Raw genomic sequence first — 57,671 nt, forward strand, 5'->3', positions numbered from 1 at the left:
TATTAAGCTTAAATTACTACTGTCCTATCACTTCTGATGTAAAGGTGGGAAACAGGAGTGTGGATATTACCACTCAGGTTTTAGGGAAAGTGAAAAAAGTATATGTCACCACTAATCAGGAAGTAAAAAAGGGAGACACTTTATTTGTACTGGACAGAGAGCCTTATGTACAGGAAATCAAATCTCTGGAAGCTAAACTAAGCAATATGAAAGCTACTGTAAGTTCTTATAATACAGACATCTCAGCTTCCAGGAAAAATATTGCAGGTTTACAGTCACAGCTGGATCTAGCTAATAAAAGAGCAGTTCAGTATAAGGAATTGGTGGAAGCAGGAGCGGCTAATAAATTTGATCTTGAGCAGGCAGTCACCAATGTACAGGATCTGCAGTCCAGAATCAGTGCTGCACAGTCACAGCAACAATCTTTGGAAACTAAATCCAATGCTTCTTATGGTGGAGAAAATTCATCGGTATCTGAAATTCAGGCAAAGCTGGATCAGGCAAAATGGAATCTTTCCCAAACCGTTGTTCTGGCTCCCACCGATGGAGTAATTCCCAATGTTCAGTTGAATGAAGGAGCAATCATGGCACCTTTTAAATCTGCTTTCGTTCTGATTCAGAAGCAACAGTCAGTGATTGGATTTTTTGCCCAGAACGAACTGGAAACGGTAAAAAACGGTGATGAAGTGGAGCTGGCTCTTAAAACAGAACCGGGAAAAGTAGTGAAGGCCAGACTTGAATACGTGATTGATGCTACCAGCCAGGGAATTATGAATAATGCAGGAGGAATGTTGGGAGGAAACGGTTCTACAGCGGGGCTTCCTGATACTGCGAGACAATTACCGGAAACTGATGGGAAACTTATCGCCAAGTTTGTATTGGAAGATAGCCAGAAACAGCTTACCGTCGGGGCAAGGGGAACGGCTGTCATTTATTCTGACCATATCAAACCGCTTCATCTTATCCGAAAAGTAATGGTACGTGTCAGCAGTAAAATCAACTATCTGATTCCTAAACTTCATTAACATGTACAAGAAATTAATTTTATTGGGTGTACTTTCCGTAAGTTTAAGTTCATGCCTTGGCTATAAAGAGCCAACTAAGGAAAATATAAACCAGCTTAAAGAAAAGAGTGAAATTGCTTCTCATATAGAAATCCCGGATGAATGGATCTTCGACAGAAAAGCGAACTCCAGATCCATTTCCTATGACTGGATCAATGATCTTAAAACACCTCAGCTGGAAACCCTGATTAATGAAGGAATGGTATATAATGCTGATCTGATTATTGCAAAGGAAAAACTGAATCAGATTGAACTGGCAATGGAAATTGCAGGAAGTGATCTTTATCCCAGTGTAAGCGCAGTAGCCAATACTTCTAATAATTTAGTAAGTGACAGCCAGATCAGGCGTCTTGCATTAAAAGCTAATTGGGAGATTGATCTTTGGGGGAAAAACAAATCTTCACAGATGGCAAGCACCAGCAATTATTTTTCTGCAAAACATCAGAATACCTTGTTGCATCAATCTATTGCCGGGATGATTGCTAAAGCTTATTTTCTGAATATCGCAGGAAATATTCAGGAAGATAAGATTGAAAGTTACATTCAGAAATCTAAAGACCTGGAAAAGCTATATGTTATTCAAAAGAAGGTTGGAACAGCAAATGCTTTGGATATCTCTAATATAACAGGAGAGATTATTTCCCTGCAAGGCTATCTGGAAAAGGTAAAAAATGCGAATGCACAATCCAGAAGATCACTGGAACTGCTCACCGGAAAATATCCGGAAGGGAAACTGGCAACCCAAAATTTTTTTAATCCTGCCGGGAATAGTATTCCTGAGTCTTTTCCTCTTGAACTTTTGGAAAACAGATCAGACATACAGGCCAGTCATTTTCAGATTGAAAAGGCTTTTTATGAAGTACAGCAGGCAAAGGCAGCAAGACTTCCTTCATTGAACATAACTTCATCTCTTGGATCTGCCGGAAGTAATGTGGAATCTATCAATTCTTTATTTTCAAGTCCCTTATTAAAAGTGGGTGGCGGATTGGTTTCTCCGCTATTCAACAGCGGAAAATTAAAAAAGAATGTGGAAATAAAAAATTCCCAGCAGAAACAGGTTGTTGAAGAATATTCAAAGGCTGTTCTGAATGCTTTGAACGAAGTGGAGTCTTCTTTGGCCAATCTCCGTTCTATTGAAAAACAGATTACTTTTACTACTAAGGCCGTCAATGAGCTGAAAAATAATATTACGCTCACCGAGAAACAAATAAAAGTAGGCACAAACAACAGTTTTGTATTGATCCGTAAACAGAGGGACCTCCTGAAAAACGAAATGAACCTCATCAGTCTGGAACTTCAGTACAGAATAGAGCGCATTAATCTTTATATGGCTTTAGGCGCAGAGAACTTCATTTATTCATAATTTTATACTTAAAAGACTGCAGATTATTTTCTACAGTCTTTTTTAAGATATCAATGGGGTAATCTGTCTCTGAAATATCCATATACCCATGTTCCTGCAACAGCACTCAACAGAGTAACAGATACTGCCAAAGCTCCTGTTCCGATCTGAGCAAAAAGAGGTCCGGGACAAGCTCCGGTGATGGCCCATCCAAAACCAAATATCAATCCTCCATAAATCTGACCTTTATTGAACTTCTTGGGAGCCAGTGTAATGGGTTCGCCATATATTGTTTTTATCTTGAATTTCTTGATCAGCCCTACAGAAATCATTCCCACTAATACAGCACTTCCGATGATTCCGTACATATGGAAAGACTGCAGACGGAACATTTCCTGTATTCTGAACCAGCTGATGACTTCTGCTTTCACAAATATAATTCCGAAAATAACTCCTGCAGCAAGGTATTTCAGGTTGTGATACCATTGATGCGTAAGCTTACTTTCATTTACACAAACAGTATCCTGAAGGCGTATATCCTGTTCTTTTTCTTTTATCATTATTTCAAATTCTCTTTACAAATTAAACTTACAGGGAAAGGATCACAGGCAGAATAAGATTGGCCATTAAAAAACCACCGATCATAAAACAGATTGTTGCCACCAAAGAAGGCCACTGCAAATTGGAAAGCCCCATAATTGCATGCCCGCTGGTACATCCTCCTGCATATCTTGTTCCGAAACCTACTAAAAAACCACCAACAACCATTGTGATAAATCCTTTCCAGGTCAGCAGATTTTCAAAATTCATCAGCTGTACCGGAACCAGATTGCTGTAATCTGTAATTCCGTAGCCTGCCAGTTCGGTTTTCAGATCAGGATTAACTGTTATTTCTGCAGGATTAAGCAAAAAATTGGCAGCAATTATTCCTCCGAAGAAGATTCCTAGTACAAAAAATAAATTCCAGGCTTCTTTTTTCCAGTCGTATTTGAAAAAGTTCACATTTGCCGGTATACAGGCAGCACAGACATGCCTCAGTGAAGAGCTTATTCCAAAGGATTTATTTCCCATCAGCAATAAGGCAGGAACGGTAAGACCAATTAATGGGCCTGCAATATACCATGGCCACGGTTCTTTTATAATCTCCAGCATTTTTTCTTTTTTTAATCTAATTTATTTAAAATTTTAGTCTGACACACAAAATCACTTTTAGGAATACTTGTAGTGGATGCAATAGCTTTAAAACCTCCTTCAATTTCTGTAAAATTCCTATATCCTCTTGCCTGAAGGATGCTTGCGGCCATTGTACTTCTGTATCCGCTTCCACAATGCATATAAAAATGTTCTTCCGCCCGTAATTCATTAACCCATTCATTAATATACGCTAAAGGCATGCTGTAGGCTTCATGAAGATGTTCTGCATTGTATTCACTCTCTTTTCTTATATCAATGATTTTTTCTTCATTACCTTTTATTTCGGTTTCAAACTGTTCTGCAGAAATTCGGTTGATAAAGTCTGTTTCTTTTCCATTCATTTCCCAGGCTTTAAATCCACCTTCCAAAAATCCTAAAATATGATCGAATCCCACTCTGCTTAATCTTGTTACCGCTTCTTCTTCAGTTCCTTTTTCCGTTACCAGAAGAATAGGTTGGTTTACATCAGCAATTAAAGCTCCTACCCAAGGGGCAAAATCACCATCCAGTCCTATATTCACCGACTGTGGGATAAAACCTTTTGCAAATTCACGATTGTTTCTTACATCTAAAACTAAAGCTCCTGAAGCTTCAGCAATTTCCTCAAACTTTTCCGGAGCAAGAGCATGCAATCCCTGAGAAAGAACTTCATCAAAACTGTTGTATCCTTTTTTATTCATCATAACATTCATTGCAAAATAAGCAGGAGGAGGTAAAAGTCCATCTGTTACTTCTTTTATAAAACTTTGTCTGTCTTTTTGATTCAAAGCATAATTGGTTCTTTTCTGGTTTCCCAATATATCTATCGTTTCTTTCTGCATATTTTTACCACAGGCAGAACCGGCCCCGTGGGCAGGATATACAGTAATATCATCATGTAAAGGCAAAATTTTATGATACAAACTGTCATATAAGAGTCCTGCCAGTTCTTCCTGAGTCATATTCGCTCCTTTCTGTGCCAGATCGGGACGGCCTACATCTCCAAGGAATAAGGTATCACCGCTGAAAAGTGCTTTTTCAACGCCATTTTCGTCCATCAAGAGATAACATGAGCTCTCAAGAGTGTGTCCAGGTGTATGAAGGACTTTAATTTTAATATCTCCTATTTCAAATATCTGATGATCTTCTGCAATGATGGCCTTAAACTCAGGATTTGCGCTCGGTCCATACACAATCGGAGCTCCGGTTTTATGGCTTAAATCAAGATGCCCGCTTACGAAATCAGCATGAAAATGAGTCTCAAAAATATATTTCAACTGTACTCCATCTTCCTGCAATCTGTTGATATAAGGCTGTGTTTCTCTTAAAGGATCAATAATTACTGCTTCCCCAGCTGAAGTGATGTAGTAAGCTCCCTGCGCAAGACATCCTGTATAAATCTGTTCTATTTTCATTATATATTTTTTTTGATTTTGTTATCTGATACAAATTTCCTGCTTTATTTTTTCCTCCACAGCTACTTTTGTTACATAAGAAATTTAAAAGAATATTTCTTTAGCCATAATATAAATACCCATGATCAGGATAAACCATCCGAATGCCGGTTTCAGTTTTTTACCGTCTATCTTTTTTGATAACTGTGAACCTATTACAATTCCTGCAATGGCAATTGTTGTAATAGAGATCAATAGTTTCCATTCTATTTTTACTTGATTTACAGAAGAGAAGAAGCCTATCAAAGAATTGAAAGAGATAATGACTAAAGAAGTTCCTATCGCAATCTTCATTGGAATTTTCAAAAGGTTGACTAACGCAGGAATGATCATAAAACCACCTCCTGCTCCTACCAATCCGGTCAGAACGCCTACAACAGAACCCTGCCCAGCTGCAAGCAAAGCATTATTCTTATCCAAAGTCCTTTCTGGAAGTTTTTCTGAAACATTGCTTTTTATCATTTTATAAGAAGCCAGAATCATCAGACCTGCAAAAACCAATAATAAAAAAATATCTCTGGTAATGATAAATTTTTGCACTCTGAGTACCTCTTCCGGAATAAAAGGAAGAAGATATATTCTGGTCAGAAAAATGGAAATCACAGAAGGAATTCCAAATATCATTGCCATTTTAAAATTGACCAACCCTTTTTTAAAATACGACATTGACCCCACCAAACTGCTCACTCCCACTATAAAAAGGGAATATTCCGTTGCCAGAAAGGCATCGAGACCAAAGAGATAAACCAAAACGGGAACGGTGAGAATACTTCCTCCACCTCCGATCAGACCGAGAGAGATCCCGATTAAAACTGCTGCTGCATACCCTATAATTTCCATTTTACTATTCAAATAATTCTGATGTAAAAATGGGAAAGTGAAGGGAAGGCTACAGCTACTTTTGTTACATAAGGAAATTTAACACGAATGAACACAAATATGCTCACAAAGAACACAAGAGATTATGTTGGGAGATAGAGTAATCTTTCAACTTTGAGATTGCTTTACTTTTGGTTTGTGATGATCATTGACCACCCCGTCAAAAATTCTCTGAATTTTTGCCCCCTCCAAAGGATGGGAATTTGAGTATCCTTTATTAAAATGAGGTATAGTTTATGAATTGAGGGTTTTTAAAAGGGTGATTTTGTTTCTGCCCAATTTCAATTTTCCTTCTTCTTCAAGCTGTTTTAGAAGTCTGGAAACTACTACTCTTGCGGTTCCCAGCTCATTCGCAAGCTGCTCATGAGTTGTGTTAATGGTTTCAGAATGGGTAAGTTCTGATTTTTTCTGCAGCAGATTCAACAGTCTTTCATCTACTTTTTTGAAAGCAATGGCATTGATGATATCCAATAGTTCTTCAAATCTTTTATGATACAATCTGAAGATATAGTCTAACCATTCCGGGTGTTCTTTGATGAATAAAGACACTTTGTCTACAGGCAGAAAAAGGATTTCCGCATCTTCCTCAATCTCGGCCCTTACAATGCTTTTTTCATTGTGCATCCCGCCAAGAAAAGACATGATACAGCTTTCTCCCGCTTTGATGTAGTACAGTAAAATTTCACGTCCGTCTTCTTCTGTCCTGATGACTTTCAGCATTCCTTTCATCACAATAGGAATGGAACGGATGGAAGCATTTTCATCTAATATAATATCTCCTTCATGATAGCTTTTGGTTGTACCATATTGATACAGCTTTTCTACCAGATCCGGTGATGATGAAAATTCGGAAGAAAGTACGGTATCGTCCTGCATTTTTTATTTCTAATAAAGCTAATTTACACCAATTTCATCAACAAACAACCATGCTTTTGAATCTGCTCCTGGGTTTCCTGCCGGAATGATTCCTGCATTTTCAATACTTACCTTCAGGAATTTTGCATTTTGTGTTTCTACGTTCAATTTGATTTTTCCTTTGGCATTTTGGATCTCTGCAGCAGCAATTTCCTTGATCATTTTAAAATTCTTACCGTCATCAGAAACGAAAATTTTTGCAGATCTGGCAAGGTGAATCCAGCTTCCTTTATTTTCAAGAGTATTGAAATAAACTTCTGAAAAAGCTGTTTTTTGTCCAAAATCTATGGTTGCCACCACATCTTTCCCCTGAAAACCAAGCCATGTTTTACCCAACTGTTTTACATTTCCAATAATACCGTCAACTAAAGTAAAAGCGCCTCCGAAAGAATAATTCTCACTGGGCTGCTGTTCAAGACTTATACTTTTCCCTGTGGTCTTTGAAATGGTAAATTGTTGAGTAGAAACAGCGCTTTTCAACTGGCTGTCTTCAAAATAAGCAGATTTTATCGTTAAAGAATTAGGAATCTGTACAGCATTCTGATAGGTTTTAGAATTGATGGAAGGATCTGTTCCGTCCAATGTGTACCTGATCCCACTTGAGTTTTGTGAAGTTGACAGTTCATAAGCAATTCCGTTATTTGAAGGAATTACTTTTCCGGTGATATTATAAATACTCTTTGCATAGTTCACCTTCATCTTATCCAGAACTTTAAACTGGTTGATTACCCTGTTTTCAAATTCTTTATAATTTTTGGGGTCCGCTGTTCCCCAGCCTACTTCAGAAAGTGCCATTAATCTTGGAAAGATCATATATTGCACCTGTTTGAAATCTAAAATATATTCTGTCCATAAATTGGCCTGAACTCCCATGATATATTTTTCCTGCTCTGCATTCAGTTCGGAAGGAATAGGATTGTAAGAATATACTTTGTCTAAAGGAGTAAAACCTCCAAAAGCATTAGGCTCTGACTGCGGATCTCCCTGATAATGGTCGAAATAACAATATGCTCCGGGCGTCATTACAGCAAAGTGCTTTGATTTTGCAGCTTCAATACCTCCGTTTACACCAGTCCAGCTCATTACAGCAGCATTGGGTGCCAATCCTCCTTCTAAAATTTCGTCCCAGCCAATGATTTTTCGTCCTTTGCTGTTGACATATTTTTCAATTCTATGAATGAAATAGCTTTGTAAGCCATGCTCATCTTTTAAGTTATTTTTCTTAATTAATTCCTGACAGTGTGCACATTCTTTCCATCTCGTCTTCGGGCATTCGTCACCGCCGATGTGAATGTATTTGGATGGGAATAGCTTCATCACCTCGTCCAAAACGTTCTCCAGGAACGTAAATGTTTCATCCTTCGGACAGAAAACATCATCAAAAACACCCCATTTCGTAGCGGCTTCAAAAGGTCCTTTTGTACAGGCCAATTCAGGATATGCGGATAAAGCAGCCAAAGCATGGCCCGGCATTTCGATTTCCGGAACTACTGTGATATGTCTGTCCTGAGCATATTTTACCACCTCTTTTATTTGTTCATGGGTATAAAAATAAGGTCCGTATGGCTTTCCGTCAAAAGTATTATCAACATAAGCTCCAATCATGGATTCTTTACGTTTTGATCCAATCTGAGTAAGCTTTGGATATTTTTTTATTTCAATTCTCCATCCCTGGTCATCTGTTAAATGCCAATGGAAAATATTCAGTTTGTACATGGCCAGATAGTCGATATACTGTTTCACCTCATCCACTGTGAAAAAGTGACGGCATACATCCAGATGCATTCCTCTCCAGGCAAACTTCGGCTGATCTTCAATCTTCATTGCCGGAATTTTTTTTGTTTCTTTAAACTGCTCAATAATCTGAATTAAAGTTTGAAGAGCCAGAAAATATCCTTGCTTGGTATAAGACTTTACATGAATTTGGTTTGGAGAAATTTCTATTGAGTAATATTCTTTTTTCTGTTCAGCATCTGCCGGAGAAAGCGGAGGAATCATAGAACTCGTTAAATGAATACCACCACTCTTCTGAGCATATTGAAATTCTAACTGAGATCCTATCCTTTTTTTGAAATATTCTGTTTCCTCTTTTGGCAGATCGCCACTTAATACGAATTTTTCAGGAATGATAAATTCTCCCTGTAAAGATTCAACTTTTTGAGGGTAAGGGATTAGATTCAATTTATTTTGGGCTAAAATCACGTTTGAAATCAATACAAAAAATACTAAAAAAGTCCGTATCATTGGAAGTGGTTAAGGTTTGAGCTAAGATAATTATTTTTCAAAACTCTTGGAGTCTTTTTAAAAACAAAATTTAGGCACTTTCAATTGTTTAGATTCTTATGAATGGACAATTTACCATTTGCTAAAACATGTTCTTAGATATTCTTCTATTATATTCTGTACATTATGGTTTGCTTTTTGATCAACTTAGACGACTTAAAAAAATTAAAAGATTTAAATTTGTAAAAAAATAAGATGAAAAAAAACATTTTTCTGGCAGCCGGATTATTATTCTCAATGTCAACACAGGCACAGATTTTCGATATCATGAAATCTGCCGTTAAAGATAAAACAGGTGTAGATCTGAATGCTCCGGTAAAAACTAACGGTACTAAAACCACTACCACCACAACTTCCAGTCAGACTAATAATTCATCTGCCAATCTTGGAAACCTTACTTCTACCCAGATTTCTTCAGGTTTAAAAGAAGCTTTAAGCATGGGGGTAACGGACGGAGTCAAAAAACTGGCGATTACAGATGGTTTTTTTAAAAATGAAGCGGTAAAAATTTTAATGCCTGAAAAATTAAGAAAGATCGACACTACTTTACGTTCCATCGGTATGGGAAGCCTTGCTGATGAAGGTGTAAAATTATTAAACAGAGCCGCTGAAGATGCCGTAACGGAAGCTGCTCCTATTTTCACCAACGCTATTACCTCTATGACCATTACGGATGCCAAGAATATTTTATTGGGCAGTAATAACGCAGCAACAAGTTATCTTCAGGGGAAAACCCAATCTCAGCTATTCAGTGCTTTTCAGCCTAAAGTAAAAGCCTCATTAGGAAAAGTAGGTGCTGATACGCTTTGGAAAAATCTGATTTCAAAATATAATACTTTTACGGGACAGTCTGTAACAACAGATCTTAACGAATATGTTACTACAGAAACCATCAACGGCGTATTCAAAATGGTAGCCGATAAAGAAAGCGGAATCAGAAATACACCTGCAATGAGGACGACAAGCATTTTGCAGAAGGTATTTGGGGCTCAGGATGGGAAATAATTAAGAGGTTGAATGACCTACTAACCGTTAAAATATATAAAAGCTGTTTCATTGATGAGGCAGCTTTTTTGGTTTTAATTTCTTTTGTCTTGAAACAAAAGAAACAAAAATTCAAGACTGGGGTCTCTCCGCTAAAAATAATTCCTACTCTCTAAAAATTCTAAACTTGCGCGAAATCTATATTGGTTAATTAGTTCCAAATTCGTGTCGCGCTTCGGACAATAGAATTTTCTTAACGTTCAAAGGAGTTATTTTTTTGACGCTCCGATCTCCTATGTCGCTTTAAGATCATCATTAGAGATATTTGTCAAATTTTAAATGATAAAAAAACTGTTTTATGTTGAGGCAGCTTTTTTGGTTTTAATTTCTTTTGTCTTGAAACAAAAGAAACAAAAATTCAAGACTGGGATCTCTCCGCTAAAAATAATTCCTGCTCTCTAAAAATTCTAAACTTGCGCGAAATCATTATTTCTTAATTGGTACTGAATTCGTCTCGCGCTTCGGACAATAGAATTTTCTTAACGTTCACAGGAGTTATTTTTTTGACGCTACGATTTCCTATGTCGCTTTAGGGTCATCATTAGAGATATTTGTCAAATTTTAAATGATAAAAAAACTGTTTTATGTTGAGGCTGCTTTTTTGGTTTTAATTTCTTTTGTCTTGAAACAAAAGAAACAAAAATTCAAGACTGGGACTTCTCCGCTAAAAATAATTCCTGCTCTCTAAAAATTCTAAACTTGCGCGAAATCATTATTTCTTAATTGGTACTGAATTCGTCTCGCGCTTCGAACAGGAGAATTTTCTTAACGTTCACAGGATTATTTTCTTAACGCTACGATTTCCTATGTCGCTTTAGGGTCATCATTAGAGATATTTGTCAAATTTTAAATGATAAAAAAACTGTTTTATGTTGAGGCTGCTTTTTTGTTGGGTTTTAATTTCTTTTGCCTTGAAACAAAAGAAACAAAAATTCAAGACTGGGATCTCTCCGCTAAAAATAAATCATATTCTCTAAAAATTCTAAACTTGCGCGAAATCTATATTGGTTAATTAGTTCCAAATTCGTGTCGCGCTTCGGACAGGAGAATTTTCTTAACGTTCACAGGATTATTTTCTTAACGCTACGATTTCCTATGTCGCTTTAAGATCGTCATTAGAAATAATTGTCAATTTTTAGATGATAATTTCCTGTGTTATAAAAACAGTTTCGGCCTCACTTTGTGAGGCCGAAACTGTTATATTGTATCAAATTAGAACTGCATTTCAGGAATTTCACCTTCAATGATCAGATCTGCTTCTGTAGCTTTAATAATATCTTCTACTGAAACTCCCGGTGCTCTTTCCACGAGTTTGAAACCTGCCGGAGTTACATCCAGAACAGCTAATTCAGTAACCACTTTTTTCACACAGTTGACTCCTGTTAATGGAAGCGTACATTTCTTAAGGATTTTGCTTTCTCCTGCTTTGTTTACATGCATCATTGCAACGATAATATTTTCAGCAGAAGCTACAAGGTCCATAGCACCTCCCATTCCTTTCACCATTTTTCCGGGGATTTTCCAGTTGGCAATATCTCCGTTTTCTGAAACTTCCATGGCTCCAAGGATAGTAAGGTCTACTTTCTGACCACGAATCATCCCGAAACTGAATGCGGAATCAAAGAATGAACCTCCTTCTAAAATAGTAATGGTTTGTTTTCCGGCATTGATGATATCAGCATCCTCTTCTCCTGCGAAAGGGAAAGGCCCCATCCCCAAAACTCCGTTCTCACTCTGGAATTCTACGGAAATACCTTCCGGAACATAGTTGGCAACCAAAGTAGGAATCCCAATTCCCAGGTTTACATAATAGCGATCTTTCAGTTCTTTTGAAATTCTTTTGGCAATTTGTTCTTTTGTAAGCATAATAAAAACTTAGACTGCAATTTAATTATTTTCACTTGAATACAAAAGAGCTTTGTTGTGTTCAATAATTAACACTGTTAGTTAAAATAATATCTGTAATTTTGCCTCATTATTTTAACAGAATGAAAATACTTTTTAAATATCTTAAACCTTATCAGTGGCTGATTCTCATTTCTTTATTTTTGGCTACTATTAATCAGGTTTTCTCTTTATTTGCGCCGGCTATTACAGGAAATATCCTGGATCAGCTGGTTACTCACCCTAATTTTTTTGATAAAGAAAAACTGCTGCCCAGAAACCTTAACGAATATCTCTACGGCAGCACAGTATATCATGGCGCATTTTATTTTCTAGGGTTACTTATCGGAACAGCGATGGTAAGTAGAATTGCAAAAGCTTTTCAGGATTATGTAGTAAGTGTGATTACCCAAAAGTTTGGAGCGAAGATATTTACAGACGGATTAAAGCACTCCATGGCTCTTCCTTATCAGGAATTTGAGGACCAGAGAAGTGGTGAAACCTTGTCTATTTTAACAAAAGTAAGGGAAGATACGGTGAAATTCATTACCAATTTTATCAATATTTTCTTTGGAATTTTAGTCAGTATTATTTTCGTTTCAGTGTATGCTATCCGTTTACATTGGTCGATCATGCCAGTTTATATATGTGGAATTTTCCTGATTGCCTTTGTTACCAATCTCTTGAGCAAAAGGATAAAAGGTATTCAGAAAAATATTGTTACCGAGACTACTGCTCTAGCGGGAAGTACTACAGAAAGTTTAAGAAATATTGAGATTGTTAAAAGTTTAGGATTAACCAATCAGGAAGTAATCCGTTTAAATAACAATACTTATAAAATCCTTGGTCTTGAACTGAGAAAGGTGAAAAGCATCCGTTCTTTAAGTTTTATCCAGGGAACGATGGTGAATTTTCTCCAGCAAATGATTACCCTGACTTTATTGTATTTAATTTTTAAAAATATTGTGACTCCAGGGCAGTATCTATCTCTGATGTTTTATGGTTTCTTTATTTTCGGGCCTATGCAGGAAATCGGGAACATCATTATTTCTTACCGTGAAGCAGAAGCTTCTCTTCAGAATTTTGACCGTTTAATGAAAAAAGAAGTAGAAGAAAAGCCTCTTCATCCAAAACAGATTGGCGCTATTGAAGAGCTGGAATTCAAACATGTTTCTTTCAAACATCAGTCTGCTCAGTATAAAGCCTTGAATAATATCTCTTTTGATCTTAAAAACGGAGAAACTATTGCTTTTGTAGGGCCTAGCGGTTCCGGAAAAAGTACATTGGTAAAACTGCTGGTTGGATTGTACAGACCTCAGGAAGGGAATATTTTTTACAATGGAATTAATGGAAAGGAGTTTGATTTTGATGAACTGAGAAATCAAATTGGTTTTGTAACGCAGGATACCCAGTTATTTGCAGGAACTATTAAAGAAAACCTTCTTTTCGTAAATCCTTCAGCTACTGAAGAGGAACTGGCTGTTGCTTTACAGAAATCGAGCTGTACAGCATTGCTTGAAAGGGCTGAAAAAGGAATTGAAACCGTTATTGGTGAAGGCGGTCTGAAGCTGAGTGGCGGTGAAAAGCAAAGAATTGCCATTGCAAGAGCGCTTTTAAGAAAACCTCATCTGCTGATATTTGATGAAGCTACTTCTGCGTTGGACAGTATTACTGAAGAAGAAATTACTACAACCATTAAGGACATATCAAAAGAAAGAGAACAAATTACAGTACTTATTGCACACCGTTTAAGTACAATTATGCATGCTGATAAAATCTATGTTCTTGAACGTGGGCAGGTAGTGGAAACAGGCTCCCACAGCAATCTGATTGCCGAAAAAGGCCTTTATTATGCCATGTGGAGACAACAAATCGGAGAAAGAAAAACACTGAATCCTCAAGCATAAAAAAAGCGCTGAAAATATTTTCAGCGCTTTTTTATTTTATTATTCGAGCTTATTCTTTAGTTCTTACTGTTCTCTGCTCAATTCTTTTTTCAAATTTTTCTCCCTGGAAAATTCTTTGAATCATGATTCCCGGAATATGAATTTCGTTGGGATCCAATTGTCCCGGTTCTACCAGTTCTTCTACTTCAGCAATCGTGATCTTCGCAGCTCCTGCCATAGGATGATTGAAATTTCTTGCAGATCCTTTGAAGATAAGGTTTCCGGCGTGGTCTCCTTTCCATGCTTTTACGATAGAATAGTCTGCTTCGTAAGCATGCTCCAGGATGTGAGGTTTCCCTTTGAATTCTTTTACTTCTTTTCCTTCTGCTACTTCAGTTCCGTATCCTGCAGGGGTATAAAAAGCAGGAATTCCCGCCTGGGCAGCTCTGCATTTTTCAGCTAAGGTCCCTTGTGGAGTAAGTTCTACATCCAGCTCACCTGAAAGCATCTGTCTTTCAAATTCAGCATTTTCTCCTACATAAGAAGAGATCATTTTCTTGATCTGTCTTTTGTGAAGCAGTAATCCTAATCCGAAATCATCTACTCCTGCATTGTTTGAAATACAAGTCAGATCTTTCACATCACTTTCTACCAAAGCATTGATTGAGTTTTCCGGGATACCGCAAAGTCCGAATCCGCCAAGCATCAGTGTCATTCCATCCTGAATTCCTTCGATGGCCTCCTTTGCATTTTTTACTCTTTTATCTATCATGAAATATTAGATTTTTCTGTTGGCTAAATTTAATAAATTTTCCGGTATATCCGATGAACCAAAATGATCCTGAATAGAATCCTTTTTTTCGATATGTAAAACTATAAAAATCAAACTTTTATCAAAACAAATGAACAAGTCTGTTCGTTTTTGTGGTATTTTTCGTCAATTTGATTTATATTTGAGGCTTCAAATCCAGAGATACAGTGTATTCTTATTTCGGATATCATTGACTTAAACACAATTTTAATATAAAAATTATTTTACGGCAGACCATTATTGCCCTTTTACTTCTTCTGATCTCTTCAGAGAATATTTCAACATTATACCATCACATTAATCATATACAAAATCAAACCTTAAATAAAACATGAAAAAATTATTTACCTCAGCATTACTTGCCCTGGTACTCAGCATCAATATGTATGCACAAGAAAAAACATATTTTGATGAAAACTGGGAAAAAACCACTCAGGATAAAATGGAATATTACCGTGAAACGACTCCTAAAGGCAAACTCACCCTTATCAAAGATTTTTATAAGGACGGAAAACTTCAAATGGAAGGACTTGCTTCTGATGCAACTCCCAACAGTGAAGTTTTTGACGGAAAAGTAGTCTGGTACACTCCTGAAGGAAAGATCATGAGTACCGTAACTTATTCTAACGGAAAGCAGGTGGGAGATTCTCAGTCTTATGATGATAGAGGCCGGATTACAGAAGATATGGTCTACAAAGCTGACGGTAACTTTACTGGAAAAATGGTGTCATACAAGGATCCTGAAAATGAATCTTTTTATAACACGATAACCAATTATGAAAATTCTCTGCCCATAAAGACCATTATTTATGATGATGATATTAAAGGAATCAGATATGAAACCACTTCTGACAAAGACGGTAATTATGAGACTAAATATTACGGTGAGAAAGGGAAACTTATTGGTACATCTCCTTCGGGTTCAGGAGAGGGACTGCAGGTAGATTATTATCCGAATCCAATGAGGATTTCGAAAATCGAAAAAACTAAAAGTGACGGCAGTATAAAGGAAAGTATCATCTATGCTAAAAACGGAAAGCTGCTTCAGGAACAGAAGAGAAACAAAAAAGACGGTTATAAAACCACTTATGATGAATCTGGTAAAAAAATAGGCCACCTTATTTATCAGTACGATAAAGAGAATGATATTTACCAGCCGACAGAGGGTGAAGATTATCAGCTTAATTATGATTATGCACTGATATCTTCTATTGATGTATATAAAAACGGCTCAATCATCACCAGTAAATATTTTGACGAAGAAGGAAAATTATCATCTGAGAAAATTTTAAAAGACGATGTTACCCAGGAGATTAAATATTATTCTCCGGATGGAAAACTGAAATCTACCTTAACCTATAAAGATGAAATGCCTTATAATGGTACAGCCTATGAAGGATTTACCGAAACACAATATAAGGAAGGCGTTTTAGTGAATACTAAAATATATACTGAAGAGAAAAAGCTGAAATCTGAGAAGAAATTAAATTCTAAACAAACAGCTTACGACGCCACTATCTATGATAATAAAGGTATTCTCTTATACACTTACAACCAGCCTTTGAGTGAAGACGGAGATAATGATTACTTTTTCACAGCACAAATTGTACAGTATGTAAAAGGGAAACCCGCCAATAAATCTTCTGTAAAAGCAGGTATCTTACAAAGCGGAAAAATAAAGTTCAACACCTTAAACGGAGTTAAAGAACTTGAACGCAATGGAAAATGGGTACTCTTAAAACTTTACAGTACGGATGGAAAGCTTCTTCAGGAAACCAAAATACTGGCTGATATTCCGGACGAATATGCTTCTACCGAAAATCCGGCGGCATTAAGCGAAGATGATCTATATTTAGACTAATCACTGCATAAACATATGAAAGGCGATTTCAATTTTTGGAATCGCCTTTTTATTTAAACGCAGATGACACAGATTTTCACAAATGTTTGTGGTACACATTTCTGCAAATTGTTCAGATTGAGCAGGCATTATATTAAACAATAAAAAAGAGACTATCATTTCTGACAGCCTCTTCATTATAATTGTATGTAATTTATTTACTGAATGATCAGTTTTAAAGTAAATAGTTTTCTTCCGTGTACTTTTACAAAGTAAACGCCCGCCGGAAGATTCTCATTCACCAAAGAGAAACGTTGGTTATTGATATTTTTTGACACATACAGTAATTCTCCAGAAGCTGAGACCAATTCAATTTTTTCAATTGGGTAATCACTTTTGATAAAAGTAGGCTGTCCAGGTTTGGTTGGGTTTGGATACAACACTACATTTTTCTCTGTACTTCTTGTTTCTTCCGTTCCTAATGTTGGTGAGGTTACCTGAAACTGTACCCTGTTTGAAACTTCTGTATAAGAATCATTGGTAAACATGACCATATAATAGTTTCCTGGTGTGGCAGGCACTGCTGTTCCCTGAATAGTTTTTGTCCCCTGAGTTACACCGTCAAAATACGTATAAGAAACAAAATTGTCATCCGGTGTCTGAACACTTTGAGGGTAAATTCCTAACCAGTCTTTGATAATTCCCGGAGAATCCGTCCATGAAGCCGTAATATTTTCTCCCAAAGTATATACCGGTTTATTGATCCAAAGATCTGTAACGATATCTCCTACTTTAAAGAATACCTTCTCCCCGATTCCGTTATATCCGTCTTCCAGCAGATACTGAGCGTAGTAGTATCCTTTCGGAAGTCCTGTAAAATTCAATGTTCCTGATGCAGTCGTTACATAGCTCCATTTGATAGAAGCTGTAGTTCCCGGAGTCTGTCCCATTTTATAAATTCCAATCCAGTCTTTCTGTAAATTAGGCCCGTCTGTAAAATTAAGAACAACCGTTCCTCCTACGGGATACGTATCAGAAGTGGTCTGCAGCTGAACTTTCGGACCTACATAGAATTCTTTTCTTGGAGTGATTTCTGTATACCCTCCGTTAGCAAAAAATCCTGCAAAATACTGACCTTTATTAGCCATACCATTATTAAATGTAACCGTTCCTGCTACCTGTCCATTAGTATAACTGTACACTTGTGAAGTAGTACTGGCCGGCGTTTGCCCTTTTTTATAAATTCCTACCCAATCCTGCTGATTTCCGGGACCTCCTGTGAAAGTAGCGGTAATGGCTTCATTTTGGGCATATTCTGTTTTATTTAAAGTAAATGTAGGATTTGAAACTACACTTCCCGTGATTTCAAACTGTTTCACATCACTCCAGTCACTCCATTCCAGGTTTCTGTCTCTGTAACGGGTTTTCACGTAATAAATTCCGTTTGGAATAGAGTTCGAAGCCAGTGTTGCTTTTGTAATGTCTACTCCATCATTCAGATTTTTGGTTTTATCAGGAGTTCCATTTCCGTCTTTTCCGAACCAGTTTTCAAAATCACGGTAAAATTCTTTTTCAATCACAGAAAAATTGGATGTCTTACTGATCAGAAACTGTGTCGTGTTCAACAGTTCATTATTTGAAGATGAAAATGCGCTTCCATTCAATGTCAAAGGCAAAGTAGTAGTACCCGTAAAAGTGTTTGTAATGGATGGTTTTGCCGGTTTAGACTGATTTTTATACCTATGGAAAGAATCTACCAGTACATTATTTTTCTTGTTGTATACTCCTCCGATAGAATAACATTCAATATCCACTTTTCCTGTCGGAATATCTACTTCTACGATCTGATACGTCCAGTCTGTAAAGGTTTTCTGAACATCATCAAAATCTTTTTCATTAGACATTCCCCAATACTGATCCCAAGCCGTTCCTCCGGAAATAATCTGATAATTCGGTGTATTTTTCAGCTGACCTCTGTGATATAAATGGTGGTGAGCACCAACGTGCATTAAATATTTATCCGAAGTTACCAGAAGCGGTACTGCATTTTCTCTTACCCATGTAGAGATATCTCCTACATACTGCTCAGCCTGATAAGGTCTGTGGCTCAAAGAAATGATCCAGTCTACTGTAGTATCATTATTAGCTGCTGTTAAGATTTGCTGAAGCCATGTCTGCTGTGCAGAACCCGTATGTTCTGAGCTTAAACTTACGAATAACACGTTCCCAGCCTGCTGAGCATAATAATTTTCATTACCTGAGCTTATCCCTTTATAATTAATTTCATCAATATAAAAATGGGCATAGTAAGAATTCATTCCCATCGTTCCATAGGTTTCATGATTTCCTACTGTTGTCTGGATAGGCAGATAAGGTGATAATTTGATGTTCTTTTTAAAGTGAACATTCTCATAATGGTCCAATGTTCCTACATCCACCTGATCACCCACCATAAAAGTAAGGGCAATATTATCTGATGGATCTGAAGCAGCTCCGAATTTTTCCTTTAATTTTTTATACGCATTCAAAGTAAGCGTATCATATCTTGGCTCTGCTTTGATCTGGTTGTCCCCCATAATAAGGAAACGGATCTTTCCATTGGCAGTTACGGCCTGTCCCGGCAAAGGAAGTGTTCTGAAATTATAAACGGCAGATTCACTGGTTCCCGTTTTTATCTTATAATAATATTTAGTGTTCGGCTGCAAATTGGTAACCTTTGCTGTGTGATAATAATAGTTGTTATTATATCCGGTATCTGAGAAGATATTGGTTGTCCCTGTTACCGTCACGTTCAAATTCGTTGGAGAATTCCCGTAGATTACAGTTGTTTCATTATTGGAAGCTGTTTTCCAATTGACGATCATAGAATTCGGGGTTGGGTTTTGTAAATATGGAAACAAAACCTGTCCGAAAGCCATCTGGACCGCGAAACAAAAAAAGAAGAAATAATGTTTCATAATAGCTTTAGTTTTAAAATAACATATAGTTTTAAGTTGTGAATCAAGAATTTAAAAAATCGCTGTCCGGATTTTTTACTTCGGGCAAAAGTAGGTTTCCCATATAAACTCTGTCTGATGGTATTTTAAAGAAACCATTAATTTTTCAGCAAAACCTGAATGAAAAAATTATAGTTTTTAGTACATTAATTATTTGGCATATTTGAAAACTATTTTGTACATTTGCAACCTGTTATTCAACCTCTGACGAAGAACGTGTAAGTTGCTTAGCTTTAACATTTTATTTATTAATAATGGATTTATTAAAGTACGTACAAGACAAGTACATTGCGAAAAAAGAATTCCCTGAATTCAAAGCAGGTGATACAATTACTGTGTATTACGAAATTAAAGAAGGACAAAAGACAAGAACTCAGTTCTTCAAAGGAACAGTTATCCAATTAAGAGGTACTGGTTCTACAAAAACTTTCACTATCAGAAAAATGAGTGGTGATGTAGGTGTAGAAAGAGTATTCCCTATTAACCTGCCTGCGCTTCAAAAAATTGAGCTTGATAGAAAAGGTAGAGTTAGAAGAGCTAGAATTTACTACTTCAGAGACCTTAGAGGTAAGAAAGCAAGAATCAAAGACGCTGCTTACAAGAAGAAATAATTCAGACAACAATACATACAAAAAGAGGCTGTTTATCCGTAAACAGTCTCTTTTCTTGTTTAAAACATTCTTTATTTTCTATTTGAAGTTCCTTTTTGTTTCTAAATTATCAATATCATTCAACGATGTACACCCTGTCAAGGTTTAAAACCTTGACAGGGTGTAGAACTATCCGAACTATTTATTACCTACAAAAAATATTACTCATGTTTTATGAGATATTGCAAAGGTGTGGTTCCCGTCTGTTTTTTGAAAAAATCTATAAAAGCACTGTCTGATGAAAAGTCTAAAATATGAGACACTTCTCCTATTGAATTACCTTCTACCAAAAGTTCAATCGATCGCTGCAACCGCCACTGCTGCCTCCATTCCTGGTAAGACAGCCCTGTTTCTTTTTTAAAAATACGGCTGATTGTTTTCTCAACTGCCCCAGCCTTTTCGGCAAGGTCTTTCAACATCGGCGGCATAGCATAGCGCAGAGTCCACTCTTCTGAAAATTTCTTTAAACGTCTGTCTTGCGGTATTTTAAGTTCCAGCTTTTCCTCCGGAGCTCTGCTTATTTCATCCCAAAATACATTCAGTAAACTGACCTGATCATTTCTAAGATCTGACCATTCCCAAAAGCAGATCCTTTCTATAATTTCTTTTAATAATGGATTTACATGCAAAACTTTAAGGCTGGAGTTCATATATTTTTCTGCATAGCATTTATCAAAATAGACTGATCTGTAAGCTACAATATTTCTAAAATTTACCCTATGCCTCTCATTGGCAGGAATCCAAAGCATTCTGAATGGAGGAAGAACGAACTGCCTGTCAGAAGTAGTGACTGTCATACAGCCAGAAGGTGCATATAGCAGCTGAGCTTTCGTTGTATGAAAATGAAAGCCGGAATCATGCATCACCATATCAGAAGCTATTCCAATGACTTTTTCCCGAATAGAATCCGCATCAAACTCTTCATTTTGTTCCAATACAGCCATGTCTTATTTTTGATGTTTTTTGTTTTTATATCATTATAAATATACATTGAAATTTTGGAAACTTTGCAGAAAAAAAATGAAAAAGACAAATCCTATCTGGCTGCTGACTGTACTTGTAATGCTTCCTCAGTTTGTAGAAACCATTTATAGCCCGGTTTTGCCAATGATTCAGGAACAGTTCGGAGTGAAAGAAGAATCTGTTTCCCTTACGATCAGCTTATATTTTATAGCATTTGCTCTGGGAGTTGCATTTTGGGGAGTTCAATGTGACAGAATCGGAAGGAAAAAATCCCTTGAATATGGGTTTATCACCTATGGAATTGGAACACTGACAGCTATTTTTGCACCCAATTTCATGATTCTCCTTAGTGCCAGGGTTATTTCTGCATTTGGAATCTCCGTCGGCTCTATTGTAACCCAAACGATTTTAAGAGATACTTATGATCAAAAAAACATCAGCAAAGTATTTTCCTGGATCGGGATTGGTTTATCCATAAGTCCTGTAATAGGAATGATTACCGGATCTGTATTGTCTTCTTCTGTTGGGCATCAGGGCATTTTTATAACCTTATGCCTGCTTGCAGGGCTATTTTTTATTCTTTCCCGGAAAAAAATTTCAGAAACCCAATATTCAGTAAAAGAAATCAACATGGGTATTTTAACTGATTTATTAAAGAGGATGCTTTCTGACCAAGCGATTATAAAGTGCTGTTTACTGATTATGAGTTTTAATGTCTTGCTGTTTTCTTACTACTCACTGGCTCCGTTTATCTTTAAAGAATATCATTATTTCTCTTATGTTTTCGGATACAGTAGTGTTATATTGGCTGGTGGAACATTTGCCGGAGCAAAACTTAACAGATTCCTGTTATTGAGAAACATACAACCTAAACATTTAGTTAAAACAGGTACATTTACTGCATTTATCGCCTCTATTTTTGTATGGATTCTGGCAAGTAAAGGGATATATTTTTTAATTCCATATTTCTTCATTGTGATGGCATTCAGCACTGTAATTCCTAATATTCTGAGTACTGCACTCATCAATTATAAAAACGAAACCGGAAGTGCCGGAGCTTTGCTGGGACTTATTTATTATATCCTGATAGGTTTAGGCCTTATAAGCATTGGTTTTATACAGAATTTAGGAATTTCCTGTATCTTGTTTTCGGGAATTGGTGTGTGTGCTTTACTACTCATTAATCACAGGGAACAATAAATTTGAAACATTAAGTTTAATAAAGAGTCAGAATGGTTAAATTTCATTAAAGATAAAATAGTAAATAAAATAACTTAATATTCTAATCACTTATCCAACTTAATGTTTCAAATATTTTATAGTTATTAAGCTTATTCTATTGTATAAAATGATACAGTGCGTCAAAAAATTGAGGATATACTTCTATATGAGGAAGATGTCCTACATTGTCAAGTTCTACAAGCTTTGAACCGGCAATTTCGTGTTGAGTTTTCTTTCCTAGCTCCTGATATTGCCCCATTTTCGGTTGAAGTTCCTTGGGAGCTCTATCTTTCCCGATTGCAGTCCTGTCTCTAGTTCCAATAATAAGCAGTGTGGGAACTTTTATATTTTTAAATTCATAACATACGGGCTGGTTGTAAATCATATCTGAGGTGAGTGCTGCATCCCAGGCTACCTGAGGATAATCTTTATGAAGCGTCCACCCTGCAATTAAGTCAAGCCATGGTTGATATTCTTCTTTCCATTTGTTATCATAATAGAATTTCAGCTGATAACTTTTATAGGTTTCCGATGTATTTTTAAGTTCAGATTGATACGCCTGATCAATGGTCTGGTAAGTAGCAAAAGTTTTATAATCTTCAAGTCCGATCGGGTTTTCAAGAATCAGTTTCTGTACTTTCCCCGGATATAGTAATGTAAATCTGGTCGCTACCATTCCTCCCATTGAATGTCCCAGAACGATTACTTTATCAATCTTTAGTTCATCAAGAATTCCTTTCGTATTTTCTGCCAGCTGTGAAAAAGAAAACTGGTAATCATGGGGTTTTGAAGACTTTCCAAATCCTATCTGATCAGGAATCACCACTCTGAATCCTTTAGCAGAAAGATCTTTCGCTGTCCTCTCCCAATAAGCCCCATTGAAGTTTTTCCCATGGAGAAGCATTATTGTTTTTCCATTAGGATTTTGTGGTTTTACATCCATGTAAGCCATTTTCAACTCTTCGCCCTGCGACTTGAAATTAAAAAAATGAACTTCATAGGGATATTGATAATCAGACAGCATTGCATCCAGAGGTTTTACCTGTGAAAACATAAAACCTGAGACCGTCAATGTAAAAGCGGCCATTATATTTCTGAAATATTTCATGAAACTTTTATTTAAAGGATTAAAATTAAAAAAACCGCTCCAAAAGGAACGGTTTCAACTATTATTTTATTTAAATATTTTTAAGACAATTCTGCCATTGAAACTGCTTTTTCTTTCTTTGACGGTAAATTCATCAGAACAATAGCAAAAAGGATTAAGACAATTCCTATCCATTGGATCAGAAATACTTTCTCACCCAGTAAAACAAAAGCCATCGTTACGGAAACCGGAAGTTCCAGTGAAGAAACGATACTTCCTAGTCCCAATCCTGCATTTGGAAATCCTACATTGAATAAAATCGGTGGGATAATGGTTCCAAAAAGAGCCAACACAAATCCATATGTCAGGAATATTGAATAATTGAATGAGTGAATATGCTCTGTATTTTCTGTAAAATTTAAGTATAATGATTTTAAACCATCAAAATACATAGGCCCAATCTGAGCAAAGAATAAAAATGCAAAAACCACTACAGAACCACCAGCCAACATGATAATACTTTTCCTGAAAACCGGAAGATGGGTAGCCAGCGTATTGGATGTGAACATCGTCAAGGTATATGAAGCGGCTGCCATTAATCCCCAGAAAACCCCATGCCAGTCTAGCTCTATCTCCATATTAATAAGATTAGTTGCCAAAACTGTTCCCAGCAATACAATAACTACAGAAACTACTTTCCTCGCGTTAGGTAGTTTTTTTGTAATGATACTTTCCACCACTACACTGAACCATACCGACTGCATCAACAATACAATAGCAATTGAAACATTGATATACTGTACAGCAATATAATAGAATAAGCTTGTTCCTCCTAAAGAAGTTCCGGCAAGCAGTAGCATTCTGACTTCTTTAGAATTTGGCAGCGATAACTTCTGTTTTGAGGTTAGAGTCTGAATAAGATTGAGGATCAAAAGTCCTGTCAAACCTAATACAAACTGGGAAGTCGTTACTTCCGAAGTGGTGAAACCATCATGGTATGCCATTTTCACAAAAGTGGCCAACATACCGTATATACTAGCTCCAATCCCTACAAATAAAACACCTTTTAGTATATTTTTCTTCTTCATAATTTTTTTAACAGCCTGCAAAGGTACAACATATAAATTAAACCTATCTGAAGTGTTATAATGATAGATAAACAAAATCGCCGCAAGCAAGCTTGCGGCGATTTTGAAATTAATTAATAAGTAAATTATTTTTTAACCATTACTTTTGAAGCGGCTTCAAAACCAAGTCCTTTGATTTTAACCATATAAGTTCCGTTTACCAGATTGCTTGTAGAAATTGCTTTCTTAGCATCCGGTGAAATTTTATCTTCAGAAGAAACCAGTTTACCTGACATATCATAAAGTTCTACACTTACTTTTCCAAGGGTATTGCTTGGGAAGTTGATATAAAACTCGTCTTTAGCAGGGTTCGGATAGATCATAACTTTATTATCCTTTGTACTTTTCACTTCATTAGTAGCCAGGAAACACTCTTCAGGCACTGCAAAATTCTCCAACTGATCTGTAATGTTATTCTTCACTCCAGCCGAAGCATTTACCCCTAAACCTCTTTTTGCAAAAACATTCCAAATCATACATTTATCCTGTCCTTGTGTGGTTGCTAATTCTGCTGCCAATATTGCATCCCTTCCCTCAACGAAACTTGGATTACATGGCTGAAGCTTTAAAGCATTAGTAATTAACTGTAATACTCTTGTACTTCCATTCGTCGTATTGCTCAATACATCTGAGGCATACCCGTATTTTTCAACATACTTCCAGTGGAGATCCCATAGCATTGTTGCCCAAACAAACCCTATAGAGTGTACATCTGGAACCAGATTACCATTAGAATTGGTATATTGCATTGTATTAGTATCTCCATAAGTAAAATCATTAACAGCAAAGTTTGGAGAATATCTTACCGGCCTTATACCTCCTCCTTCAGTCGGCTGTCCTCCTACGTATGTACCCACACCCCTTGGTACTAAAGCATTATCTCCTGCTTTATTAGTTAACATTAACGCAAAGAAATCAGACCATCCTTCTCCCATTTGCTCTTTACTCACATTAGCATTCAGACATCCTCCAGATCCTGTACCTGTAAGTCGATTTGAAATACCATGTCCATATTCATGAATGACAATTCCATTATCAAAGCTGCCGTCTGGAACTACATTATATGCGGGATCTTTTTTCAATGTAACATTTACAGCTGCATTGGAAGCAATTTGATTTTTTATATATTCTCCTTCTGAATTTGTTACAAGGATTGAAGGAATCGTAATCGTAGTATCCGTACCTCCCATTAACGGGGGAATATTAACTGCTGCAGAATTATTATATACTATAACTCCAATAGCTCCTGCATTCTGGGCATTCTTTACTTTTACAGAAAACCCACAATTCGTTCCACCTCCTCTTTCAACAAGGCCAATCTTACCGTTAAGGGATCCAGCCGGTAATGCTTGGCAACCTTGTATATCTGAAGCTAATTTTACCTCTCCTGTTACACCTAACATATTCAAAGCTGGTCCAAACTGAGCTCCCATAACTAATGGTTCACGTGTAGTTGCTGCAATTGGACTATTATAAAACAGTAATCGGCTATTAGTTGTTGACCAAAGATACATTTGCATTTTAGGATTATAACCTTCCTGAGGAGAACTAAAGTTTGCATTATTCAAACCTCCGCCATCCTGAGCTTCAGCATATACTGAGTCATCATCTACACCTCCGTTACCAAAATTATTCTGTTGGAAATTTTTGGCAGATTCTGTAAATCCAAACTGATAGAAAACATCGTGGATTCTGTTGTTCAGATAAAATAAATTAGTGATGGCTGCATTCCTGTTATTGACAGAAGTATCATTGATATTAAAAGAAAAATTAAAATTTCTTGTAAACCCTCCTTCTGCCGGAGTTCCTGTAAGATAGTTAGGAGCTGTCAACGCTGTTCCTGCAACATCTTCATAAGCAAATACATTGTTTCCTCTGGTAAAAGTATAATGGTTAACTCCATCAGAATGCCATCCTTCAGGAGAAGCATTCAGAAGCCAAGGGTTTGTAAGAATTGATCTTGAACCGAAAGTAGGCGCTTCAATTGGTAATGGAAATACATTATAAGATGCATTATCTGGTAAAAGTAATGGAATATTGTTCTGTACCATGTTATTTTGAGGTCCTACTAATGTATTGTCAAAATGATCAGCATGGCTATAATCAGCATCTGAGCTGTAAGCATCATGATTGAAATTACAAGATAAAGTCAGGTTATTTTTTAACAGAATATTCCCATTGTTGGCATCTACTAAAATATTCCAGAAATTTGGAGACTTTGGTTCTGTTAAGGTATATTCATAAGCCAAACGCAGGTTTCCACTCTCGTCGTTGGTATATACAAGTCTTTGATTGGCTGATGTTGCTTTTTTTTGAGTCTTTTCAAGATATTCAAGAATTGTAAAATTTGCAATATCAGGGTTTTTCAGGTCTTCAGCAATTTTTTGAAGAGCAGCAGTTTTATTAATAATAGCCGTGCTCGATGTAGATGCAGTATAATCTTTTACAAAATTATCTGTATAATAAACAATTTTACTGTCTTTAATCAATGCTGTTCCTACAGAATTGTATATTGGCAAACCATTATATGTCTGTAGAAATTTAACAACATTACCATTCAATGATTTCGATGGATCTACATTATCAATAATGATATTATTAAGATCATATTTTTTATATTCTCTTATTTTATTTTGAGAAATATAATCTTTAATCAGTTTTTCATTATCCTGTCCAAACAATACTGTTGGAAACGCAGAAAAGACCGCAAATAAAAGGGGTAGAGCTTTGTTTTTCATATCCATTATTAAAGCCGCTAATCTACAAATAATTCACAAATATTAAATCTTTTTTTTAATTAAAATTTAAAAATAAATATATACCCAAAGAAAATATCTAACTAATATTACTTTACATATTTCTCAATAAAAAGAACCTGATCATAAATTCATGTCTGCCACATTATATTTATTGCGCCTTTATATATTTTTAATGTAGTTATTTCATTAAATAAATCTCACATCAATGTATATTTTTTAACAATTATTGACTTATGTAATATTTTTTTTGAAAAAGCTCTATAATTTATTCTTTTCTATTATCAAATTTTATATTTATCATATATATTTAGATAAAAAAAGCCGCTCAAACGAGCGGCTCCTTATGTATCAATGGTTCAAAGATTATTTACCTTCTTCCATTTTTCTTTTCAACTCTGCTAATGCATCGATGTCTCCAAGAGTAGATCTTTCTTCGTTGTTTGAAGAAGAAGATACGTTTCTAGAAGAAGATTCTTTAACGTTTTTCTTTTCTTCGTCTCTGAAGATACCTGTGTGAGATACTACTACTCTCTTGAATTCTTTGTTGAATTCGATTACTTTGAATTGAGCATCTTCACCTTTTTTGATTTTAGATCCATCTTCTTTCTCTAATAATCTTGAAGGGCAGAATGCTTCAACCTCAGCATCTTCGAATTGAACAGAAGCTCCTTTATCGTGAACTTCTACAGCTTTACCAGCGTGGACAGTTCCTTCAGCATATTTAGTTTCGAATTTATCCCATGGGTTTTCAGTCAATTGCTTGTGACCTAGAGATAATCTTCTAGCTTGGATATCCAATTCAAGAACTACAACATCTAATTTATCACCTACTGCACAGAATTCAGATGGGTGCTTGATTTTCTTAGTCCAAGAAAGATCAGAGATGTAGATTAATCCGTCGATACCTTCTTCTAGCTCTACGAATACACCAAAGTTAGTGAAGTTTCTTACAGTTCCTACATGCTGAGATCCTACCGGATACTTAGTTTCGATGTTTTCCCATGGATCTTTAGACAATTGCTTGATACCAAGAGAAATTTTTCTTTCTTCTCTATCTAAAGTTAATACTTCAGCTTCTACTTCATCACCTACTTTTACGAAATCTCCAGCAGATCTTAAGTGAGTAGACCAAGACATTTCAGAAACGTGGATTAATCCTTCTACACCTGGAGCGATTTCTACGAATGCACCATAGTCAGCAAGAACTACTACTTTTCCTTTTACTTTGTCACCTACTTTCAAGTCAGCAGAAAGAGCATCCCAAGGATGAGCTTCTAATTGCTTCATACCTAATTGGATTCTTGTTTTCTCATCATCGAAATCAAGGATTACAACTTTTACAGTCTGTCCGTCCTCTAGGATTTCAGATGGGTGGTTCACTCTAGACCAAGAAAGGTCTGTAATGTGGATCAATCCATCAACACCTCCTAAGTCAATGAATACACCGTAAGAAGTAATATTCTTAACAGTACCTTCAAGAACCTGACCTTTTTCAAGCTGAGCGATGATTTCTTTTTTCTGACCTTCGATATCTGCTTCGATCAATGCTTTGTGAGATACAACTACGTTTTTGAACTCAGGGTTGATTTTCACAACTTTGAACTCCATAGTTTTTCCTACGAACTGATCGTAATCTTTAATTGGCTTAACGTCAATTTGAGAACCAGGTAAGAATGCTTCGATTCCGTGAACGTCAACGATCATACCACCTTTAGTTCTTGATTTAACAAAACCGTTAACGATTTCTCCAGTTTCGTGAAGTTCGTTTACTTTATCCCAAGCTTTAAGCGTTCTAGCTTTTCTGTGAGATAATTGTAACTGACCAGTTTTGTCTTCTCTCTTGTCAACCATTACCTCTACCTCGTCACCTACTTTTAGGCCTTGGTTGTAACGGAATTCGTTAAGAGAAATAACACCTTCAGATTTGAAGTTGATGTCTACGATAGCTTCTTTGTCAGTTAATCTTACAACTCTACCAACTAAAACGTCATTATCGTTTAGGCTGTTAAGAGATCCGTTATAGATTTCTTCTAAATCGCTTTTTTCTTTTCTCGCATCTGCATCAAGACCTGATTCGAAAGAATCCCAATCAAATTGTTCCGGTGCTACGTTTTGGTTTAATAAAACCTCTGCTGAATTTGTCTCTTTTGACATTTTCTAATAAAAATTTGTATTCCTTCTTTTTTAACGGTTTGAATAAATGCGGATTAAAAAATACGGAAGTAATTAATTTTAAGTAATTTACCCATCAAACCTTTTCGCCACAAAAGTGGATGCAAAGATACACTTTTTATTTAACATCAACAATCAAGCTTTATTCATATTTAATTAAAATCAATCGAATCTTTAAAATGAATGTAATAGATTGATCAGCAGAATTGTTTAATAATTAAATAGTATCAAATTCAAGAGATCTAATAAACAAAATAGCTATGCAGAAAAAAAATATTTTTATTTTAATTGGTATCCTTTTCTATACCATCAATATAAAAGCCTGTACAATTTTTTCCTGTTCAAGAGGAGGTGAAACATTTGTTGCAGCCAACGAAGACGATACCACTCCCTTTACCAGAATTTGGTATAACCCAGCTAGCTCAAATCGCTATGCCTCCGTTTGCTTCGGAGCCCCTGACATGCAGGTAGCCGCAGCCATGAATGAATACGGACTATTCTTTGATTTTGCAGCAGCGAATTATGATTTCACCCAATTGAACCTGACCAATCCCTATCCCGGAGATATCATGTGGGAAATCCTAGGAACATGCAAAACTGTAAAAGAAGCCATTGTTATATTAAAAAAATATGACTACATATCTTACTCCCAAGCTCTAATAGCGGATAAGTATGGTAATTCTGTATTAGTTAGCCCCAAAGGAATAACTGAAAAGAATGGAGACTTTCAAGTGAATTCAAACTGCAATATGATTAATGGGAAGCTATCATGCAGGCGGCCAGAAATTGCTAATGAAATGCTTTCCGGATCGAAAGAGAACAGTGTGGAATTTCTAAAAAAAATTTTGGATAAAACCCATCAGGAAGGTGAACTCAATACATTATACTCTACAATCTTCGATTTAAAAAAAGGCATTATTTATGTCTATCTTTTCCATGATTATAATACAGTCTATATTATTGATCTGAAAACTGAATTAAAAAAAGGATACAGAATAGAAAACCTTGCGGATCATTTCCCAGCTTCTTTTGCTTATGAAAATTTTTCAAAGAACCATTCTTTATACCTTAAAGAATCTATTTTTCAGGAGATGAAAAATAAAGGTATAGATAGAACAATCGACCATTATATTTCAGAAAGTGAAAAATTATCTCCAAAAAATGAAAAATTAAATTCTGCCTTGCTGGAAGCAGCATTACAGCTCATTAAATATTCCTGGAACGAGCACAATAATGGCAGTATGTGGTACTATTGGTTCAGTAAACCTTATGGATATGATGTACAGCAATACAAAGACACAAAACTTACTTCAGCAGAAAAACTTTTAAAGTATTTATCTTCCAAGGAAACTACAGATCTTAAACTTCAGAATTTCATGTATGAAATGATTGGGTTTATCAATCTTACGCAGGGAGACAAAATTTTGGCAAAAGAATTTTATGAGAAAGCAGTAACTAATCCCGATAAAGCCTATAGCGTAACATTAATCCGGGGAAAAGAAATACTTAACAGAATGAAGGATATAAAAAAGTAAGAAAAGGAAAATTGGGAAAACTGCATTACTTATAAACCCTGATATCCTCAACTCTAAAACCTTCAAAATTCAAAATTCACTACCTTTGCAGCATGGAACTACAATCAATCTACCAGAAGCTGCAGATTCAGGATATGAATCAGATGCAGAAATCTACTTATAATGCGTCTGAAAACAATACAGACATTGTTTTACTCTCTCCTACAGGATCTGGAAAGACTCTTGCTTTTTTATTCCCGGTTCTTCGGAATCTGAAAAAAAATGTTCAGGGAGTTCAGGCATTGATATTGGTTCCGGCCAGAGAACTGGCTTTACAGATTGAGCAGGTTTTCAAAGCTATGGGAACAGATTTTAAAGTATCTGTTTGTTATGGCGGACATGATAAAAAAATCGAGGTTAACAATTTAATTGAAGCTCCTGCTGTTTTAATAGGAACTCCGGGAAGGGTTGCTTACCATGTAAGAAATAATAATTTTGATCCGAAAACGATTAAAACACTCGTTCTTGATGAATTCGACAAAGCTCTGGAGCTAGGTTTTCATGAAGATATGGAGTTTATTGCAGGCTCATTAAAAGGCCTTTCTCAAAGAATTTTAACATCAGCTACGACAATGGATGAAATTCCATCGTTTACTGGTCTAAAAAATGAAAAAACAATCGATTTTTTAAAACTAAGTGAAGTAAAACCAGATATCCAATTGCGAAAAGTAATGACAATTTCTGAGGAAAAGCTGGATACTTTGTTTAATTTAATCTGTAAAATAGGAAATAAAAGGACTCTTATTTTTTGTAACCACCGTGAGGCTGTTGACAGAATTTCTGAACTTCTTCATCAGATGGGAATCGACAGAGAAACCTTCCATGGCGGTATGGAGCAGGACGAAAGAGAACGTGCATTACTGAAATTCAGAAATGATTCTGCAAGAATTCTTATTACTACAGATCTTGCCGCCCGCGGACTTGATGTTCCGGAAGTAGAATCTATAGTACATTATCAGCTTCCTCCCAAAGAAGATGCTTTCATACACAGAAACGGGCGTACTGCAAGAATGAATGCCAAAGGTTTTGTATATCTGATCATGACAGAGGACGAAAACTTCCCGTTCATTAAAAATAATACTCCTGAAGAAAGTGTTGCCGGATTTACTAAAGTTCCGGAAAAAACACCTTTCCAGACTATTTATATCAGTGCCGGAAAAAAAGATAAGGTCAACAAAGTGGATGTTGTGGGATATCTTATCAAAAAGGGAGAACTTCAGAAAGAAGATATCGGTTTGATTGAAGTAAAGGATACAACTTCTTATGTTGCTGTTTCCAGAAGCAAAGTAAATGCTGTTTTAAGAAAGCTTCAGAACGAAAAGCTGAAAGGAAAGAAAGTAAAAATGGAAGTTGCTTATTAAAAATATGATTCTTTAGACAAACAATATATATGTCATTGCGAAATGCAGAGATCGCTTTCCGCAATGACATTCATCTTATTTTATTCCTCTTACTTTGGTAGGAAAAGTATACACAGATTTTGAGGCGGTAATAAAAAGTATATCATTATTTTCTCCACCAAAAGTTACATTGGAAGTCCACTTTTCAGGGATAGGAATATGGTAAATTTTCTTTCCGGAACGGTTAAAAACATGTACTCCATCTCCTGTAAGATAAAGGTTTCCGTGCTTATCCAGCTCCATTCCGTCTGATCCCATTTCACAGAAAAGTCTTTTTTCTGACAATTTCCCTTCACCCAATATGTCATATACATAAGTTTTCCCGGCATCAATATCAGAAAGGTATAATTTTTTCAGTTTTTCACTGCCTACAATTCCATTTGGCTGGGTAAATGTATCCAGCTTGATAACTTTCCCTGATTTATCTCTGTAATAAAGGCTTTTGTGTTGCAGTTCCTGTTTAAAACCGATCCAATAATCTCTTTTGTACAATGGATCTGTAAAGTACATTCCTCCGGCTTCATCATTCCAAACGTCATTGGGACCGTTCAACCTCTTTCCTTCAAAACCTTTAAGCAGAATTTCTACTTTCTTGTCTTTGGAAATTTTCCAGATCTCTCCCTGATCATCTGAGCAGGTAATCAAATATCCGTCTTTATCAAAGTGTGTTCCGTTTGCCCTTCCCGTCTTGTCTAAGAACTCTATTACCTTATTGCTTTTCCAGTCCCAATAATAGATCTTATCATTGGGTTGATCGGTAAAGTAAACATTCCCTTCTTTATCTGCTGATGGTCCTTCTGTGAAACTGAACGTATCGGAAACCATTTCCGGCTTTACTCCTTCATACAACATTTTACTATAATTTACTGATTGACAGTTTACCAATGCGAAAACCAAACCAATCATGCCTATTTTAAATATATTCTTCATACTTCATTTTTAAACCTGCAATTTACAATATGACCTACAGGTTTCAAAATATTTTCTCGTTTTGATACAATAAAAATCAAAAACACAAAATGTCCCAATTATCCTATTTTTGAAGTAGATCATATTAGTACTGCAGAGATATAATCCGGAGCTTTGCAGTAACAGGATTGATCACTTTTTTAAATGAAAAAATCAATTTAAAAAATGAGAGTAATCCTGTTGAAAATAGTACCAAAATACTTTTATAGCATACAATAATGAGCGCAGAGTCCAACAATATCAAGTCTTTGGAAATTGAAAGTGAAGATTTCAGAAATTCAGTGGGAACAATGGATGAAACCGGAAAAAGGAAGTGGATATTCCCCAGAAAGCCTAAAGGAAAATACACCAATTACAGGAATTACACCAGCTATTTTCTTCTTGCCCTGTTTTTCGGACTGCCTTTTGTAAAGATCAACAACAATCCTTTTCTGCTCATCAATGTTATCGACAGGAAATTCTTTATCCTCGGTCAGCCTTTCTATCTGCAGGATTTTTTTATCCTTGCATTGGGAGCAGTAACTTCCGTTATTTTTGTGATGCTATTTACGGTAGTTTTCGGAAGAATATTCTGCGGCTGGCTTTGTCCGCAAACTGTTTTTATGGAAATGGTTTTCCGTAAAATAGAATATTGGATTGAAGGAGATCGAAATAAACAGATGAAACTTGACAGACAGGAATGGGATGCTGAAAAAATCAGAAAGAGACTTACAAAATGGTCTGTATTTATTTTGATTTCCCTGCTCTGCTCTACTTTTATGTTTATGTATATCGTAGGCTATGAACAGGTTTTCCAGATTATGCTTGAAGGGCCTTCAGAACATCCTTTAAAGTTTATTACGATGATCTTTTTCACGATGACTTTCTATTTTGTTTTTGCATGGCTTCGCGAGCAGGTATGTACTCTGGTCTGCCCTTACGGAAGGCTTCAGGGAGTTCTGATCGATAAACAGACAATCAACGTATATTACGATTTTAAAAGAGGGGAAGGCCGTTCAAAATGGAGAAATAATGAAGATAGAAAAGCGGCTGGTAAGGGAGATTGTATTGATTGTAACCAATGTGTTGTTGTCTGTCCTACGGGAATTGACATCAGAAACGGGCAGCAACTGGAGTGCGTGAATTGTACAGCCTGTATTGATGCCTGTGATGAAGTAATGGAAAAGGTAGGGTTACCTAAAGGATTGGTACGTTATGCTACAGAATCAGAAATTGAAAATCGTGAAAAGTTCAGATTTACACCAAGAATGAAGGCAACGACCGTTATTCTGGCATTGCTGATCGGATTCCTTGGATTTTTAATGTATGACCGTGGTTCTATGGAAGCGAAATTCATCAAACCGGCAGGCTCTACATTTTTCGTTAAAAACGGTAAAATCACCAATACCTTTATTTATACTCTTCTTAATAAATCTAATGAAAAAAAGACGTTGAACATCAAAGTTATCACCCCATTGAATGCTGAAATCACGTATTTCGGCTCTGAAACAATCATCTTAAAAGGAGACCAGATCCTGAAAGGGAACATTAATATTTCCTTCCCTGAAGAAGACATTAAGTTTTCAAAACAAAATATGGTCATCGGAGTTTTTGATGAGAAAGGGAAGCTGATAGATTCGTTTGAAACGACTTTTGAAGGACCGTTTAAGTTAGCTTTGTAGGTGGCAGATGATAGGTTGCAGGGATTAGGGATTAGGGAAAATACTCTGTGAAATATTGATAGGAAGTATTTAAAATCAAATACATGGCAACCAGTAACTTTAAACTCATTAAGCTTTATATTTCCTCATAAACTGAGTGGGAGTCATTCCGGAGTTTTTCCGGAATACTCTTGCAAAGTAGGAATATTCTTCATACCCTAATCTGAAAGCAATTTCAACCAGGCTTTCATCCAGATACATCAACATTCTTTTGGCTTCCAACACTACTCTTTCTGTAATAACATCTGTAGCTGTTTTTTGAACAACAGTCTGTGCAATCCTGTTCAGATGTTTGGATGAAACACCTAATAAAGAAGCGTAATAGGCAATCGATTTATGTTCTGCAAAATGTTGTTCAATCAAATTTTCAAAATCCTGATAATGTTTGAAATAGGAAAGTCCGGCAGCAGAAGCCTGTGTATCAAAATCTCTTGAAAATAATCTGGTGGAATTAATAAAGATCTGGGACATCAATGACAAAATAAGACCTTCTTTCATTATATTTTTAGCCCGATGTTCTTCTCCGAGTTCCTGAAATAAAGTTATATTTTTCTTCAGTTCCAAACTATCCAGCTGAAGTTTTCTAGGAAAAGACACCGATCCGAAAAAGGGGAAGTTTCTCAGTTTCTGATTCACATAATGCATTTCATAGAACTCCTGAGAGCAAAAGAAAATATAACCATCGATATCTTCTGAAAGCTCCCAGCTGTGAATCTGCCCCGGCGATAGAAAGAAAAGGCTTCCCTCAGAAACATCATACCTCTGAAAATCTATTTCATGTACGCCTGCTCCTTTGGTAAAAAGAACCGCAGCATAGAAATCATGTCTGTGAGGTTTTTCTATATGACGATGTCCCACCACCAAATGATTCTTCATTGTGTTAAAATAAAAATCTGAAGTATTTTTACCCGCCTGAAAAAGGTCAATATGAAGAACGGAGATTGGATTCATTTATATGTATATATCGTAAGCATTCACAAATTTAGACAAAAAAAGACCCAGTATATCATCATCCTTTATATCTGCGGCAACAAATATTGTTTCTGAATGATAAATTTAACCCTATAAATACCTTTGAAACAAAGTATGACCGCACTTTTTGTAATATATTTTGGATGAAACTTTAAAAAATTTTTATCTTTGAAGTTTAGGAGTTGAAAAATGAAAATAAATTTAGCTGATAAACTGTATTATTCTATAGGAGAAGTAGCAAAAGCATTCGACGTAAACACTTCATTAATACGTTACTGGGAACAGGAATTCCCAATTATCAAGCCTAAAAAAAACAGGAAAGGAAACCGGTATTTCACTCCTGAGGATATCAAAAACCTTCAGATGATCTACCATCTGGTAAAAGAAAAAGGATACACGCTGGACGGAGCCCGTATCGCCCTGACCACAAACAGTAAAATCTCCGAAACCATCACCCTAATTGACCGACTGGAATTTGTAAAAGCTGAACTTATTAAGCTCAAAGAATCTTTGGGAGAAAGGGAGGAAGAATAAGTTCTTTGAAAATATAAAAAACCTCCATTGCATTTACTGCAGCGGAGGTTTTGTTACTTCATCACACGAAAGGATTCGTGCAGCAGCGATGGGGGAAACTTCATTTAAGTACCTTATCTCTTCTTGCTACCTCAAATAAATTATTTTGAATAATACTATCATCTCTGAAAATATATTCTATAGAATCTCCTTTATTTTTTGAAATAGAATCTCCAATTTGATAAGGAGTTTCCAGAATTTCTTCAGAGCCATTCGAGAATTTTACATATGGAAAATTATGCTCATTTTTGTTGAAATATATTTCAATAACTTTAGTATGTCTGTTAATTTTTAAAAGTTGTTCTTTAGTCAAATCAGCTGAATTATAATTCAAATAAAAAACAGTAAGAAATACAATTGATCCGAATATTAAACCAAAAATAAGTAATGGTTTTTTACTGGACTTATCCAATTCAAAATTATTTTCCATATACATGTGTTTTAGATTTATTCCTCCTTGCTGATGCGAGCGCCTTACTCATGTCCATAAACACAATCATTAAGGTTACATATATCCATTCTAAAAATTTAGTTACAGATTAAGATTCTACAGATTGAAGCACAATTGATTTTTATTCAAAGTTTAAAAGTAGTAAAATTTATATTATAAAAAACAACCCCTGCAGAAATACAAGGGTTGTTATTTATTCTGTGAACACGAACGAGACGCTCGCGCCAGCGGGGGAATATAGAATAATTTTCTTTACCCTGTTTAATTACTTAGATTTTACAAACATGTATTTTAAGATAGTTCCATCCTTTTTTTCCAATGTCAATGTATCTTGAAAAGGTTTTTTTATAACTCTATCTCCTTTTTTAGCTATAAAAAGGAATATATTATTTTCATTAAGTTCACTTGTTAAAGGATAAAAGACAACTTCTTTATTCTTAAAATGTAATTTTACACCTCTGGAAAATTCATTCAAATTCAAAATGGTATCATTTATAGACATTTTATTAAACTGATTGAAATATTTTTTCCCCCTATCATCCATGTAATTTCCCCCGTAATAAAAGTAGAGTAATACTACAGATATAACTGCTAATAGAATTAGTATCTTTTTATTCATTATTTTTTATAAAAATCATGTATTAAATATGTATTTGAAACACCTGCTGAACCGTTGAAAGGGACTGGTCCTAATGGAAGCCCTAAACCAACATTTATTTGTCCACCTATTAAATATTTTCCTTCTCTCAATCTTGTTACAGCTCCTGTCACTCCAATATTTCCACCAGCAGACAATGAACCAGATCCCCAGCCCGTAGGAATATCTCCATTTGCTGTATTGGTTACAAGCATACTTCGAGTAATTTCAGAAGCTTTTCCTGTATAATTAACATTTCCTACATTGAAAGTTGCATCAACATTATACCCACCACCTATGGATGGTGTCGTGGTAATTGCAGGATAAAAACTTGCTTCTGGGCCATGCAACACCCAATTTAACTCCCAACTGGTTCCTGCTCCTCCAGATGCAATTCCCGAAAAGCCAACACCAACATTAAGAAAATCACCAGTGAAACTTCTTATAAAATTACTATCCCATCCTCCTGACAGTTGTGAAGACATAGCAGAAGTTGTTCCTGATATAGCATCTCTAAACCAATTAGATAAACCGAGAAGTTCTGCTGACCCATTGCTATTAGTAGGGATATAAAAAGCTTGTCCATTAAAACCTAAATACGTTTGACCTGTATTACCACTTTCTTGTCCTTGAATAGGTGTATTGTTGATGGTAGTGCCATCATCCTGATAGTCTGTAAAACCTTGCTCTTGATAGTTTTGAGATGTTAAATTTGGATCCCAACTCCAAACACCACCTTTTAAGCCCCATCCTAAACTTTCTCTTCCATCTGGATCAATAAAATTAATAGGGTTACTGAACGCATAATTATAAGGACTATGATGAGTCATTTTTTCCGCCAACGGATCTACCACACCCCATCTTCCAATGTTCGGCATATACATCCTTGCTCCATAATCGTACATCCCACTCTCCTGCAATTCTTTACCGTTGTACTTGTAATTATACGGAACGCCTCCAAAAGGAGCTGGGACAATAGGACTTTCCTGATGTTTTAATCCAAAAGGATAATAGTTGTTGGCATCAATGATCTCAGTTCCACCACTGCCATTACTTCTGTAACTCACTCTTACATTTCCTAAATGGTCTGTGTAATTGTAAATATACTTATTTTCAGTAAAATCATAATACCCTTCGGAAGTAGGTATAAATTTTAATGCAGGAATAATATAAAGAGATGCTGAAGTATCATATGCATGCCTGTTATCATATTGGAAACCATCTAGATAATTAGTTTCTATGGACCCGTTCATACTGTATGTCTTGGAGACTTTTACTCCATCTGCCCTGTAGATATAGCTGGGGTATACCCAGTTATATAATGGGCTAAAGGGTGTTCATTAACGGTCTCCATCCACTTTGATAAGTGGGTAAAGGGACTTATGAAAATGGTTGAGACGGTTGTAAAGTAGTTATACCTATTTGATAAAGTGCCCAGAGATATTTACAATATTGTTTGAAGGCATTTCTTAAATGGCTGGAGACAGTTTATAAACTAGTTACCGACACTTTAATACGTATGTATGGCTGGAATATTTTACCGGACATTTTTTAACCTTTACTTTACAGAATGTATTATCTTTGAATCTTCACAAATTGATTAAAGAATACACAATAAAATACATCAGGGAAGAAATGTAAAACGTTTCAGATAAATGCTTGGCATCAAGCAGGAAGCATTGGCTCTGGACTTAGGTGAAGACTGGAACAAAAAAAGATCTCTTACTGGAACAAAAAGAAACCATTGGAAACCAGCTACTCGAAAAATATCCGAAGTACTGAAAATTCCCGCAGAGAGTTTTCAGAATTTTGATGAGGAACAGAACAGGCTGTGAATATTATAGCAAATACTTTTCAGGATGACGCAGTTGCCTATGCAGAACAATACAAATGCACAATCAACCCCATGGACAAAATCATCCAGCTTCACAAAGAAAAAATCGCTTTGTATGAGCGTATGCTGAAGGAAAAGGATGAAATGATGAGCAGGCTGGAAAAGCTGCATGATAAGTAAGAGAATTTATAAAAATACACTTTTAATAGAATGAAAAACCACTGCTGTGCAGTGGTTTTGTTTATTTGTGGATACGAGCGGGATGCTCGCGCCAGCGAGGGGGCAATACCGATGAGTACCTGAAAGTGGCTTAAAATCAAAATGATTGGCTTTACCTATTGATATTATGGTAGAACCAATCATTTTTATAAACTGTCAGATTAAGTATTGACTAATTCAATTTATATTTTTATATAAGCTATCTTCTATTTTTTCTAATCGAGTCTCTATATTAGCATCAATTGAGTCTTTATCAATACCTTGGTATAAACTATCTTCAGCTTTGTTCAAAATATCATTTATTGCTTTCTCTTTAGCTTGAGAAGTTGAATTTTTACTTCTAGATGTATGATTAATACAGTAAAAACTGAAAATTAATAATCCAAAAATCCCAAGAATCAAACTAAAACTTATCCAAGCCCATTTACGCTTCATATTTCTTGTTTCTTTTTCAAATTCTTTAAAATATGTGAGGTATTTGTCATTTTGCCATAGAGCAAAATAATTAATTACTATTGCTGGAATACCAATTAACAAAATAAAAACTAAAGGTGACCAGTTTTTCCAAATTACATATCCTGATATTATCGTAATAAAATTTAAAATCGAAAAACAAATTAACGCTATAAATAATATCATAAATCCATCAGTTAACCAATTGATTGTTCCTACTTTAGAATTTGATACAGTACTTCTAATTAATTTTTCAGGATTACTAATGCCTTTTTTTTTATATATTTCAAGAATATATTTATTTTTTAGTAGCAGCATGATAGGTAATCCAAATACATATATGCTTGTAAACACATTAAATCTGTATATATTATAATGCATTTTTTGCCATAGCAATAGAACATCTTTCATAATAAGTTATAGTTTATTCAATAATTGCCTTTGCTGCTTTTTCTCCATAATAGTCTCCACCCCAAGCTCCTGCAGCACCACCTATCAATCCTCCAATTATTCCTCCAGGAATAGCTCCTACACCTCCGAACAAAGCACCAACTGCGCCACCTGTTTGTACTTGCGCATTATATCCGTAAGTGCCTCCATCTTGCTGCACTCCTTGATATATTTCATATCCACCTAATGCAACACCTGTAGCAAGTCCTCCCCATTTAGCTCCTTTGGCTAATTTGCTATATTTTGATGCAGCAGAAACGGTTCTTACATACTGATTACCATTAAAGATTCTTCCAGTATTTTGTCTAAAGTAAAGCTTATTGTTACTCCCAACATTAATATTTCCAAATTGACCTGTCACAGATCCTAAACTAGAATCCGTAACTCTTGCTATATGTTCAACTGTTCCGTAAGTCTTATGATTATTCTGGATTGACCATTGGCCATAAGTGTCCTCACCTGGTTTATGCTTCGTGATTGTAAAGCCATCACCAACGCCACTCCCATTTGCAGAGAAAGTCGTGTAACCGTTGCGATCAGATAATCGGTTCATTAATCTTTCATAACTAGAACCTCCTTTATTAAACCTATTCTGTAGACGATTAAATTGACGTTCTGTTACATTCATTGTTACATCTGTATGTCCGTCATCAATTGTTCGAGTTTCTCCATTTACTTTATAATCTGTTAAACCTAAAGGATCTATTCTATTTATTGGATTATTACCAACAAAGGCATACGGACTCTGTCCCGGATATAGCTCTGCCAATGGATCTGGAGTCGTCCATTGTGTAAGATCAACCATTAGTTGCCTGAATTTATAGGAATACATCCCCGTCTCCTGCAACTCCTTCCCGTTGTACTTGTAGTTCTTATAAATACCTTGTCCAAAGAATGCATTTCTAGCATTCAAATGATTCATCCCAAATGGGTAGTAATCATTGGCACCTGTAATCTCAAGAGCGCCTGTGCTGTTTCTTCCAAAACTTATTTTTACATTTCCAAGGTGATCCTTGTATTGGTAAATAAAACAGTTTCCTCAAATCAAAAGTAAAAATAACTTTGAAAGTATTTTTTTAAACTCTAAGTTTAAAGAGTTTTATATGAGGAAGTGCTCAAAAATGCCACGCGAAAGGATTCGTACGGCAGCTTGGGGTTATTATTACTTCACCACACGATGTAATCGTGCGGCAACGAGGGGGGAGAGTTCTGTATCTGTCAGAGAAGCCAAAACTCTAAAATACATTTTTTGTAACTTTTCAACCCTTCAATCACTAACGCCAGGGTATTAGTATATTATCTATATTTTCAACCTAGAAAATTTTTTATATAATAAGAATATAGCTGCTGAGATAATACTAAAGCTAATATCAAAAAAACAATCTTAAAGAATAAATTCTCTTTTCTAAAAATAAATATAAAATAGTAAATGTATGAAAGCAATATGGGTATCAAATAAACAATAATCATCATATTTATTATTGCATCATTACTGTTTCCTACTTTGTAGACATTAATAAATCGTTCTAATCCAAAAACGTTGTAATAAACAATCAGAAAATATATAGTTTATTATAAGAATTGCGAAAAAATGCAGGAAAAATTTACTCACTAATTTTAGACGTAGATTCCATTGACTGCTTAATAATGTCATGAGCTTTATTTATTTGATTGTTAATTTGATTATAGTTGAAATTATGCGCTTTTTGTACTTCCAATAATAAAGATTGATTGACATTCGAATCCAACAAATCTACTGATTCTAAATCAACTATTTTTACACTTTGTGATGTTATTGTATTTTTTGCATTTTCTAATGATGTATATTCGGAATAATTTTGTCGTATAAGAGATTTTTCCAATAAAACCCTATGATCTAATTTATATTTCTCATCCTCAAATGATTCATTTTTAGTAGTTTGATTTAAATTTATTATATAATATTCATTTTAATCTAATCGCATGATATAAGGTTTTGCTTTTGATGCCATAAGCTTTTTATATTCAGACCTCTTGATTTGTTTACCATTCTTATTGTAATATTTGTAAGATGTCGTTTTTTTTGTCATCATAACTGCCGATTTTTTTTCTATATCTTCAGAAGTCACTAAGTCATCTGTAATTCCATTTCCACTAACAGCTTCAAAAAATTTTCTAACTGTATTAAATCGATCATTAAAACGTCCTAACTTTTCACTTTCAGAATCATTAATTGTTGTTATAGTAAATCCGTTTTTAATTGGATCCACATTATCAAAAGGACTTCTTTCATCAGGGTCAATAAGCTTTATTGGGTTATTTAACACATAATTATAAGGAGAATAACGACGCGAAGCTTCTGTAAAAGGATCCACCACACCCCATCTTCCAATATCAGGCATATAGAATCTTGCTCCATAATCATACATCCCACTTTCCTGCAGTTCCTTCCCATTATACTTATACTGATAGAATGAAAGGTTAATGATTATTTTCTTCTAAGTTTTTTTATATACTCAAATAATTCTTTTGTCATTTCGTAATATTGTCCATTAATATTAATTGTGGCTTGATCTCCACAAAAACTAAACTTTTCTTTCTTAAAATAAATTTCTCCCTTAAATCTAATATTCACATAAGGTTCGTTACTAATGCTTTTTAAACATCTGGTGAGTAAAGAAAAATCTCGACTTTGTCTACTATTTAATTCAATTTTCTTTAATTTATCCTGAAAAGCATCAAGTAGATTGTTACAACTTATTGAATATGGAGTTGTAGCATCAATTGGAGCAATGTAAATATTACTTTTTTGCCCTTTCCCAAATGAAAATATTAAAATAAATAATATTAATAAAACATTAACTTTCTTAATTACCATTTTTATTTTTTTTAGGTACAGTGATAATAACTTCTTCAATTTTTGGAAATGTACTTGTACTTGGAGATACCTTTTCATTTACATCAGATGCTTTATATGGGTGTCCTCCGTGGTCATCTCTTGTTATTTCTCCTTCTTCAATTAAACCTAGTTTTTTTGCTGTTTCTTGTTCAGATCCTTTAATTACCCTCTCTTCTTCCTTATTCGAATAAGGATTATCTTTATCAGCTTGCGAATTTTCTGCGTGCTGTTTGGGATTATTTAAGGCGTCCAACATATGGTCTCCCTCATGATTTAGTACAAGTGTTGGAGTTAATGAAACACTTTTGTTAGTTTCAATTCCTTGTTTATCGTTCCATTGTATTTCTTTTTCAGTGTATGAAGCAGAACTTGACCCTGATGTTTGGGATATTATTATTTTCTCTTTATGACTCTCTAAACTATTTATAATTCCGTCTGCATTATTTTTTTTAAGTGTAGCAACTGATTTATAAAAATTTTTTATAAAAGTATTATTCCCCTTATATCTACTACCTGTCTTATAATCATACGTCATAAGTTTTCCTTTACTATTTTTATAATGTATAATTATATCTCTACCATCTGGATCAATAAATAGAATAGGGTTATTCATAGCATAGTTATAAGGTGACCACCTCCTATATTTCTCTGCCAGTGGATCCACAACTCCCCATCTTCCCAAATCCGGCATATACATTCTCGCTCCATAATCATACATACCACTTTCCTGCAATTCCTTACCATTGTACTTGTAATTATAAGGAACGCCTCCAAAAGGAGCTGGGACAATGGGACTCTCCTGATATTTTAATCCAAAAGGATAATAGTTGTTGGCATCAATGATCTCAGTTCCACCACTGCCATTACTTCTGTAACTCACTCTTACATTTCCTGAATGATCCGTGTAATTGTAAATATACTTATTTTCCGTAAAATCATAATATCCTTCGGAAGTCGGTACAAATTTCAATACCGGAATGGTGTAAAGAGAGGCTGACGTATCATAGGCATGTCTGTTATCATACTGGAAACCGTCTAGATAATTGGTTTCTATGGACCCGTTCATACTGTATGTCTTGGAGACTTTTACTCCATCTGCCCTGTAGGTGTAGCTGGTGTTGGAAATACCTATCAACCCTTCGTTAACTGAAATAGAATTGGGCAAATTCAGGTAATTGTAAATGATCTTCATTTTTCTGTCAGGATGATCGGTCATATTCCCGTTGGGATTATAGGCCATGGTTCCCTGTAATGCATCATATCCGGAACGGTTGTTAATGACCCCGGCAGGAAGGGTAATTCTGTCCAGTACATTGCTTTTGTCTCCATTCTGATAGTTATAGATCAGATCATCAATCTTCTCGGCTGTTGTTCCTCCGGCAGCAGGCAATGAAAATCTCTTTAAGTTTTTAATATTCCCATTGAGATCATAGCTTAGTTCTTCATTAAAATAATCATTCTGGGCGAGTGAAGAATTAGGCTGGGAATAAGCGCCTTTCAACATTCTGTTTAAAGCATCATATTGATAGTTATATCTTTTCAACCCTTCTGCACTGGAAATATTCCAATCAATCTCGGTGATGTTTCCATTAAATCTTCCGGCTGAAGTATTGGTATAAACAGGATTATTATACTTCATCTCATACCCGAATAATTTCCCGTTCAGATTGGAAGGATCATTAACTTTTGTCATCCAGCCACGGATATTATATTGGTATGCAATGGTCTGTAATGGGGATGCTGCAACTGTTCCCCCAACTTTCTTGGATTCCAGCTGGGAAAGTTCATTATACTTATTCTGAGAAAGGTATTCAACTGGGTTACTGCCGATCTGATGGGTATGGGTCAGAAGCCTGTTCTGGGAATCGTAAGTGAATTTTTCTACGATGCTCTTTTCAGGGTCTGAACCAAGTCTTCTATGGTAAGTATTGGTTTGAAGAACAACCCCGGTAAAATCAAGCTTATTATTAATCACAGTATAGCCTCCAAGATAGTTACGACTTCTTGATCCTATGTTTCTTCCTTTGGTATCATACCAAAGGAAATTCCGCGTCCAATTGTCATCTTCTATATTCTTTACATAAGAAGCGGTAAGAAGTCCTTTAGTTGTCCTTTCCTGAGCGGGATCATCCGTAAGAAGAGGCTGGGCAAAGACATTGGTAACTGCTGGAGAACCTGCCGGATAGGTATCATAATAATTAACGCTTAAGACCTGGGTAACACCGGTAGGAGTTGAAAGATTAGTATAATATACAGCCATACCGTTTAAAGTAAGTCCTGCCGCAGCTGTTCTGGTTTCATATACATTAGCATTGGCATTGATGCTGTTTTGCATTGATGCCCTGCTGGCAGCATTATTTGTGATTCCTGTGTAAATAAGTCTTCCAAACTGATCATATTTGGTAAAGAGCCATTGCCCTTTTCCTTTAAGGACTGTATCCTGAGTCAGGATAAGCTGGTCAGCTTTATTATATACCATATATTCCCAGCCTTTGCCAGGGAGTTTCTTTTCTACCAAACGGTTTCTCCCGTCATATTTATACTGGTAACATAAATCATTAAGTACCGTATTGGGATCTGCTTCTACAGAAGCTTTGGGAGGGATCACATAAGCCAGTTGGTTATAATCATTATAAACATAATAGGTATCTGCATTTTCTGAAGCACTGATTACCTTTCTTACCAGTACAACCTGTCCCTGTCCGTTTTTAAACTCAATGGTTGGGTTTCCGTCTTCATCGGTAACTGTATTTTTATAGAGCTGCCCTATTCCATAGGAGCCGGATAAGGTGAGTTGGGAAGTAAAAGTGGCATAGTTAAAAGTGGCAGTGTATTTTTTTACTTCACCATCGGCATTGGCGTCATACCCAAATTGTACAGGTTTTGTACTCCATGCTGTACCCACTTGAACCTGCTGCTGAATCCTGTCTAATGGTGAGTTTTCCAGAATCTTCTCTGAATAGATTTTCTCTGAACCATAAGGGGTACTGCTCACATTGGATAAGGGATCAGGAGTAATGGCCCCGTTGAGCGTTCCTGCCTGGGGAACAGGAAGATAGTCCTGCACCTGCCTTCCGAACGCATCGTATTTAATTGGAGTGACTACATCTTTTCCCAATGGGGAGGCTTTTACATTAACGATTTGTTTAGGTCTTCCCAGCCCGTCAAAATACTGAACCGTTTCGGTGCTTCTTACATTAGCAAGGGTAGGATCGGACAAATACGTCTTTGAATAGACATAGTTTTCTGTATTGGTAAGCTGCGCCTGGGCACTTCCTATTATGAGTATTCCTATGGGAATTAATATCTTTTTCATGATTGTGTTTAGTTTTTATAGTTATATTTCATCTCCTTCAGCACTTTACCATTCGCATCAATCACTTTTTCAAGCCTGCCTGCCGAATCATAGATATAGCTTTCTCTGATTCCGGATGGTGAAGTGATGCTTCTTACTCCTACTAAAGGATCATAGGTATAAGTAGTGATCTGATAACCGGATAATGCAGTATTACTTCTGAATGCATTCAATATAGATAAAAGTGAAGTTTCATCATTTCCAGAGGCAGATAAAGCATCTGTATTGGAAGCTGTCACAATAGAATCAATCAACGACTGCTGGATATCTGTTAATTTAGTGCCTTCTATTTTTGCAATAGGCTGTGTCAAATTATATCCCCAGATAATTACTGTTGAAACACCATTTTTAGTTGTATACTGCTGAAGGTTACCTTTTGAATCATACTGATCATAAGTAACTTCTGTAGAAACAATATTTTGTAAGTCAGTAGATACAACGGAACTTGGAAGCAAGTTCAATGGATTATCGTATTTGGTTTCCATATTTGATACCATTACATTATCTTTTTTTGTAATGGTTTGCAATGGAATACCTATTATATTAGCATTGATAAGCCTTTGATTATTTTTCTCATGGGCATAGCTGGAAGTAGTTTCCGAGGTTTTATTATCGGCAAAAGTAACTTTTTGTTTTATAGGATAGTCTCTTGTATTATACGTAATATCTTCATAGGTTTTTAAAGTCTTCCCGTTAAAAGATTCTATAGTCTCAGAATGGATAGGATTTGCTTTTCCTATAATCTCCTGCACCGGAAGAATTCTCATCATGCTGCTTACGTTGCTGCGGCTATCACAAAACACGTTTAACCCTTGATTTTGTATACAGCCTGCATAATAATTTTCATAGGAGTTAAAATGATCTGCATACAAATACTCTGAGTAGGGTGAATTGATGTAGGTTATATTTAATCCCGTAAGAACTCTTGAATCATAGATATTATATTCTGTATCTTTTTTATACAGACTTACACTCATATTATCCTTTTTTTCATCCTTTGTCAATAGTCCCCTTTTATAATCATAATTATCTACAGGAAGAAATGGAGGCAATTCAAAGTTGATATAGTGTGAATCCGGATTAGGCTTATCAATAGGTGAAGTGTAAGAATATTCTGTTCTACCTTTATCCGTTTCCGAAACCGTTATATTCTGATATCCCACATCAGAGCCTTGTGTTTTCTGAACAGGAAGAAAACTCTGAGATGAATAGATTGCAAATTCATTGGCATAAGGATATTGACAGTATCCTACAGACATACCTCCACAAGTCGAAACAAATTTATTACTATACCCATATTTATAAGTCAACAAAGGTTTTGGAAATACCAAGGCACCACTGCTTTTTCCTGAATCCGTAAATTTGTTATAAGAAAATATAACTTTCTTTTGAGGAGTGGCATCATTGGGATTGTCATAATAACTGATCGTATTAATTCTTATCCCTCCTCCGTTAAGCCACTGCTTTTGTATAGGATTTTTGGTCTTAAATGAATACTTAACGAGAGCAGTTCCCTGATCATTTGAATTGGTCCAAGTAAATTTAATTCTATAAAAATGTCCACCTTCTAAATTAATTTCTTTATCTGTAGTATTGATACCATATGACTGTAGCAATTCGTGATTCAAGTTTAATTTTTCTAAGAATAAAAATCCAATATTATCGGCATTGTTTAAAATTTCGCCACTTTCCAGCAACAATATTTTATTCTGAAGAACCTTCCCTAAACTATAAGTAGCAGAATTAAAAAAAGTACTCTGTAAGGTAACATCAGTAACATTACTGTAAGTCCAGTTTTCAATATTATCATCAAAATTAGTAATTGGCATTCCCAAATGATCTGATGAGTAAGTATTGGCTCCAAAATCAAAATTCCTAATTCCTCCTGAAGGAAGTTTCATGCTTTTGAGGATATTCATGTTGATACAATCCGGTGAAACGTATTTTGCCAAAAGAGGATTTGCATTAGGACGGGGACAGTTAAACCAACCCCATGAATCTGTTCCCAAAGTTCGGCTCTGCGGATTCGATGTATATTCTAATACATAATCATATTCTTTATTAGAAGAAGAATCAAACTTAGTTACTTTTGAGAGTGATAGTGTTGTGTTAGGCAAATTTCCTCCTGCTAAATTATAAGTAAAAGAGCTGTAAGATAACTGGTGTGTTTCCAGTAATTTTCCGGATGAATCAAAAACTTTAACCTTATCTAGTTTTTGCAGCTGCTGAGGTAGACTATAGCCTGAATCATTCCTTCCCTGCAAATATGTAAAATTAATTTTTCCCTTTCCCGGTATTTCTATCTCTTTTAAACTTCGGACAAATGTATTATTTGTTATGGTATTCGTTTCATAAGAAGCCGGCATCTGGCTATCAAACGTAGTTGCTACAGGCAAAGAGTTTGCATCTTCACTTGCAAACTTATTCCTGGTGATATTAGAGTGATTTGTATATTGAATTTCAAACGGAGGGTAATACTCCAGCTTTACCAATTCTGTATTGGATGTGTTGGCAATTTTGCTTAGGTGAAAAGCAGTAGTGCTTTCACCAGAATCTTTTGAATTGGTTTGATATGAATCATAATACCCTATTTTATTAGAGATACTTGATCTCTGGGTTCGTTCTAATACGTCAAAGGTAAACTGATTTCCGTACTCATCAAGAATTACAAAAGATGTTGCCTCTAATGCATTGCCAGGGGTAGTAGAGCCTATGGTAATTTTTAGATTATTTTTATCTAACTTTTCAACATACAAATTATTATCGGAAGATTTTTTAATGATAAATCTCCCGGTATAGCCCATAAAATTGTATTGGTAAAGATCATACTCCGTATCATATTGGTTAAAAAATAGGGCATCAAATAAAAGTTTTTTATACTGATCCGTATGATATACCCCACCTACGGCCAATTCATCTAAATATTTTCTTGTATAATTAGTATGGGCTCCTACATAGTTAAATTCATCATAAAGAATTCCTACCCTTTTCTCAACCCCTTCATAATTACGGTCATCTGCACTCCCTCTTATGGTTTTGGTGATGGTTCCTCCGGCAAATAGACTCCACCCTAATCCTTCTTCTCCTGATTTTTCAAGAGGTTTTGCATTAAGAGGATGATAATTTAGTGAAACATTCATAGAGATTTTAGAATCGCTCGTTGGGATACCAGCAATAGGAATCTTAATATCCGGAATTCCCGTATAATAGCTTACAGGAACTTCTTCAAATTTCATTAAATTATTTGCAGTGGGAGCAGCGGGATAAATTTGTTTTATATTGTCCATAGGACTGCTTGCGGAAACAGGCTGTTGATTTGTAATCTGTGATTGTAAATACTGTATGAAAAACAATGGCAGTATTAGGTATTTTTTTTTCATTAGTTTTATTTCTTGATTAATTTGGCATTCGTCGTTTTATTAGTATCAGTTTTTATAGTCACCAGATAAGCTCCCTGAACCAAAGCCTGGGTGTTGATCTTAGTCACTCTGTTCTTGGTTTTTATACTTTGTAATTGTCTTCCACTCATATCATACAACAGAATATCAGCATCTTTAAAATCAAAGCCGATTTCTACATAAGCATAATCTGAAACAGGGTTGGGATAGATCTTAATGTCATATTTCTCAATCAACTGATCAACCTGTTTGTCGCCAAGCTTTACAATCTTCCAGTTTTCTTTTCCCAGCTCTTCTGCGCTGGTTCCCGCCAAAACAATTGAACCATCTCTATTCAGCTTTAAATCTGAAAGTCTTTCTTCTTTTTGTCTGGATTCACCTTTTACATGTTTTCTCCACTGCTCATTTCCGTTCTGGTCCAGGTAAAGCATCCAGAAGGTTTCATCATCAGTCTGTATTCTTCCTTCAGCCTGGGTATAACCTCCTAATAAAATTCCTTTGGATGATTTATCATCTGCAGAATGAAGAACACTCATACTCATTAAGATGTCTCTGTTCTTGAAATTGTAGGATTTCTGCCACTGTTCATCACCTCTTTCATTTAAGGAAATCAACCAAAGGTCTGTACCTTCTTCTATTCCTACGGTTTTATTGCCTGATCTTTCTGATCTGGATTCTCCACCGATGATGAAACCATTTGAGGTTAAAGCCAATGTTCTGATATGATCATCACCTTTTCCTCCAAAGTTCTTTTCCCATTCTACATTTCCGTTCTTGTCTAGTTTGACAATCCAGTAGTCTCCTTCACCGAAGTTGTCGCTTTGTTTTGAGGTTGCAGTTCTATCAGACGGAGTATTAGTGTTGGTCGTTGACTGCTGATTATTTGTTTTAACGGATGAACTTCTTGAATAAATTCCCAATAATGCTCCACCGTCTTTCGTTGGAATCATCTTTTCCACTTCATCTAAGCCTTTTCCACCTAAGATTAATTGTGATAATTCTTTTCCGTCTTTATCCAATTTTGTGATCCAAACGTCTTTGGAACCGTAACCTTTTGAGGAATTTTGTACATTTCCGGCCACAAAGAATCCTAAGTCGGTAGTTTGGATAACTGCTCTTGCTTCTTCATCGGAAGAACTTCCCAGAGTTTTCTGCCATAATTCATCACCGAATTCATTGATTCTGATCAGCCAGATATCTGATCCTCCTTTGGAGTCCTCTTTTTTATCAATTCCTTTTCCTGAATAGGATGTTCCGGCTAATAGAAATCCACCATCCTGTGTGGTAACAGTTGCTGATAAATAATCATGGTTGGAGCCCGAAAAGTATTTTTCCCAGACTTCATTTCCCTGCTGGTTTAGTTTTACCAAATGGAAATCATATCCGTTATTTTGCTTACTTTCTGAAGTCTGCTGTTTATTACTTTGAATAGAACTTCCTGTGATAAGATACTGCTGATCTATGGTTGTGGTAACCTGGCTGAGAAAATCCTGGGTAGAGGATTTGATGTCTTTCTGCCACACTACTTCCTGAGCAGAGATCCCCAAGGCCGTGCACAAGGTGAATGCACCGATATAGAATTTTTTCATTCCAATGTTGTTTTCTGAGTTAGTAATTAGTTTATTAAAACTGTGCGAATTTAACACTTTTTAAGACACGAAAATGACTTTCATGTGGTATGCTGTAAATCATACTATTTATTATTAAATCCTCTTAATTTATATTGATATTTTCATTTTACTGATGCAAAATTATCTATGCACAACGACAAAACTTGTCGCATTACAAACAAAAAGATCAACATTAATCAAAAAAATTCACGCTCAATTACGAAATTATATCTTATAAAATATCAAATTTCCATTTCCTTTTTAAGCATTAAACACAATCTGCATATCATCTTTAATCATTTCATTATCAAGTATTGACACACTTTATTTTTATTGATATTTTTACCATATGATGAGAAAAAACTATTACCGAAAATTAGCATTTATGGTCACTTTGCTGACTATTTTACTGGCCTACCAAAAGTACACCAGCCGGGAAAAAGAACCTTTCCCTGATGTAAAGTTCATTGCAAGTTCTTCAAATTCTGTGGATCTATCAGATTTTGATCCCAATACACTGAACAAAGAGCAATGGCAGAAACTTGGATTTTCAGAGAAACAAACTGCTACAATTCTCAAGTATAAAGATATTGTAGGAGGAAAATTTAATTCAAAAGAACAGTTGAAAAAATGTTACGCTATTTCTGAAGAAAAATTCAGTGAATTGGAATCATCTATTCTACTTCCTGAAACAGCAGAGAGAAAGAATTTAGAAGAACACAATGCATATGGAAAGAAAGAAATTATTATTTCAGGAAAATTCAATCCTGATAGGTTTTCTGCCAATGATTGGCTCAAAATGGGTTTCAGTGAAAGACAGACAGAAGCTATTTTAAAATACAGGAATTATCTGGGAGGAAGCTTTATCAGCAAGGAGAAGTTTAAAGAGTGTTTCATCATCTCTCCTGAAAATTACAGCAAACTTGAATCTTATTTGCTTTTGCCAGTGAAAACTCCCGAAACTTTCCAAAATTCCACAAAGAATAATACTGCCAAAACCAAAATCCAATACCATTCTTTTGATCCTAATCAACAGGACCTGGAGGGCTGGAAAGCTTTTGGGTTTTCAGAAAAACAAGCCATTACCATCATTAATTACCGGGATAGAAATCTACGGGGAAGTTTTAAAAGTATAGAAGATCTGCAGAAATGTTTTGTGATTTCCGCAGAGAAATTTCAGGAAATGAAACCTTATATCAGAATTCAGGAAAAGCAACAGGAAAAAACAGATTTTTCAAAAACAGATCTCAATACCATTACTTTCAGACAGCTAATAGAGTTTGGTCTGGATGAAAGGAGTGCCGGTTCTATTATTGGCTTCAGAAAAAAGTTAGGAGGCTTTATCAATAAGCAACAGATTTTAAGTACATACAATATTGATCAGGATCTTGTTCAGAAGCTGATCTCAACAGCACCTTTGAATGCTTCAGATGTACCCAGATATTCATTAGTGGATGCTCCTGAGGAATGGCTTAAAAATCATCCCTATTTCAAATATTCTGCAGACAAAATCATTTTCTACCGGATCAGTAATCCTGATGATAGAAAAATATGGAAACTTTTAAAACTGAAACCTGAGTATGAAGAAAGAATGAGATTATATGTAAAATAATTTAAGCTCAGATAAAAAACAACATCAATTATTCCAAAAATAATATTTTGGAACAGTTCATATTATGAAACAATATTCTAAATTCTAGTGATGCATATAATTGCTCGGGCCATTGGTTCCTTCAATGGATTCCGGCAGTATTCCATAACGGTTACGCAAATCGACTGTACCTAAGGTTTTTCCTGTATTGATATCAATTACACTGATAGTTCCTGAGTTCAGATTAGGGAGATCCAATAAATTATTTTGTACTGCTACAACCTCTTTTCCTGACTTGGTTTTAAAGAAAGCCATGTGATGTGCCCCTTTATCAGCATCGAAAGTCTTCAAAAGTTTTAGCTGGGGAAGATTACTTAAATCAAAGACAAGTACCTTTCCAGGATCTGCAAAACTCACATACAGTTTATTTGAATCATCAATATACATTTCGAGAGCCCAGCCCAGCCCTTGTGTACTCCCGTCAAAAAGCTTGGTAAAAGCGTCATATTTTTTTGTGGTAGTATTGTATGGTGCAATCCAGATATCACCCCCGATCATTGTTGTAGCAAGTGCATATTGCGGAAATTTCCCACGCAGCAGTAAAACCTCAACAGGAGCGGACATATCTGTTGGTGAGTCTGCGACCCGATACGTCTCCTTAATTTCATAGGTATTGAGATCTAATAAAGTACAGGTATTTCCTAATCCCGTAGTAAGATCCGGGTGAATGGTAGAGGTTACCATCATTAATCCTTTTTCTTCATTAATTGAAATACCATGCGGATACATTATAAATTGATTGGGATTAGCCTGAATTGGTGCTTTAATAGTTTTGATAAGCTGATTATTATTAGCGTTAAAAACACCTATGCTGCCATCCTTCGGGCCTCCTGCTCCTCCCATAAAGGTCATAAAATATCTTCCGTCATTCGTGAAAAATAAATTTTCTCCTACTGTATTCTCACCAGTATCAATAGGCGTTGCATCAATTAATTTTGGCAGCCCATATTGGTCCTCTCCTGTTTTTATCTCATAGAGATAACTACCTCCCAAAGCAGTTGTGAACATTTTTTTGCATTCTGATTGTAATAAATATGATGTGGCAATACACCAACACCCAGTTCAAGTCTGCTGCTGATATTTCCAAAATCCGGGGCTTCAGGATCAAGTTCTATAACGGCAATTCCGTCTGACAATCCTTTTAAGCTTCTATAATCAATGTAAAAGGAAGAATCATGTGAATGATCCGGATCGTGTTCATTTAGACAACTGGTAAGAATTACCAAAGTCACAAACAAAAGAACTCCATTGAAATTTAATTTCATTATTTTCAGGTTATAGTTATTATTATAAATATAAAAAAATTTTAGTGAAAAATAAAATATATTACACCGATATGTGAAAAATTATGAAATAAAATAATTTATACTATTTCCAATAATTGATATTGGAAATTATAGAAAGTAAACCGTTAAAGTATAGTATAAATTTTAGTTGAATGTTTTACTGGAATCTGTAAGCATAGAATTCAATGCATTTAGTTCATCTTCTGTAAGATCTCTCCATTTTCCAATTGGGAGATCTAGTTTGATGTTCATGATACGAATCCGCTTCAGTTTTTTCACTTCATATCCCAGATATTCGCACATTCTTCGGATTTGTCTGTTGAGTCCCTGGGTAAGAACAATTCTGAAGTTCATATCATCAATCTTTTCTACCTCACATTTTTTTGTTACGGTATCCAGAATAGGAACTCCATTTCGCATTTTTTCCAAAAATCTCGGATTGATCGGTTTATCTACACGAACTATATATTCTTTCTCGTGATTGTTGCGGGCTCTCAGAATTTTATTAACGATATCACCATCACTTGTAAGTAAGATCAATCCTTCACTTGGTTTATCCAATCTTCCGATAGGAAAAATCCTTTTCGGGTGGTTGATATAATCTACAATATTATTTTTTTCACGTTTTGTATCCGTAGTACATACAATTCCCACCGGTTTATTAAAAGCAATATATACCGGCTTTTCCTGGGGTTCTCTGATTGGCTTTCCATCTACCTCCACAAGATCTTCATCGGAAACTTTTGTTCCCATCTCAGGAATTTTTCCGTTTATTTTGATCCTGCCTTCTTCTAAAAGCTTATCTGCCGCTCTTCTTGAACAGTACCCTACTTCTGATAAATATTTATTGATACGTGTTTTTTCCATTAGTTTTCTCCGTAACTGGTATAATTTTTATTACTGAAAATGTAATTTTATAGCTTTAGCCTATAAAGGCAACACTAGATTTTGGGAAATTGTGAACTTCTAACATAATTCTGCTTTCCTGACTGATTCTTTCGAACAAAACTAATTTCTTAGCCTTATTCTTCAAAAGTTATAGTTGGAGCTTGTAAAAGGGCCTTTCATCAGAACAAAAAATAAATTTGAGCTGTATTACCCAATACAACAGATTATCATTATTATCTAAAACAATATTTCAATCCAATTTCCAATGCAAAATTAGGCAAAAAAAATACATTTGCCTACTACTGTAATTCCGCAGTTAACTTTATTGTGTAAATACTGAAGAGATAAAAATTCTTTTATTTTTACAGATTTTCAAACCTGTACTCATTATTTAAAAACTGATCTGTAGCACTTTCAATAGTATAGTCACCGATTTTGGTACGTCTTAATTGAGTCAGATAGGCTCCCACTCCCAATTCCTGCCCGATATCATGTGCAAGACTTCTGATGTAGGTTCCTTTTGAACAGCCTACCGTGAAGCTTACTAAAGGAAAGTCTATTTTAATATCTTTAATGTAATGAATGGTCGTTTTTCTGGCCTTCATTTCTACTTCTTCACCTGCTCTTGCAAGATTGTAAGCTCTTGCACCATCAATTTTAATGGCTGAATAAATGGGTGGTTTCTGTTCAATTTCGCCCACAAACTTTTCAAGAACTTCTTGTACCTGTTCTTCAGAAATGTGAGCAATGTCCTGATGAAGGATTTCAGGCTTTTCAGTATCGTAGGATTCTGTTTGCACTCCGATCTTAATCTCCGTCCAGTATTCTTTGGGAGCATCCTGGATTTCCGGAATTTTCTTGGTGAATTTTCCGCAGCATACGATAAGAAGTCCTGTTGCTCTGGGATCTAAAGTCCCTGCATGCCCGATTTTAAAATTTTTAGGAAGATTAAATTCCCTTTTAAGTTTGTATTTCATTTTATTGACAGCCTGGAAGGAAGTCCAGTCCAAAGGCTTATCCAATAAAAAAATGTATCCTGATTTCAGTTCTTCAGCAGTCATGAATGGGTATAAATGAGTGATTTCTTATTTAAAGAAATAAAAATAAATCAACAGAGCAATTCCAACAAAAATACGGTACCAGCCCCAAGGTTTAAATCCGTATTTATTAAGCACTCCAATAAAAGCCTTGATAGCGATAAGTGCTACAATAAACGCTACAATATTTCCGACCACAAAGATCATAATGTGATCCTGTGAAGCCATAATCATTTCATATCCTTTCTGTGGATTTGCCGTTTCTTTGCCCCATGTTTTAACAAAAACTGAATACACAGTTACTGCCAGCATCGTAGGTACAGCTAGAAAGAAAGAAAATTCTGCAGCAGCTTTTCTGGTAAGTCCCTGTGCCATACCTCCAATGATAGAAGCCGCACTACGGCTTGTACCCGGCATCATCGCAAGACACTGCCAGAAACCAATGGTTATTGCATTTCTTATGGTAATTCCTTTTTCATCATCAATTTTAGGATTTTTAAACCATTTGTCAGCAAACAGTAAAATAACCCCTCCTATAACCAAAACTGAAGAAATAGCGATCTGATTTCCAAGTACAGCTTCAATTTTATCATCGAATAAATATCCTAAAACCAGAGCCGGAACTACAGCAAAAGCGAGTTTAAAATAGAACTGAATATTATTTAAGTCAAAAAACTTTTTCCAGTATGCCACTACCACTGATAAAATAGCTCCAAACTGAATGGATACCTGAAACATTTTTAAAAATTCTGTTTCTTCAAGCCCCATAAGGTTGGCCGTAAATCC

At 35.5% G+C, this 57,671-nt stretch carries 42 protein-coding genes and 2 pseudogenes (2 of these 44 only partly in view); 13 read left to right on the forward strand and 31 right to left on the reverse strand.

Features of this window, described 5'->3' with window-relative positions:
- Window positions 1–1,025: the 3' portion of an HlyD family secretion protein gene (locus ACPF63_RS14015; RefSeq protein WP_077415222.1), read on the forward strand. Its footprint begins 133 nt before the window's first position; only the last 1,025 of its 1,158 coding nucleotides appear in the window; its start codon lies off the left edge, out of view; the stop codon is at window positions 1,023–1,025.
- 1 nt (window position 1,026) lies between these two features.
- Complete coding sequence (locus ACPF63_RS14020) at window positions 1,027–2,427, forward strand: TolC family protein (RefSeq protein WP_426480326.1); 1,401 nt, start codon at window positions 1,027–1,029, stop codon at window positions 2,425–2,427.
- A 50-nt stretch (window positions 2,428–2,477) separates the two neighbouring features.
- Here ACPF63_RS14020 and ACPF63_RS14025 read toward each other — a convergent pair whose 3' ends face one another.
- The 6 genes from ACPF63_RS14025 to ACPF63_RS14050 form a co-directional block, all read right to left on the reverse strand.
- Window positions 2,478–2,966 (reverse strand): DUF6691 family protein, encoded by a 489-nt coding sequence (locus ACPF63_RS14025; protein WP_426480327.1) that lies wholly within the window; start codon window positions 2,964–2,966, stop codon window positions 2,478–2,480.
- A 28-nt stretch (window positions 2,967–2,994) separates the two neighbouring features.
- Window positions 2,995–3,558: a YeeE/YedE family protein gene (locus ACPF63_RS14030; RefSeq protein WP_426480328.1), complete on the reverse strand. Its 564-nt coding sequence runs from the start codon at window positions 3,556–3,558 to the stop codon at window positions 2,995–2,997.
- 11 nt (window positions 3,559–3,569) lie between these two features.
- A complete protein-coding gene (locus tag ACPF63_RS14035) occupies window positions 3,570–4,994 on the reverse strand; it encodes an MBL fold metallo-hydrolase (protein ID WP_426480329.1) in 1,425 nt (474 codons plus the stop codon).
- Window positions 4,995–5,078: 84 nt separating this feature from the next.
- On the reverse strand, window positions 5,079–5,873 hold the full coding sequence (locus tag ACPF63_RS14040; RefSeq protein ID WP_426480330.1) for a sulfite exporter TauE/SafE family protein: 795 nt from the start codon (window positions 5,871–5,873) through the stop codon (window positions 5,079–5,081).
- A gap of 273 nt (window positions 5,874–6,146) precedes the next feature.
- Window positions 6,147–6,788, reverse strand: coding sequence for a Crp/Fnr family transcriptional regulator (locus ACPF63_RS14045; RefSeq protein ID WP_426480331.1), 642 nt, complete (start codon window positions 6,786–6,788; stop codon window positions 6,147–6,149).
- 18 nt (window positions 6,789–6,806) lie between these two features.
- Entirely contained in the window at window positions 6,807–9,071 is a 2,265-nt protein-coding gene (locus ACPF63_RS14050) for a glycoside hydrolase family 20 protein (RefSeq protein WP_426480332.1), read from the reverse strand.
- Between the two features lie 234 nt (window positions 9,072–9,305).
- Here ACPF63_RS14050 and ACPF63_RS14055 point away from each other — a divergent pair, with 234 nt between their 5' ends.
- Complete coding sequence (locus ACPF63_RS14055) at window positions 9,306–10,115, forward strand: DUF4197 domain-containing protein (protein WP_426480333.1); 810 nt, start codon at window positions 9,306–9,308, stop codon at window positions 10,113–10,115.
- Between the two features lie 1,251 nt (window positions 10,116–11,366).
- Here the strand turns inward: ACPF63_RS14055 and ACPF63_RS14060 are convergent.
- Window positions 11,367–12,020 (reverse strand): CoA transferase subunit B, encoded by a 654-nt coding sequence (locus ACPF63_RS14060; RefSeq protein WP_047376943.1) that lies wholly within the window; start codon window positions 12,018–12,020, stop codon window positions 11,367–11,369.
- A 122-nt stretch (window positions 12,021–12,142) separates the two neighbouring features.
- Here ACPF63_RS14060 and ACPF63_RS14065 point away from each other — a divergent pair, with 122 nt between their 5' ends.
- Window positions 12,143–13,945 (forward strand): ABC transporter ATP-binding protein, encoded by a 1,803-nt coding sequence (locus ACPF63_RS14065; RefSeq protein WP_426480334.1) that lies wholly within the window; start codon window positions 12,143–12,145, stop codon window positions 13,943–13,945.
- Window positions 13,946–13,994: 49 nt separating this feature from the next.
- Here the strand turns inward: ACPF63_RS14065 and ACPF63_RS14070 are convergent, their stop codons facing one another.
- Entirely contained in the window at window positions 13,995–14,696 is a 702-nt protein-coding gene (locus ACPF63_RS14070) for a CoA transferase subunit A (RefSeq protein WP_047423619.1), read from the reverse strand.
- Window positions 14,697–15,066: 370 nt separating this feature from the next.
- Between ACPF63_RS14070 and ACPF63_RS14075 the strand changes: the two genes are divergently transcribed.
- On the forward strand, window positions 15,067–16,596 hold the full coding sequence (locus ACPF63_RS14075; protein WP_426480335.1) for a membrane-binding protein: 1,530 nt from the start codon (window positions 15,067–15,069) through the stop codon (window positions 16,594–16,596).
- Window positions 16,597–16,793: 197 nt separating this feature from the next.
- On the opposite strand, the gene ACPF63_RS14080 is transcribed toward ACPF63_RS14075, so the two are convergent.
- Window positions 16,794–19,532, reverse strand: a complete 2,739-nt coding sequence (locus ACPF63_RS14080; protein ID WP_426480336.1) for a fibronectin type III domain-containing protein — start codon at window positions 19,530–19,532, stop codon at window positions 16,794–16,796.
- Window positions 19,533–19,825: 293 nt separating this feature from the next.
- Here ACPF63_RS14080 and rplS point away from each other — a divergent pair, with 293 nt between their 5' ends.
- Window positions 19,826–20,182, forward strand: a complete 357-nt coding sequence (gene rplS, locus ACPF63_RS14085; protein ID WP_047376947.1) for a 50S ribosomal protein L19 — start codon at window positions 19,826–19,828, stop codon at window positions 20,180–20,182.
- Between the two features lie 200 nt (window positions 20,183–20,382).
- Here the strand turns inward: rplS and ACPF63_RS14090 are convergent, their stop codons facing one another.
- Window positions 20,383–21,165, reverse strand: a complete 783-nt coding sequence (locus ACPF63_RS14090) for an AraC family transcriptional regulator (RefSeq protein ID WP_219072409.1) — start codon at window positions 21,163–21,165, stop codon at window positions 20,383–20,385.
- A gap of 76 nt (window positions 21,166–21,241) precedes the next feature.
- On the opposite strand from ACPF63_RS14090, the gene ACPF63_RS14095 reads away from it, so the two are divergent.
- Entirely contained in the window at window positions 21,242–22,384 is a 1,143-nt protein-coding gene (locus ACPF63_RS14095) for an MFS transporter (protein ID WP_426480337.1), read from the forward strand.
- A gap of 136 nt (window positions 22,385–22,520) precedes the next feature.
- On the opposite strand, the gene ACPF63_RS14100 is transcribed toward ACPF63_RS14095, so the two are convergent.
- From ACPF63_RS14100 to rpsA, 4 genes are all read right to left on the reverse strand, one after another.
- The gene (locus ACPF63_RS14100) at window positions 22,521–23,513 is read right to left on the reverse strand and encodes an alpha/beta fold hydrolase (RefSeq protein WP_426480338.1); all 993 of its coding nucleotides are present in this window, start codon (window positions 23,511–23,513) and stop codon (window positions 22,521–22,523) included.
- A gap of 80 nt (window positions 23,514–23,593) precedes the next feature.
- A complete protein-coding gene (locus ACPF63_RS14105; protein ID WP_426480339.1) occupies window positions 23,594–24,580 on the reverse strand; it encodes an EamA family transporter in 987 nt (328 codons plus the stop codon).
- A gap of 125 nt (window positions 24,581–24,705) precedes the next feature.
- Window positions 24,706–27,357 (reverse strand): T9SS-dependent M36 family metallopeptidase, encoded by a 2,652-nt coding sequence (locus tag ACPF63_RS14110; RefSeq protein ID WP_426480340.1) that lies wholly within the window; start codon window positions 27,355–27,357, stop codon window positions 24,706–24,708.
- A 384-nt stretch (window positions 27,358–27,741) separates the two neighbouring features.
- A complete protein-coding gene (gene rpsA, locus ACPF63_RS14115) occupies window positions 27,742–29,532 on the reverse strand; it encodes a 30S ribosomal protein S1 (protein ID WP_426480341.1) in 1,791 nt (596 codons plus the stop codon).
- A 278-nt stretch (window positions 29,533–29,810) separates the two neighbouring features.
- Here rpsA and ACPF63_RS14120 point away from each other — a divergent pair, with 278 nt between their 5' ends.
- Both ACPF63_RS14120 and ACPF63_RS14125 read left to right on the forward strand, forming a co-directional pair.
- Window positions 29,811–31,085, forward strand: a complete 1,275-nt coding sequence (locus ACPF63_RS14120; RefSeq protein WP_219072406.1) for a carcinine hydrolase/isopenicillin-N N-acyltransferase family protein — start codon at window positions 29,811–29,813, stop codon at window positions 31,083–31,085.
- A 92-nt stretch (window positions 31,086–31,177) separates the two neighbouring features.
- Window positions 31,178–32,485 (forward strand): DEAD/DEAH box helicase, encoded by a 1,308-nt coding sequence (locus tag ACPF63_RS14125; RefSeq protein WP_077415254.1) that lies wholly within the window; start codon window positions 31,178–31,180, stop codon window positions 32,483–32,485.
- 75 nt (window positions 32,486–32,560) lie between these two features.
- On the opposite strand, the gene ACPF63_RS14130 is transcribed toward ACPF63_RS14125, so the two are convergent.
- Complete coding sequence (locus ACPF63_RS14130; RefSeq protein ID WP_426480342.1) at window positions 32,561–33,454, reverse strand: SMP-30/gluconolactonase/LRE family protein; 894 nt, start codon at window positions 33,452–33,454, stop codon at window positions 32,561–32,563.
- A gap of 257 nt (window positions 33,455–33,711) precedes the next feature.
- Between ACPF63_RS14130 and ccoG the strand changes: the two genes are divergently transcribed.
- The gene (gene ccoG, locus ACPF63_RS14135; RefSeq protein WP_426480343.1) at window positions 33,712–35,154 is read left to right on the forward strand and encodes a cytochrome c oxidase accessory protein CcoG; all 1,443 of its coding nucleotides are present in this window, start codon (window positions 33,712–33,714) and stop codon (window positions 35,152–35,154) included.
- A 108-nt stretch (window positions 35,155–35,262) separates the two neighbouring features.
- Here ccoG and ACPF63_RS14140 read toward each other — a convergent pair whose 3' ends face one another.
- Complete coding sequence (locus ACPF63_RS14140) at window positions 35,263–36,144, reverse strand: AraC family transcriptional regulator (protein WP_426480344.1); 882 nt, start codon at window positions 36,142–36,144, stop codon at window positions 35,263–35,265.
- A 210-nt stretch (window positions 36,145–36,354) separates the two neighbouring features.
- Between ACPF63_RS14140 and ACPF63_RS14145 the strand changes: the two genes are divergently transcribed.
- Window positions 36,355–36,699, forward strand: coding sequence for a MerR family transcriptional regulator (locus tag ACPF63_RS14145; protein ID WP_047383183.1), 345 nt, complete (start codon window positions 36,355–36,357; stop codon window positions 36,697–36,699).
- A 100-nt stretch (window positions 36,700–36,799) separates the two neighbouring features.
- Here ACPF63_RS14145 and ACPF63_RS14150 read toward each other — a convergent pair whose 3' ends face one another.
- The 3 genes from ACPF63_RS14150 to ACPF63_RS14160 form a co-directional block, all read right to left on the reverse strand.
- On the reverse strand, window positions 36,800–37,168 hold the full coding sequence (locus tag ACPF63_RS14150; RefSeq protein WP_426480345.1) for a hypothetical protein: 369 nt from the start codon (window positions 37,166–37,168) through the stop codon (window positions 36,800–36,802).
- Window positions 37,169–37,454: 286 nt separating this feature from the next.
- A complete protein-coding gene (locus ACPF63_RS14155; RefSeq protein ID WP_426480346.1) occupies window positions 37,455–37,808 on the reverse strand; it encodes a hypothetical protein in 354 nt (117 codons plus the stop codon).
- Window positions 37,808–39,079, reverse strand: a complete 1,272-nt coding sequence (locus ACPF63_RS14160) for an RHS repeat-associated core domain-containing protein (RefSeq protein ID WP_426480347.1) — start codon at window positions 39,077–39,079, stop codon at window positions 37,808–37,810. The genes ACPF63_RS14155 and ACPF63_RS14160 overlap by 1 nt, the downstream gene beginning before the upstream one ends.
- Window positions 39,080–39,481: 402 nt before the next feature.
- Between ACPF63_RS14160 and ACPF63_RS14165 the strand changes: the two are divergent.
- A pseudogene (locus ACPF63_RS14165) lies at window positions 39,482–39,840 on the forward strand (XRE family transcriptional regulator).
- A gap of 216 nt (window positions 39,841–40,056) precedes the next feature.
- On the opposite strand, the gene ACPF63_RS14170 reads toward ACPF63_RS14165, so the two are convergent.
- The 7 genes and pseudogenes from ACPF63_RS14170 to ACPF63_RS14200 form a co-directional block, all read right to left on the reverse strand.
- Window positions 40,057–40,743 carry a hypothetical protein gene (locus ACPF63_RS14170; protein WP_426480348.1) on the reverse strand — a complete coding sequence of 229 codons (687 nt, stop codon included), beginning with the start codon at window positions 40,741–40,743 and terminating at the stop codon, window positions 40,057–40,059.
- A 13-nt stretch (window positions 40,744–40,756) separates the two neighbouring features.
- Window positions 40,757–41,704 (reverse strand): RHS repeat-associated core domain-containing protein, encoded by a 948-nt coding sequence (locus ACPF63_RS14175; protein ID WP_426480349.1) that lies wholly within the window; start codon window positions 41,702–41,704, stop codon window positions 40,757–40,759.
- A gap of 1,348 nt (window positions 41,705–43,052) precedes the next feature.
- Window positions 43,053–43,232: pseudogene (locus ACPF63_RS14180) on the reverse strand (RHS repeat-associated core domain-containing protein); the annotation flags it as partial.
- Window positions 43,233–43,249: 17 nt separating this feature from the next.
- Window positions 43,250–43,639 carry a hypothetical protein gene (locus tag ACPF63_RS14185; protein ID WP_426480350.1) on the reverse strand — a complete coding sequence of 130 codons (390 nt, stop codon included), beginning with the start codon at window positions 43,637–43,639 and terminating at the stop codon, window positions 43,250–43,252.
- Window positions 43,629–46,976 (reverse strand): DUF6443 domain-containing protein, encoded by a 3,348-nt coding sequence (locus ACPF63_RS14190; RefSeq protein ID WP_426480351.1) that lies wholly within the window; start codon window positions 46,974–46,976, stop codon window positions 43,629–43,631. The genes ACPF63_RS14185 and ACPF63_RS14190 overlap by 11 nt, the downstream gene beginning before the upstream one ends.
- 8 nt (window positions 46,977–46,984) lie before the next feature.
- A complete protein-coding gene (locus ACPF63_RS14195) occupies window positions 46,985–50,395 on the reverse strand; it encodes an RHS repeat domain-containing protein (RefSeq protein WP_426480352.1) in 3,411 nt (1,136 codons plus the stop codon).
- Between the two features lie 5 nt (window positions 50,396–50,400).
- Window positions 50,401–52,002 (reverse strand): T9SS type A sorting domain-containing protein, encoded by a 1,602-nt coding sequence (locus ACPF63_RS14200; protein WP_426480353.1) that lies wholly within the window; start codon window positions 52,000–52,002, stop codon window positions 50,401–50,403.
- Between the two features lie 370 nt (window positions 52,003–52,372).
- On the opposite strand from ACPF63_RS14200, the gene ACPF63_RS14205 reads away from it, so the two are divergent.
- Window positions 52,373–53,635, forward strand: coding sequence for a hypothetical protein (locus ACPF63_RS14205; RefSeq protein WP_426480354.1), 1,263 nt, complete (start codon window positions 52,373–52,375; stop codon window positions 53,633–53,635).
- Between the two features lie 84 nt (window positions 53,636–53,719).
- On the opposite strand, the gene ACPF63_RS14210 is transcribed toward ACPF63_RS14205, so the two are convergent.
- The 5 genes from ACPF63_RS14210 to ACPF63_RS14230 form a co-directional block, all read right to left on the reverse strand.
- Window positions 53,720–54,682, reverse strand: coding sequence for a YncE family protein (locus ACPF63_RS14210; RefSeq protein WP_426480355.1), 963 nt, complete (start codon window positions 54,680–54,682; stop codon window positions 53,720–53,722).
- Window positions 54,640–54,939: a hypothetical protein gene (locus ACPF63_RS14215; RefSeq protein WP_426480356.1), complete on the reverse strand. Its 300-nt coding sequence runs from the start codon at window positions 54,937–54,939 to the stop codon at window positions 54,640–54,642. The genes ACPF63_RS14210 and ACPF63_RS14215 overlap by 43 nt, the downstream gene beginning before the upstream one ends.
- 165 nt (window positions 54,940–55,104) lie before the next feature.
- Window positions 55,105–55,827 carry a 23S rRNA pseudouridine(2604) synthase RluF gene (rluF, locus tag ACPF63_RS14220; RefSeq protein ID WP_149388096.1) on the reverse strand — a complete coding sequence of 241 codons (723 nt, stop codon included), beginning with the start codon at window positions 55,825–55,827 and terminating at the stop codon, window positions 55,105–55,107.
- A 383-nt stretch (window positions 55,828–56,210) separates the two neighbouring features.
- Complete coding sequence (gene truB, locus ACPF63_RS14225; protein ID WP_426480357.1) at window positions 56,211–56,909, reverse strand: tRNA pseudouridine(55) synthase TruB; 699 nt, start codon at window positions 56,907–56,909, stop codon at window positions 56,211–56,213.
- A 24-nt stretch (window positions 56,910–56,933) separates the two neighbouring features.
- A protein-coding gene (locus ACPF63_RS14230) for an undecaprenyl-diphosphate phosphatase (RefSeq protein ID WP_426480358.1) crosses the window boundary here: on the reverse strand, window positions 56,934–57,671 show its 3' portion. The gene runs 81 nt beyond the window's last position; the window shows 738 of its 819 coding nt (coding positions 82–819); its start codon lies beyond the right edge, outside the window; it ends in the stop codon at window positions 56,934–56,936.

This window comes from Chryseobacterium sp. R2ACT005 (assembly GCF_049949215.1).
Classification (GTDB): domain Bacteria; phylum Bacteroidota; class Bacteroidia; order Flavobacteriales; family Weeksellaceae; genus Chryseobacterium.

Excerpts from the sequence above, each read along its gene's own strand:
- ACPF63_RS14020 (WP_426480326.1), top strand. The coding sequence starts at position 1,027 with ATGTACAAGAAATTAATTTTATTGGGTGTACTTTCCGTAAGTTTAAGT.
- ACPF63_RS14025 (WP_426480327.1), bottom strand. The coding sequence starts at position 2,966 with ATGATAAAAGAAAAAGAACAGGATATACGCCTTCAGGATACTGTTTGT.
- ACPF63_RS14030 (WP_426480328.1), bottom strand. The coding sequence starts at position 3,558 with ATGCTGGAGATTATAAAAGAACCGTGGCCATGGTATATTGCAGGCCCA.
- ACPF63_RS14035 (WP_426480329.1), bottom strand. The coding sequence starts at position 4,994 with ATGAAAATAGAACAGATTTATACAGGATGTCTTGCGCAGGGAGCTTAC.
- ACPF63_RS14040 (WP_426480330.1), bottom strand. The coding sequence starts at position 5,873 with ATGGAAATTATAGGGTATGCAGCAGCAGTTTTAATCGGGATCTCTCTC.
- ACPF63_RS14045 (WP_426480331.1), bottom strand. The coding sequence starts at position 6,788 with ATGCAGGACGATACCGTACTTTCTTCCGAATTTTCATCATCACCGGAT.
- ACPF63_RS14050 (WP_426480332.1), bottom strand. The coding sequence starts at position 9,071 with ATGATACGGACTTTTTTAGTATTTTTTGTATTGATTTCAAACGTGATT.
- ACPF63_RS14055 (WP_426480333.1), top strand. The coding sequence starts at position 9,306 with ATGAAAAAAAACATTTTTCTGGCAGCCGGATTATTATTCTCAATGTCA.
- ACPF63_RS14060 (WP_047376943.1), bottom strand. The coding sequence starts at position 12,020 with ATGCTTACAAAAGAACAAATTGCCAAAAGAATTTCAAAAGAACTGAAA.
- ACPF63_RS14065 (WP_426480334.1), top strand. The coding sequence starts at position 12,143 with ATGAAAATACTTTTTAAATATCTTAAACCTTATCAGTGGCTGATTCTC.
- ACPF63_RS14070 (WP_047423619.1), bottom strand. The coding sequence starts at position 14,696 with ATGATAGATAAAAGAGTAAAAAATGCAAAGGAGGCCATCGAAGGAATT.
- ACPF63_RS14075 (WP_426480335.1), top strand. The coding sequence starts at position 15,067 with ATGAAAAAATTATTTACCTCAGCATTACTTGCCCTGGTACTCAGCATC.
- ACPF63_RS14080 (WP_426480336.1), bottom strand. The coding sequence starts at position 19,532 with ATGAAACATTATTTCTTCTTTTTTTGTTTCGCGGTCCAGATGGCTTTC.
- rplS (WP_047376947.1), top strand. The coding sequence starts at position 19,826 with ATGGATTTATTAAAGTACGTACAAGACAAGTACATTGCGAAAAAAGAA.
- ACPF63_RS14090 (WP_219072409.1), bottom strand. The coding sequence starts at position 21,165 with ATGGCTGTATTGGAACAAAATGAAGAGTTTGATGCGGATTCTATTCGG.
- ACPF63_RS14095 (WP_426480337.1), top strand. The coding sequence starts at position 21,242 with ATGAAAAAGACAAATCCTATCTGGCTGCTGACTGTACTTGTAATGCTT.
- ACPF63_RS14100 (WP_426480338.1), bottom strand. The coding sequence starts at position 23,513 with ATGAAATATTTCAGAAATATAATGGCCGCTTTTACATTGACGGTCTCA.
- ACPF63_RS14105 (WP_426480339.1), bottom strand. The coding sequence starts at position 24,580 with ATGAAGAAGAAAAATATACTAAAAGGTGTTTTATTTGTAGGGATTGGA.
- ACPF63_RS14110 (WP_426480340.1), bottom strand. The coding sequence starts at position 27,357 with ATGAAAAACAAAGCTCTACCCCTTTTATTTGCGGTCTTTTCTGCGTTT.
- rpsA (WP_426480341.1), bottom strand. The coding sequence starts at position 29,532 with ATGTCAAAAGAGACAAATTCAGCAGAGGTTTTATTAAACCAAAACGTA.
- ACPF63_RS14120 (WP_219072406.1), top strand. The coding sequence starts at position 29,811 with ATGCAGAAAAAAAATATTTTTATTTTAATTGGTATCCTTTTCTATACC.
- ACPF63_RS14125 (WP_077415254.1), top strand. The coding sequence starts at position 31,178 with ATGGAACTACAATCAATCTACCAGAAGCTGCAGATTCAGGATATGAAT.
- ACPF63_RS14130 (WP_426480342.1), bottom strand. The coding sequence starts at position 33,454 with ATGAAGAATATATTTAAAATAGGCATGATTGGTTTGGTTTTCGCATTG.
- ccoG (WP_426480343.1), top strand. The coding sequence starts at position 33,712 with ATGAGCGCAGAGTCCAACAATATCAAGTCTTTGGAAATTGAAAGTGAA.
- ACPF63_RS14140 (WP_426480344.1), bottom strand. The coding sequence starts at position 36,144 with ATGAATCCAATCTCCGTTCTTCATATTGACCTTTTTCAGGCGGGTAAA.
- ACPF63_RS14145 (WP_047383183.1), top strand. The coding sequence starts at position 36,355 with ATGAAAATAAATTTAGCTGATAAACTGTATTATTCTATAGGAGAAGTA.
- ACPF63_RS14150 (WP_426480345.1), bottom strand. The coding sequence starts at position 37,168 with ATGGAAAATAATTTTGAATTGGATAAGTCCAGTAAAAAACCATTACTT.
- ACPF63_RS14155 (WP_426480346.1), bottom strand. The coding sequence starts at position 37,808 with ATGAATAAAAAGATACTAATTCTATTAGCAGTTATATCTGTAGTATTA.
- ACPF63_RS14160 (WP_426480347.1), bottom strand. The coding sequence starts at position 39,079 with ATGAACGGGTCCATAGAAACTAATTATCTAGATGGTTTCCAATATGAT.
- ACPF63_RS14170 (WP_426480348.1), bottom strand. The coding sequence starts at position 40,743 with ATGAAAGATGTTCTATTGCTATGGCAAAAAATGCATTATAATATATAC.
- ACPF63_RS14175 (WP_426480349.1), bottom strand. The coding sequence starts at position 41,704 with ATGAATCATTTGAATGCTAGAAATGCATTCTTTGGACAAGGTATTTAT.
- ACPF63_RS14185 (WP_426480350.1), bottom strand. The coding sequence starts at position 43,639 with ATGGTAATTAAGAAAGTTAATGTTTTATTAATATTATTTATTTTAATA.
- ACPF63_RS14190 (WP_426480351.1), bottom strand. The coding sequence starts at position 46,976 with ATGAAAAAGATATTAATTCCCATAGGAATACTCATAATAGGAAGTGCC.
- ACPF63_RS14195 (WP_426480352.1), bottom strand. The coding sequence starts at position 50,395 with ATGAAAAAAAAATACCTAATACTGCCATTGTTTTTCATACAGTATTTA.
- ACPF63_RS14200 (WP_426480353.1), bottom strand. The coding sequence starts at position 52,002 with ATGAAAAAATTCTATATCGGTGCATTCACCTTGTGCACGGCCTTGGGG.
- ACPF63_RS14205 (WP_426480354.1), top strand. The coding sequence starts at position 52,373 with ATGATGAGAAAAAACTATTACCGAAAATTAGCATTTATGGTCACTTTG.
- ACPF63_RS14210 (WP_426480355.1), bottom strand. The coding sequence starts at position 54,682 with ATGTTCACAACTGCTTTGGGAGGTAGTTATCTCTATGAGATAAAAACA.
- ACPF63_RS14215 (WP_426480356.1), bottom strand. The coding sequence starts at position 54,939 with ATGAAATTAAATTTCAATGGAGTTCTTTTGTTTGTGACTTTGGTAATT.
- rluF (WP_149388096.1), bottom strand. The coding sequence starts at position 55,827 with ATGGAAAAAACACGTATCAATAAATATTTATCAGAAGTAGGGTACTGT.
- truB (WP_426480357.1), bottom strand. The coding sequence starts at position 56,909 with ATGACTGCTGAAGAACTGAAATCAGGATACATTTTTTTATTGGATAAG.